Below are 51,706 nucleotides of genomic sequence, written 5' to 3' on the forward strand. Positions count from 1 at the left end.
ACGGCACGTCAGAAGGCCTGCCGGTTGATAACTGCACGTGCAAGGAGCACAAGTACGAGTCCTGGCTCTGGAACACGACCACCGAAGCGTACGATCCGTTCACCGTGCTCTTAACGGTAACGGACGACGGCTGTCCGGAGGAGACGAACTCGACCGAGTTCCCCATCACCGTCTATATCGCCGGTGATGCAAACGGTGACGGCGAGGTGAACATCATCGACGCCGTCTGGGTCGGCAAGCACTGGCGTGAAGAATGTCCTGCGCCTGCAGATCCCGAAAATCCCTGCGCTACTGAGTGCACCGGCTACCTCTGGTTCGCAGAGCAAGACGAGCACTGGGCGCAGAAAGACGGCGCGGACCTCAACAACGACTGCGAGATCGACATCCTCGATGCCGTTGTCATCGGTGCGAATTGGAGGCATACTGCGTGGTGATACTAGAAAGGAGGTTAAAAAGAATGAAAAAATGACGAGTAATAAAACGGCATTGGTTGGCACTATAATACTGGTCGTGCTGTGCATAATACTGTCACAGCCCGCACTTGCCGCACCGGTGATCAGCGTTATACCTTCACAGCAAACGGTCTGGCAGGGTGATAACGTTACCGTGAACGTCACGGTCGGGCCCATGGGCTCTGAGGTGATGGGCGCACAATATGATCTCTATTTCGACCCTCTTCTGTTGAATGCGACTGAACAGGTAAGCGGCTCGTTCCTCAGCCAGGACGGTGCAACAACCATGGTCGTCACCAACGAGTTTAACAATACCCTTGGCCTGGTCGGCTATGGCGAAACTCGAATGGGCATCGATTACGGGGTCATCGATTCCGGAACCCTTGCAACCATCACGTTCAAGGCGATGGAAGCGGGTACAAGCAGTTTAAGTTTGAGCAATGTGCTCCTAAGCGACCCGTTGGGCGGGAGTATTTCCGGTATTCTGGTCAATGGCGGGACCGTGGAAATCAAAGGAACGCACTTCAATATCTCGGGGTCTGTCACGTACGAGGACGGCACTCCGGTGTATAATCCAAACGTGACGATAACAAATCTCAACACGGGTGAGGTTATGCGTGCAGACGCCAATGGAAGCTCGAACTACTACCAGCTCTTAACGAATTTCGCGCACGTGGGTGCGGGAGACGAACTTCAATTTTATGTCACTGACGACATCGGGAACGCCACGCAGGTAAACCACGAGGTCTCGCAAGCAGAGATGGACGTCGGCGGTTTTGTGCAAAACTTCACCCTGTATCCGCCCGACCTCACGCCACCCCTCATAACGAACGTCAGCGGCGTATCAACCGGAAAAGATTCTGTTGTCATCGCGTGGGAGACCGATGAGCCGAGCGATAGCGTGGTGAAGTACGGTACGCAACCTGAAACTTACATCGAAACGGCCTCTAACGCATCGTACGTAATGCAACACAGCTTCACAATCGCCGGGCTCCGCCCGAATACGACCTATTATTTCGTGGTTAACAGCACCGACCCGAGCAGCAACGCCGCACAGAGCCCGGAATACAACGTTACCACATTCGCCGAGATCTTCATCAGCATCGGCAACGCAAGCACGTTGGCAGGAGAGATTGTTACCATCCCGATTGTCATTCGTAACATCATCAACGTCGGAATTGTCGACATACGCCTCGAATATAATCAATCGGTAGTTCACGTGATCGCGGTGGACGAGAGCGATTTTGATTTCATGGATGCTTCTATTGACAATGCCTCAGGCGTAACACGCATAGGCGCATACCAGATCGCTTCAGCCGGGTTGAATGAGCAGGTCCGTGTTGCAAACGTCACGTTACAGGCCGTTGGAAACGGAGGGGAAGCGTCCGTTCTCGGAATTCGGGTCCTCGAATTGAAGGAGGCAGGTCCTGAGGAAAACACGATCCCCGTAACCGTGGAGAACGGAACGTTCAGTATAACAGAACTCACACCACCCGTGGCAACAAACCCAACTGCGAACCCGGCATGCATTCCTGAAGATACCGACTCAGATCCGCGGTGGGGTGAGACCTCGCTTTTGAACGTCACGGTAACCGACGATTGCGGCGTTGCGAGCGTTGTCATCAACCTCTCGGCACTCGGTGGCTCGCCAGAGCAGTCCATGACGCGCATCCCCGGCACGGACGTCTGGACCGTAACCATTCGTGCAGCAGAAGGGTCGGCGCTGTGCATTAATGAGAGCTACATACTCCACAATCTCACGATTACCGCGACCGACATATTTGGGAACGCCAACGCATCTACTCAGATCCAGGTGACGGCCATGCGGAACGGCGATGTGAGTGAGAACGGGGAAGTGAGCCTGTATGACGCGATGTATCTCGCAAAGCATCTGCTTGGCAAACCCGAATTCGAAGCGATGAACGAGGCAATAGGCGAGGTAAGCGGGAACGACGCGGTAACACTGTACGATGCCATGTACCTCTCAAAACACGTGCTTGGTGAATCAGGCTTTGAACTACTGCACTGAATGAAAGGAGGTGAAAGAAAGAAGAATGAAAAAGACGCAAAAGGAATCGAAAAGGAACCCAACAGGTGGCCTGAGGTCAATTGGAACAGTGGTAGCTCTGATTTTTCTCATCGTCGCGCCGGCTGCTGCAACGACACTATCGATTGATGACATCTTTACCACGGCCGGTGAAGAGACCACAACCCACATCACGATCACCAACGCGATCAACCTCGGCGTAGTAGATATTAATCTCACGTTCGACCCATCGCTGGTTCAGGTAACTGCCGTTACGAACAGTGATCTTGACTTCCTTCACGCGGTGGTAAACAATGCCACGGGTGTTGTCCGGATAGGTGGAATGGACTATGGCGATGGCGTGAACGGCGATATCACGCTGGCGGAACTCACGGTTAAAGCGGTTGGTGAACATGGTGATACCGGTGCACTACAGGTGAGCATCAACGAGCTAAAAGAGGCGGGCACCGTTGAGACTTCGATACCCGCGACGGTTGAAAACAGCATGGCATACATCAACCTCCCTCCCATTGGCTTTGGCATCTCGGCGCACCGCTATAATAACGTCCACTCACCATTTCAGAGCATCGCGGTCTTCGACGCTTCCCGTTCTCATGATCCCGACGGTGACGCGATCACCGCTTATGCGTGGGACTTCGGAGACGGCTCCGCTTCCGCAGGAGAAACCGTAGAGCATGCGTATAAGAGCTATCGGTGGGCAGACGGGAGTTATGAACCTTTCTACACCGTCCTTGCGGTTAGCGACAGCGGGGGACTGTTGAATACCACCGTCATACCGATTGCCGTGTATATTCCCGGCGATGCAAATGGCGATGGGGAGGTCAACATCCTCGATGCGGTATGGATAGGGAAGCAGTGGCGGACAAGCTGTAATGCACGTGTGTCCGGCGGCTACCTCTGGGACGATCCGCAAGCAGACGGGGCTGACCTGAATAACGACTGTATCGTCGATATCCTGGACGCCGTCATTGTGGGTGCTAATTGGAGAGAGACAGCATGGTAAGAAAAAAAATCGAAAGCTTTTTTATATCGAATGATGCTATATCGCATATCGATCGGCAAGAGCCCGGTAGGGCGCATCGAAAAGACGCTCGATAACGAACTGGAGTAAATAAAGCGAAAAGAAAGGTGATGTGATGAAAAATGAACAAAAATAGGCTAATAGTGACTGGATTGGCAGCGTTCGTTCTACTCTTTGGGGTAGTGGCGGGTATGAGTGTGCAGGCCGCACAGGGAGCGAGTATCAGCGTGAACCCTGCAAGCGTTAACGCTGAGCGGGGAGATACGTTTACGATCTCCATCACCGTGGATCAAGCCGGCGCTGAACTCTACGGTGCTCAATACGTCTTATATTATGACCAGAGCATACTCAATGCAACCGCGCAAGCGCAGGGGACGCTTTTAAGTCAGGATGGCAAGACCACGACTGTCGTGGCAAATGTGATCAATAACTCGCTCGGAAAACTCGAGTATGCAGAAAGTCGAATGGGGGTCCCGGAAGGGGTGACCGCCTCTGGCGTATTGGCGACCGTCACCTTCGAGGTTATTGGTACCTCAGGGACGAGTCATCTTGTCTTTAGTGATGTCAAGCTCGTTGACTCGGATGATCCGCCTAATGAGCTTAGCCCGGTCACGAGAACGAACGGAGTCTTCTCGGTGAAATATGAGGGTGGTGATACCTCCTCATCCTCCTCCTCGTCCTCGTCGTCTTCGACGCCACCTTATCCCTCCGTGAACCCGATCACCGTTGAACAGGCGTACGAAACGCTGCAAGAGGAACCTGGCGACTTTATTCTTCTGGATATCCGCACGGCGGAGGAGTATAGCAGTGAACACATCGACATGCCCGGACTCGAGGTACTGAATATCCCCGAGACTAAGGTGGCAACGAGACTCGAGGAACTGGATAAAACGAAGCGGATTATGGTTTACGATCAATCGGGCAGTGGGAGTAAAGCCGTGTGTGATGACCTCGTCGAGCAAGAGTTCGAGGACGTTTACAACATGCTCGGCGGCTTCGACGAGTGGAAGAAGATGCATTATCCTACAACTCTTCTGGCCGGGCCCACACCAACGAGTACCGTATCGTCTAGTGCAACCCCAACTTCTTCCTCACCAGATGCCTCATCTGTGCCCATCGCACAGCCTTCTGCCACCACTGGCACTGAAACCAACCAGACTTCAGCAGAACCATCGGGAGCGATACCGGGCTTTGAAGCGCTCTTCGCGCTTGGTTGCATACTCGTCATAGCCGTTCTCACCCGTAAAAAGAACAGAAGGCGTCGTGGAGAATGAAAAGAACTCTCGCCATTGTCTTCGCGGTCATCGTGCTCTGTAGTTTTGCACCGATTGGTTGTGATACGTTAGCAGCCCGCGAACAGGCATCGAGTGCGTCAATAAGCATCGAGCCATCGAGTATAAACGTAAAAACCGGAGAGAACTTCACGGTGAATGTCTCGCTTGATCCGAACGGCGCTGAAATAATGGGTCTTGAATATATTATCCTCTTTGACACGACGCTGGTGACCGCAAGCTCCGTAACCCCGGGGGATTTTTTCGACGGGTTCACCACGATGTCATTCGGGGAGGGTATTAACAACTCGCTCGGTCTCATTGATTATGCAGAAGCTATATTTGATGAGGGGTGTGTTACCACCCAGGGCACGGTTACCAGCATTGCATTTCAGACCACCGGCGCTCCAGGCAGAGCAGGGCTCCTTTTTCAAACGGCTACGTTAAGTAACACGACAGGATATAAGATCCCGGTGACCATCAGCAATAGCACCTTAGAAATAGAAACACCGCCTTATCCGTTCCTGATTTGCGGCTATGCGTTTTACGATGACGGAACTGACTGCAAAAATCCCACGGTGGCGATAACGAATCTTAACACCAGCGAAAGCTGGAGCGCGGAAACGTCAGCTTCTTCTCACTACTATCAGCTTTCGCTCACGCACGGTCAGGATATCTATGCCGGGGATATATTACAGTTCAACGTTACGGGCCCCTACGGCAGCGAACCAAACGTCACCGAGCATACAACAACCCAGGAAGAGGTGAATAACGGTGGTCTTTTCAACTTCAACATCACCCTCGAAAACGAATCGGTTAGCTTTGACACTGGCGCGTCAGACGATCCTTATCCCAGTATTAGTGGCGTGCATAACGGAACGATTAAACCTGACCGTCCAATAGAGGCTAACACGATATACACGTATTCTTGCCCAGGCACTGGCGGCCATATCGAATATGCCCGTCTTTGGGGCGACGACGTCGATGCAGTAGCAACGTGGGCCGGATACGAAGGTGACTGGCATAACCTTACCTTCAACACGATGTTCGTACTCAATCCGGGTAGCGCTTATAATTATACCATTCGTACGGACTCGTATCCCCAGATTATCCACGTGCCTCCGGCAGAGGCACAACATAACGTGACGGGAGGGGCCATCACGTGCGACGAGTTCAGAGACGCAAATGGCCTCATGCACGAGGGGTGGATACCGGCGTTCAGGCTGTGGAAAGAGGAAGGCTAACCATAAAAAATGAAGAATGTGGTGAGAGTCTTGTTGCTCATCGGTATCGCAGGCATTGTCGTGCAGATGGCTTCAGCGGCAACGATAAGCGTTGAACCGTCCTATCGACGTGTTTCGCCCGGAGACGAATTTACGGTGAATATCACCGTGGATCCGGAGGGCACCGAGATGTACGCCGCTGACTATACTCTTCACTTTGATACCCTCGTATTGCAAGCGATCAGCCAAACCAAAGGGCCATTTCTCGGCGATAATACGCTCATTGTATCGAATGAACTCAACAATGTGCAGGGTATCATCGATTATGGCGAATCGAGAAAGCTCCCTGAGACCACCGGGGTAACGAACCCCGGGGTACTCGCAACGTTGGAATTTGAAGTACGATACCCAGGTATGAGCGAGCTTCGATTCGAAGAAGTCACCCTGAGCGATTCTGATGGCTCTAAAGTTGACGATGTTAACACAACGAACGGAACCGCTGAAACGACGGATTCACAGCCAGCCCAACCATTCCTCGTTTACGGGTACGTCTTTTACCACAATGGCAGTTCATGCGACGACCCCTTTGTTACTATCACAAATCTGAACACGAGCGCGGTATGGTCTGCGGAGAGAGATGAAAGCGCTCACTACTACCGGCTCACGCTTTCCGCACCCGCTCATGTAGCTGCCGGAGAGGTATTGCAGTTTAATGCCACTTCTCCTGACGGCCGTCGATCGAATACAACATCCTGCGAAATCTCGGCGGATGATGTAGCGAATGGCGGACTGTTCAACGTCAATCTTACCCTGGCCGCACATGATATCAAGGTCTCAACCGATTATGCCGGCGCGGTGAATGGGGTAACGATTACCCGCGATGGCACGGACGTCGTAGGAGCCGATGAGAACCTGACGCGGGGCGAGACCTACAAGATCCGCTACACGATCGTGAACGATGGCAATGAGAATGAAACGGTAAACATAACGGTCAAGGCAGAGAATGCAACGTGGTCCGAGGTTATAGACACGCATACGTGGACGATAAAAGTCGGCGAGTCTAAAACGGCTACCGGAGATCCCTGGGATACCACGGGACTCGCGCCGGGCGCGTACACGATTACCGTCAACGCGAGCATCCCTGAAGATATCGATTGGTCGAACAATGAGCGAACACGGGTTGTTAGGCTTGCAGTACCCGCACCGCCCGGTGGCCCAAATATAACGTCGTGGGATCCGTTCGAAACTGAGATAGCCGACGATGCAGGTGCGACGCGAACGTTTACTATCACCATCAATCAAACGGTGGACGTGACGTGGCTGATCAATGGAACGATTATGCAGACGAACACGAGCGTGCCCGCCGATACGCCCTGTCGTTATACTAATACAAGCGCTCTGGCAGGTTACTGGAACGTATCAGTCAGCGCCACGAATGCGAACGGTACTGCCCGACTGACATGGTGGTGGACGGTGACCGATACGACTCCGCCAACCGTGGTGGCAACAACACCCCTCGCGGGCGAACTGAACGTGTCGGTGACCACCGCTATTACTGCGACCTTCAATGAGCCAATAGACGCTTCTAAGCTGAATAACGCGACCGTTCGCCTTGAGAATAGCACCGACACCATAGCGGGCATGGTTACTTACGACTCCGTAACGAGAACCGTCGCGTTTGACCCCGCGCACGACCTCGAGTACAACGAAACGCACACGGCAACGATCACAACCGCTGTACAAGACCTCGCAGGGAACAACCTGTCGTCCGTATTTACCTGGAACTTTACGACCTCAGCACCACCGTCAACTAGGGTATCTATTGCAGATGTTACCGCGGCGCCGAATGAAAGCATTACGGTGCCACTCATGATCGAGCACGTGACGGCCCTAGGCTCAGGCACGATTGACATTTCCTATGATCCCGCGGTAGTTCACGTTACCGGGGTGACGAACGGAACGGGGAATGCCCTGAAGGTTCAGGCCTGGAACGTTGATAATGCTACCGGTATCGTACATATCGTCGCCTGGGATGCTACGGCACCGCATAGTGGCAACGTCATCTTTGCCAACGTCACCTACAAAGCGGTCGGAAATGAGACCGACGTCAGTCCATTGAGCATAACCGTGCGAAATTTGGAGTATTATGGCAACTATTCGCCGATCCCGCATTTCGTTAGTAACGGGTCGTTCACCATCCAGGACGCAACTGAACCCACGTATATATGGATCGCGAAGCCTGAAGCTGGCACGACCGGCGAAGCCGCCACGGTGAGTATCTTCGTGACCGATAATGTCGCTGTTACGAACTACAGCATAACCGTCGATGGCGGCGAATATACGATGACAAAGAACGGCGACTACTATAACTATACCATTGCCGTTCCACTGGATAGGGTAGCGGACATCCACTACAACTGCACATTCAAAGACGCTGAAGGGAACGCGAATAGTACCGAAACCGTTACCCTGCAGGTTACGGACAACGATCCGCCCGAGATCAGTGGTGTAACTGGGAATACCAGCACGACAACGGGCGAAGACGTGCCGATCACTGCGCAATTCCGCGACAACATCGGAGTCACCGACGCGCGCCTCTTCTACAAGCCCGTCGACGGCTACTGGCAGTCCGCGGCCATTGCGAATAACACCCCGTATAACGTCCCCGTTGCGAGCGATAAGATCGGAGAGATCTTTTATTACCTATCGATCGATGATGCCGAGTCAAACGGCCCGGTCAATTCCTCTACCTTTACTATTACGGTTACCGACAATGATAAGCCAACGATGGTGCTCACGCTCTCCCGAGATACGATCCTTAACGACAACGGCCGGTTACGGCCTCCCGGCACTAACCACACACGCCTGAACGTTACCGCGATTGACAACCTGCCCGAGGGGATCGCCAGCGTTACCGTCAACCTCTCCGCACTCAGCCTGTTCGAGAGCCAGCCATTGGAGCGGATCGCTGGCACGGATGTGTGGACGGTAAGCGTGAACGCGCCCTACGAGACCGGCGTCAATCTCACGAACGAGCTGATCGTTAACGTAACAGACACAGCCGGTAACGCTAATACGTCTGCAATTTCGGTCACGGTGCTGAGGCGGGGCGACGTTATGCGTGACAATGTTATCACCTCCGGAGATGTGCTGTACATAGCAAAGTACCTCGTGGGAAAGGAACCCGCACCTGATTTGCTTGTCGCCGACATCGTGCCGGCAGAAGGTGATGGGCGCCTTACCTCGGGCGACGCGCTCTACATAGCTAAGCACTTGACATACCCAGAAACGATACCGGCACCATAAGATCGAGCAGAGCGAGGGAGGCACTCATTTGCGCAGGTGGGTGCGTGAATGAATATCGCTACGCTCTCCATCCAAGGAGAAAGTGAACCAAAAATGAGACGAATGGCAAGAAGGATCGGGCTGCTTTGCCTTGTACTCGCCGTGCTCGTATTGCAGGTCGCTGCACAGACGGCGATTGTCAGTATCGGCACGGTCAAGGTAGCGCCGAATAGCAGCGTGACACTTCCGCTTATAATCAGTAGAGTGATGAATCTCGGCTCAGGCACGATTGACGTTTCCTATGATCCCGCGGTCGTTCACGTCACCGGGGTGACGGACGGAACGGGGGATGCTCTGAAGGTTCAGGCTTGGAACGTTGATAATGCTACCGGTATCGTGCAAATCGTTGCGTTGGATGCCGCGACACCGCATAGTGGTACGGTAATTTTTGCCAATGTTACCTTCAGCGCAGTCGGCGAGGCAACGCAAGAAAGTCCGTTGAACATCACCGTGCGAGATCTGGGGGATTATTTCAATTATACAGAAAATCCACGTTCGGTAACGGTAACCAACGGGACGGTTACGATCAGCCAATCTGAAGAGCCAACGCCGAAACCCACGTCTGGTGGTGGGGGCAGGAGTGGGGGAGGTGACGGCCTGTTTTGGTTCACTTCGCCAAGCCCCACGTCCACCGAAACACCGCTCGAAGAAACGGTAACATCAACACCCGGTGAACCACCCAGCCCAACGGGGACACCACCCGTCACGTCCTTGGCACCGACGTCAATCGCTTCACCCGCACCACTAGCAGAGATAACGGAGATTCCCAGGCTGCTCATATTGATTGCGATCGCCATCTCCGTTACGCTGGTCGTATTGGGCTATTTCATGAAGAAACGGAAGGACCGGAGAAATGTATAACTATACGAGCAGAATGGGCTTGCATCAGCAGATAATACACGAAAGGTACTTCACAACGCTCGATGGAAATGGCAATGCCATGTCGAGTGTCATTTTTACGTGGACGAGCAGTAATGAGAACATCGGCACCGTTAACGATACTGGCTTATTTGAAGCGTTTACCTCTGGAACTGCAACTATTAGCGCTGCTCATGGGAGCGTAACAGGAACGGCAACAGTAACGGTAGTTGATGGAGGTGGAGATGGCGATGGAGGGGACGGTGGTAGCAGCGGGGGCTCAAGTGCGAAAGTTACCCCGACGCCGACACCTACACCCACCCAAACGGCTCCCACGGTGACGAAAGCATCGCGATCCGTTCCTGTGCTGAATGCCGGCGAGGAAGTTGCGATGGTATTCGAAGGTATGGATGTTTCACTGCTTACGCTCAAAGCAGATACCACGGTAAACGAAGTAACGGTGACAGTGGAACGCGTGGAAAAGGCTGTTGATATCCCAGAACCTTCAGGCATAGCCTACGCTTATCTTGATATTACCCTCGAAAACGCCGAGAGTACGAGCATAGAAGGAACGGTTGAGTTCAAAGTGGCGAAATCGTGGGTCATTGATAACGATATAAACGATACAACGATCACGCTTAGCCAATACAATGAGGGGAATGGATGGACTACGCTTGCTACTTCCAACGTTTGGGAGGATAATACCTCTGTTTTTTTGGAGGCTGAGATCCCACACTTTTCGCTTTTCGCGATAACAGGTGAGAAGAAAGAGAAGAACGAAACGGCAACTCCTTCGCTGGCTTCTTCTCCAACAACGACATCAACACAAACGCCTGTGGCAACGCCAACCGCACCGCCTAGTCCTCACGAAGGAACACCAACACCAGATGCTGACGAGACACTTCTGTCAGGATTTGATATACTTTTCGCCGTTTGTGGGTTACTCGTTGTCGTTTACACTGTTAAGAGGAGGAAAAAATAAAATGAAACGAACTATGATATTTGGATTTACGTTGCTGCTTCTGCTGTTGGTCTGTGCAACGGCTCTCGTTCATGCAGATCCAACAACGGAAGTGCGCGTGATAAAGTATGCAGAGAACGGAACGATCGTAAACGAAACGACGCTAACGTACCAGTGGATGGAGGGCAATCTGCCAGTGCTCGGGGATGGTGTCACGCATTACTACCATCAGGGCCCGGTCTTTGAAGGTGATAAGTGGGACCCTAACGAGACGACGAACTTTAAGGATAAAGGTGCAGTGAAGGGAACGGACGTAAAGGATTTGTGTAAGCTCGTCGGAGGCATGGAGCCTGATGATGAAGTGATGATTCACGCGCCAGATGGCTACCACGTGGAATTTGGCTACGCAAATGTCTACGAGCCGCCGCCTCGCCAGGGTCCAATCGGTTTGTGTTGGTATTGCGGCGAGGATAGTGATGTTGGGGAACGGCAGGGAGCGGGGTATCCGCCAGACTACGCGCTGGGCATGCGGCTTGTCTTCTTTGCTGACACGAGCACGAATACGGAGGGCACGCACGTATTTGGCAACTGGGACATGCACGAATGCCTACCTGAAAAGACGCACCATTTCTATGAACTCTACCCCTCGACCAACGGATTTTCAGTGAAATGGGTCGATGAGATTCGGATCTACACGGGCGGGTATACCGGTGAGCACGGTGATCCTGCCAAATCGATGCCCACACCGACGCCTCAATCAATACCCGGCTTTGAGATCGCCATTGCCCTCGCAGGTTTGGCAGTGGTCACGTATGCGTTACGGAGGCAAGATAGATGAGCGAGGGTCGTAGCGTCTCTAGATTGGTTCTCATCGCCATTGCAGTGGTCTGTATCGGCGCTCTAGCAGCAGTTGCGTATCTCAATCCGTTTGGAGCGCCGGAAGAGCACATCGATTGGAATGTGACGCTGATTGGCAGCGGAGGCGACGCGCGAGTCCTGACATTTGATGAACTCAAAGCACTGCCGCCCTATGAGGGTTATGGCGGATTCTTTACCACGGTGGGGATTGTAAATGGCCCCTATAAATGCAAAGGGGTTCCCATAAAAGAACTCGGCGAGCTCGTTGGTGGAATTGATGCCTCAAACACCGTTTGGGTTTCGGCACCCGATGGCTATTTAATGGCCTTCAGCTACGATCAGGTCAACGGCAATTTCCGCACGTTCGACCAAACAACGTTTAGAGAAGTGCCACACGACGAACTGACGATGATCCTGATGTATGAGCAAGATGGTGCACCACTCTCCGACTATGATGGGCGACCGGTCAGAATTGCGATCGTCTCCGCGCGCGGCGACTATCTCACCGAAGGCTCTTACTGGGTGAAATGGGTGGATGAAATCGAAGTGCGGACACCAGCGAGTACGAACACTTCATAGAAACATGATCAAAATGAAATACCATATCGCGATGGTACTCATTGCTGCGGTGGTGCTGAGCGCAGCCTGCATATCGCCAGCGCAAGAAAAGAGTAAAGTGAAAGTGATCTATGCAGGGAGTTTGATTATCCCGTTTGAGGAGATGGAAAAGGCGTTTGAAAGCGCACATCCCGATGTGGACGTGCTGCTCGAGGGGCACGGGAGTATCCAGGCGATTCGGCATATAACCGAGATACATGAAGAGTACGATGTACTTGCCGTTGCCGACGACTCCTTGGTGCCGGACATGATGTATCCCGAGTATGCGGACTGGTATGTGCGATTCGCAACGAATCAGATGGTAATTGCGTACACCGATAAGAGCCTGTATGCCGATGAGATCAACGAATCAAATTGGTATGAGATCCTTGCCCGGCCGGATGCGGCATTTGGGTTCTCAAATCCCATGTTCGATGCCTGTGGCTATCGAACGCTGATGGTGGTTCCTCTCGCTGAATTGTATTACGAAGATGATACGATCTTTGACGAAGTGATTGGAAGCAATTTCGAGCCTCCGATACCGATGATCGAAGAAAACTGTGTTTACACAGTGGTTGCACCTGAAGTATTTGAGCCCCGGGGGGATAAACTCGCGATTAGGGGAGGAAGTGTGCAGCTCTTAGCACTGCTCGAATACGGCGGTATTGACTACGCCTTCGAGTACAAGAGTGTGGCTGAGCAGCATGAACTGCGCTACGTGGAGTTACCGCCAGAGATCGATTTGAGCTCACCAGAATACAGCGAGAATTACAAGAAGGCCAAGGTTAATCTCGGCTTTCAGCGTTTTTCGTCGGTCGATATCGAGCGGATTGGTAGACCAATTTTCTATGGGATAACCGTCCCGAAGAACGCGCCGAATCCAGAACTCGGGCAGGAGTTCGTGAACTTCGTGCTCAGTGAAGAGGGCCAGCGCGTACTCCGGAGTACGAATCAGCCCACGATACCTTCCGAAGCAGATAATGTGAGCGCGCTACCGGAAGAACTACGAACTGTGGTGACCAAAGAGATAGAAAACTAGAGGGCCCAAGAGAATGAAATTACTGTCGAGTTGGTCAGTAAATCGGGTACCGAGCTTATCGCGCTTATTACCAAGCAATCTCGTGCTGAGCTCAAACTCCAGCAGGGCGACACGGTCTATGCAACCTTCAAAGCGACCTCGGCACACGTAGTGCGCGAATAATTGTATTCTGACATTCCAGCAAAAACGCCGCGGGAAAACTATGGATAATCTTCCATATCGTACCTTGTACGCGCCTCCGCCAGAGAAAAAAGCATAAGTTTTTATATACCAATTGGTATATCTATTGATAGGAGGTGGTAAAAAATGACTGCAAAAATCTATGTTCGAGAGCGAACGAAAGTAGGAAGTGGCGTCAAGCAGCCAATGTTCAGGGTTGTTGCCGTAACGAATAAAGCAGGTGATGGCACACACCTGAAGATCGAGGGGACTCACTTCAGAAAGACCGAGCTTGAACAGATTGCAAAGGATGTTGGTGCCGAGCTTGTTTATCTCCATGCCGTGCCTGAAGAGGAGCGAGGCAGCAAGAAAGAGTGATGGGGGATAAACCCCATTCATTTTTTTTATACTATCTATCTATGGAGAAACTGAATGGAATCATTGAGCGAAGCGGATATTTTTGAGGCGGCGGTAAAGATCCTGCTCGGTGTTGACCGGTGCATCACCATCCATTTCATTGCGGGCTCAATTGCTATACAATTTCCCACCACACGGAAACTGGCAGACTATCTCAACGTACCGCACTACTATATACTCCCCTATTTCGCAATGATGGAGAAGGAGGGCTTGATTACCCGGGTTGAACGGGTGGGCATCTCGACGACTCCGAAAGGGACGCGCAAATTAATCGAATACCTGGCGAGCACCACGTACAGGGAACAGACCGAAGAACTTCTCGGACACGAACTCTTCAGTGAGCTCCAGAAGAAAACCGAATCGGTAGATTCAGAGGATTGATTGAATAAGCCCGTTTCAGACAGAGCGATTGTCCAGGTTTAGTGCTGAATTGTTCTTCACTCCATTTATAACAGTTAATCAGACCTGATGATGGTGCCGACCTTTTCCCCGCGAAGCGCCTTGGTAAGCGTGCCCTGTTTATGACCATTGACGATCTTCACTTCATGGATGTTGTTCGCATCCCGGAGCAGTTCAACAACCTTCCGCTCCAGAACGAGGTCTTCCAGATCCAGCTCCATGAGTTCCTCTGCGGTGATCTCTTCGATGAGCTGGGCATCGGGGTTTTTAAAAGGATCTTCGGTATACAGCCCATCAACGTTCTTCAACAGTATGCAATTCTTTGCTCCGAGCACCTCTGCGATAAGGAACGCACCCGTATCGGTCCGGTGTGGTGGAATCATCCCGATCTCCGGCGGATGCTCGTACAGGCCATAGGGTGGCGTGCCATGTATGACCGGGAGGATATGCATCGCAAGGAGCATGGTTATCTCTAACAGATCAGCGACGTGAATTCTCAATGCGTTGTACTTTGAGAGCAGAACCGCCAGCATGATCGCATTCTGCTCACTGATCTTGCCCGCAAGCTCCGCCAGCACGCCCGTTGGCATGCCAAGGTCGAGTCCGATATCAAGGATGTGACGAACCCGCACACCACCGCCGGTGACGACGAGTAGCTGAAGCTCCTTCGAGAGTTTACCGATCTCCTCGACAAGAGGAAGAACTATCGGCGCTCCAAAATCAATGATTCCGTGACCCCCGATCTTGACAATATTGAGCTGAGGTGCAATCCTCACCTGTTCTCGGTTCTCATACCGTTGCAGCAGCCCTTTTCTGACCAGGCTCTCTCCTTTCAGCTTCGATGCCAATTCATGCCTGCCTTCCATGATAACTAACCTCTCTCCCCTTTTTCAGAACCATATTTGATTTCCGCGGTTATAAGCATTTGCGATATGATCGAAGATGCGCGTGGAACAACGCTAGTCACCTTATTCGTGATTTACGGGGAGATACATTATCTGTGACCATTCATATAGTGGTGTAATTACTGGTTGGTCAAATTATGCTGGAGAAAATTTGTAATAGAGATGGAATTAGGGACTCTTTCCCCCTTCGACTCTTCTTCTCACATCCAAAATGAAGGAGATTTCTCCCCCCCAGCAACATCCCGTTTAACGAGACAACGAGACATTCATGCCCTAAAAAAACGATACCTGCAACTACACCATCCACACGGGCTCATATCCACAAATCATCTACGAACCCTCATTCAATTCAATGCAACCGGAGGAACAATTATGTGCACAGAATTCTTTGATGGCAATCGATATAACGATTGTGCTCCAGCGATAAAATGGTACTGATAAAAAAGAGGTTTCATTCTCCCCCCAATTTTTTTTTCCAAACACACCATACATCCGATGACCCCTTCGCTTCTTCGCTTTTGTAGGAAAAAGCGGAAGTAATTTCAAAAATCAAAAAAATCTTTTATGATTATTTTGTCCGCAAGGTGTGTAATAAAACTAAGGATCCGTCCGCTACAGCAGATGGATCGCATCGGGCCCATAGAATTCTTAGCGTAACTGGTCTTGGCGCAACTTCACTTCAAAATCGGCACTCAAAAATTGTCACCGTTGCGGGCTGCAAAACGAAAATAAGAGAAGAATAGCGTCAAATATTTGGTGCGGTCACTCCTGCAAGCGCAAATGCTCCGCACGGATAAAGAGCTCCTTTTTATGTTGCTTCTTGCCGTCTGAAATCTCAACGATGTACGCTCTCCCTCGCTCGCCCTTTACCGTGCCGGTCATGCCGTGAAATCGTTGATGCGGCATGCCTTTATGCACACTCGGGTCTATACGGATATGCACCCGCTCCTCAGGTGCGAAGCTCTGAATGGCTCTGCTTATGGGAGACAACCCTCGCTCCCGCTTTCTCTTACTCAACTTCTTCCTCGTATTCTTCCTCTCTCCGTGTGAACGCGCCATCGCTTCTCCCTCTGCTTACCTTACTTAGTTAGCATTATACCTTTATAAAATAAAAACAAACATAGTAGCTAGCGGGTGTGGATAATGCTTATTGAAATGCCAAGGCATACCGAGATTTTTGGCTCCGTGAAGATTCACGAGATGCAGCGTGTTTTGAAGATTGATTCGGGGCGATTCGAAAATCCACGCGCTAAAGACATCCCCTTTGATGCCATCAAAGATATTTTACGGCGTTTCGCTATCATCGTACCCGTGAAGGATGAAAAAATACATTTGCTAGACGGTGTTTTACGAGCCATTCCTTTTGACTGCACCGTTATTGTGGTCTCGAATAGCAAGCGAGAGGGACCAGATTTCTACAAAATGGAGATGGACGTGGTAAAGAATCTCCACGATCTAACGCAGCAAGAGATACTTATTGTACACCAAAAAGACCCTGATTTGGGCTTTGCGTTTTATGACGTGGGTTATGGCCATCTTCTTCGTCGGGATAAGATAGTCAGGGACGGTAAGGCAGAGGGTATGATTATCGGCATGCTGCTTGCGAAAGCACTTGGCAAGGATTACATTGGATTCGCCGATGCCGACAACTACATCCCCGGTTCGGTTCGTGAATACGTAATAGATTATGCTGCGGGATTCTGCATGGCTGAATCGCCCTACAGCATGGTTCGACTGCACTGGCGTTATAAGCCAAAGGTAGTGGAGGATAAGCTCTATTTCCAGAAATGGGGGCGGGTAAGCGAGACCACGAACAAGTATCTCAATCTCTTAATATCAGCACACACCGGCTTTGAAACCCGCGTTGTGATAACAGGCAATGCAGGTGAGCATGCGCTGACCACAAAGCTCGCAGACATCTTGAGCTATTCAACCGGCTACTCGATCGAACCATGCCACTTCGTCTGTTTGTTTGATCGGTTTGGGGTGGGTGTAGAAAATACTGCAGATATGGAAGCTGCGAATGCAGGTATCGAGATCTTTCAGATTGAGACGTTAAACCCGCACATACACGAAGAGAAAGGAAGGGCACATATTAATAACATGCTGCTCGGCTCGCTCCAAACGATTTACCACTGCAAGCTCTGCACTGATTACGTACGGTCAAAAGTTCTTGAGGAGCTGGGCGATATTCTGGAGTGGGAGGGGCCAAAGAAGAACCTCGTATTGCCGCCCTTTGGAGAAATCGATGCACCGCGATTTATGAAGTTGCTTGAAAGCACTGCGGAAACCTTCGCACGATTTGAACAGGGTGCTATCGTGAGTGAAGGAGGGGATAAGGCGTATTTGAAGGAAGAAAGTCCTCACACGGTGTAGACAGGCAGGATCTAACAATGAAAAAAGTGCTCTTCACCGATCTCGACGGTACCATGCTCGATCTCTTCGATTATTCGTACGAAGCAGCTATTCCGGCTCTGGAATCCTTGAAAGAGCGAAAGATCCCTGTCATTTTTTGCACCGCGAAGACCTTGGCGGAGAACGAATATTACCATACCATTTTGGGCGTGGAGGACCCGTTTATCGTTGATAATGGCGGGGCGATCTTCATACCCAAGAATTATTTCTCGTTCGAGTTCGCGTGTAAGGAACGGGGCGATTACTACGTTATCGAGCTCGGTGCGTCGTATGCTGCGTTGAGAGCGGCCTTAACGGCGATCCGCTCGGAAACGGGCTTCAAAATAACCGGGTTCGGCGATATGACGGCAGAGGAAGTGGCGACCGATGCGAATCTGAGCGTCGAAGCGGCGGAGCGTGCGAAGCAGAAGGAATACAACGAGAGCTTCATCTTCGATGTCGATGAGCCGGAGGATAAAGAGGCTCTTTTGTTCGCGAAGATCGAAGAGAAGGGTTTCGCGGTCACGCACGGTGGACGCTACTACAACATTCACGGGAGGAATGCGGACAAGGGGATGGCAGTGAAGAGACTCACGGCACTCTTCAAGCAGGAATACGGCGGCGAGGTGAAGACTATAGGTGTCGGTGACAGCAGGAATGACATTCCGATGCTCAGCGCCGTGGACCAGCCGGCCCTGGTAAAGAACAAAAAAGGCTCGTGGCTTGAGTTCACACTGCCGAATCTGTATAGGGCGCAGGGCGAAGGGCCGGAAGGCTGGACGGAGGTAGTAGAAAGGTTTATAAGTGATAAATGAGTTGGTAGATGTTTGAGGTACTATGGCTAAAAAGAAGATGGAAGCCAAAGATACGATTTATCTCGTTCCGCACACGCACTATGATGCTATCTGGGCGTTCACGAAGGAGGATTATTTCTACATCAATATGCTGCTCATTCTGAAAGGGGTGGCGGAGCTGGTGGAAAAGACCGATTTCAAGTTCCTCGTCGAGCAAACCTTCCTGCTGGAGGAGGTGGAGAGACGGTATCCCGAACTGTTCTCCCAGATCGTAGCGCACATCAAGGCAGGCAAGATGGAAGTTGCCGACGGTGAATACCTGATGGCGGACACGATGCTGCCGAATGGCGAGACGCTGGTGAGAGAGGTACTGGTGGGAAAGCGGTACGTTAAAGATAAATTCGGCGTCGATGTCCCGGTAATGTGGCAGGCGGACAGTTTCGGTCTGAATGCCCAGCTTCCGCAGATCTATAAAAAATTAGGCTACAAGTATGTTGCATTCCGGCGTGGGATACCGGAGAATAAACCCTCGGAATTCCTGTGGGAGGGCCTGGATGGGACGCAAATTTTGACGCACTGGATGCCGTTGGGATACCGAGCAGGCTTGGACTTGACAAAGCTGGATGAGAGTTATGATAAGCTCAAGAAAGCGGCGGTGACCTCTAATATCTTGATGCCTTCCGGGAGTGGTGTGACCATGCCACAGCCAGAAACACCGTTTGCGGTCAAGGAGTGGAACAACAAGCATGGTAAAAAAGCGCTGATGAAGATCGCGACACCGCTTGAATACTTCGAAGCGCTGGAAAAAGACGTAGAAGGCTTGGACCTTGCCGTTCGGAAGGGCGAGATGTATTCAGGGCAGTATTCCGAGGTTTTTCCTGATTGCTGCTCGAGCAGGATGTGGATAAAGCAGGGGCTTTGCAACTACGAGAATTGGCTGGAGTGCGTCGAGCGATGGGGTACTATCTCCTGGCTCCTTAATAGTTACTATCCTTCTGATGAGTTACGAGAGAGTTGGCGGAAAATTTTATTCATCGCATTCCATGACGTGATCCCCGGAACGGGTATGGATCCTGGTTACGATGAAGTGAAGCAATACTTTAACTTCCTCAAGACCTATATGTCCGCGCTCTGCCCTCGCATATTCTCTCAGCTCATAGAGGAGGAAGCGGAATTCGGAGAGCATACCCGTTCCCTTGAGAAGGGCGCGGAGGAGCATGAAAGCGGCGATATCATTGTGTTCAACTCGCTCTCGTGGGAAGTGAAGAACTGGCTGGAGATGGATTTGAATTTCGAGCAGGGTGAAGTGGTGTCGATCGGCGGTTTGAAAAGTGACGCTGAAGAGATTGAGATAGAAGTTATACGTTTTACACGGTATGTTGATGATTCACTGAAATATGCGCGCGTGGGTTTTGTTGCTACGGTTCCCGCGATGGGATATAATGTCTACACGATCCTCGAGCGTGAGCCTCGACGCTATGCGTTCGATCCCGATTTTATACGGATACACGGTAATACCATAGAGAATAGATTCTTCGGCGTGGAGGTGAACCCTGCTAACGGCTTGATTGATGTGCTTCACAAGGGCGAGGCCGCATGCAGTACAGCCTGTAAAGCAAATGAACTTGTGCTGGAAGAAGAAACGGGAGACCTGTACTACCACAGGCAGGAATTATGCATTCCCTTGAAAACCGAAACGGGTGAAGGAGTGAAGTACGGCGCGTTCAGGCTGAAAAATTTCAATATACAAAAGAGCCCGTTGCGGCGGGTGATCAATGTCGAGACCGATTATTTCTCGCTCCGATGGCCGTACCGTTTGACGGAGAAGATGGAACCGCGAATATGGCGGCATAAATTTTTGGAATGCACGAAAAAAATAGTTGTTTATAAAGGCGTTCCGCGAATAGATTTCATCACCACGGTGGTGGACAAGCATCCGAGAGCACGGCTCCGCGTGAAATTCTCCACGAATATAAAAGCCGCTGATTATGTCTGTGGCACGCAATTTGGTGCGGTTTCTCGCCCACGAAGCGAAATTAGATGCCCGTCGGGAGAAGGAGAAGAAGGCGAGACGTGGCATACGTGGGTCGAAAAGCCTCGGGGAGTATATCCATCACAAAAGTGGTTTGATTATTCTGACGGCGAGAAAGGGTTAACAATAATTCATCACGGGATACCGGAAAACGTGATAAAAGACGGGGGCATCTATTTGACATTGCTCAGAAGCGTTTCTATGCTCTCCTCTAATGGTAAGGCCGGCCCTGCAGTACCGGTTCCCGATGCGCGCGAGATGAAAAAGTACACGTTCCGGTATGCTATTTACCCGCACGGAGGCGATTGGCGTGAGGCCGAACCCTATAGGCATGCGCTGGAGTTCAACATCGATTTAGATGCGATGCAGCTACCAAAGGGCGTAAAAGTGCCTTTAAAACGGTCATTTTTGAAAATCGAACCGACAAGTGTAATCCTATCAGCACTGAAGCGAGCCGAGGGTGGCGACGACACTATTCTGCGATTTTATGAGACAAAAGGCGAAAAAGCAGATGCAGAAATAACGCTCTTTAAAGCGCCCACGGAGGTCAGGGTGGTGAACCTGCTGGAGGAAGAGGATAACGAGTTGGCAAAAGAGGTGAAGCAGGAAGGTAAGAGTATAATGTTGACGGTAAACCCCTTTGAGATCGTTACGTTGCGGATGAAATTCTGATCGCGCACAGAGATAAGCAAAGTGTTGAAAAGGATCCTCTAAAAAATGAAGAGGAGGAAGATGGTGAGATGCGTGCATGAGAGAGAAGAGCATGAGGAGGCAGAAGAGCGGTCCAAGAGCCGTTTCCCTGCCACTAATCTGGTGGGTGAGACGGATTCGCCCGGAAACGCCTGTCGTGGTTGTGGCCCGACTGGTGCAAGTACCCTGCAACGGTACGCTGCTAGGAGGCGTGCATTATGAGTAACACAGGGAAAAAAGCGCCCACGAAGCTTGATATTCCAACCGCTGGTATGGATAAGGTAACTCTGCTGGTTCTCTTCATACTAGCCTTTCTATTCCTAATGGTTTTCGTGCCGCTCAGTTCCGCAGAGGATGCAGCAGGGGCAGGGCGAACAATCTTAGTGGGTACCTATGAAAACAGCCCCAAAATATATACTGACGAGCAGGGGAACACGGTCGGACTGTTTCCTGACCTTCTGGCGTACATCGCGGACTCAGAAGGCTGGGAGATTCAGTATGTTCATGGCACCTGGACGGAGAACCTGGAGCGGCTGGAGAGGAATGAGATCGATATCATGCCGGACATGGCCTACTCCGACGAGCGAGCGGAGATCTACGCGTTTAACAACGAGTCGGTACTGATTAACTGGGGGATCCTTTACACCAAAAAAGATTCGGAGATCCAGTCGATCCCGGACCTTCAAGGCAAGCGAGTGGCGGTGATGAACGGGAGCATTCATACCGTGGGGGAGGCGGGCATCATCAAGCTCGTCGAGCAGTTCGACGTCGACTGCACCTTCATCGGGGTCGATGACTATACCGAGGTGTTCAGGTTACTGGACACGGGTGAGGCGGATGCAGGCGTCGTCAATCGATTATTCGGCGCTCTTCACGAGCAGGAGTTTGACGTGGAAAAGACCAACGTCGTATTCGAGCCCGTCGATCTCAAGTTTGCCTTTTCGAAGAACTCGACCCTCAGCGGACTCCTCATCGAACGGATCGATTACCACTTGCTGGCCATGAAAAAGGATCCGGACTCCATCTATTATCAAACAGTAGAGAAGTATCTCTTCGTTCCGGAAGAGATGAGGATCCCGGATTGGGTTGTGCCAGCGTTTTTTGGTCTGTTAGGGCTCGTCGCTCTGTTCCTCCTTATGAGCGCGGTACTGAAATGGCAGGTGAACGCAAGAACGGCGGATTTACGAGCCACCACCGAGGACCTTGAGCAGGACGTTATCGAGCGGAAGAAGGCGGAGGAGAAACTGCAAGAGTCTGAAGAGAAATATCGTGCGTTGGTGGAGAACGCTAACGAAGTCATAGTCGTGGCTCAGGAGGGCGTACTTAAGTTTGCCAATCCGAAAGCCGTGGAAATTACGGGCTATTCTGCGGAAGAGCTGCAGAACAAACCATTTGTGGAGCTTATCCATCCCGACGATCGGGCGATGGTAGTTGAGCGCCATCGCAAACGGCTGAAAGGTGAAGCGATCTTGGGCATCTACCCGTTCAGAATTGTTACCAAAGGAGGAAAAACAAAGTGGGTTGAGATCAATGCGGTTCTGATCACATGGGAGGGCAGACCTGCCACTCTGAATTTCATTAGCGACATCACGGAGCGGAAGCGAATGGAGGAAGAAATCAGGCTATCTGAAGTCCTGTATCGAACCATCTTCGAATCCACCAGTGCACCTACAGTGATAGTAGGGGAGGACACGACGTTAGTTCTGGTGAACGAGGAATTTGCCAAACTCGCCGGATACTCAAAAGATGAGCTGGAAGGTAAGAAGAGCTGGACCGAGTTCGTCGTGAAGGAAGATCTCGAACGGATGAAGAAACACCATTATGCACGAAGAGAGAATGCAAGCAGTGCTCCGGGGCAGTATGAATTCCGGTTTCTCGACCGATACGGAAATGTTCAGGACATCTATCTGACCATCGCCATGATCCTCGGAACAAAGAGGAGTGTGGCCTCATTTATGGTCATTACCGAGCGCAAGCAGGCGGAGGCGGCGCTGCTGGATGCGTTAAAGAAGCGTGAAGAGCTGGAAGAAATTGTCAATAACAGCCCAGCTATCGTCTTTCTCTGGCGTGCTGCTGAAGGCTGGCCGGTTGAATTCGTCTCCGATAATATCCGGCAGTGGGGGTACACCCCGGTGGACTTTTATTCGGGTGACGTACCGTATGCAAGTATAGTTTATCCGCCCGATCTGGAGCGTGTGGCCTCTGAAGTGGATCGTTATAGTCAGGAAGGGCGCACTGAATTCGTTCAGGAATATCGGATTATCACGAAGACGGGCGAGATTCGATGGCTCGAGGACCGCACCTGGATAAGACGTGACGCAGGGGGCGTTATCACGCACTACCAGGGGATTGCCCTCGATATTACCGAGCGGAAGCGAGTGGAGGAGACGCTGCAGGAGAGCGAGGAGAAATATCGCAACCTCGTCGAGCGCGCAAATGATGGTATTGGTATCCTTCAGGACGGCGTGGTCAAATACGCCAACCAGCGTTTGCTTGCCATGGGCGATTACAGTACCGTGGAGTTAATTGGTGCCCCGTTTACGACTTTCATCGATCCGAACGAGATCCCTGAGGTCGTTGACCGTTATGAACGCCGATTTGCCGGCGAAGAGGTACCACAACTTTACGAGACGGTGCTCCGGGCTAAGGATGGCAGGAAGATCTATGTAGAGTTCAACGCAGGTCTCAGCACGTATGAAGGCAAGCCCGCCGACCTCCTCTTCGTTCGGGACATCACGGAGCGGAAACGAGCGGAGGAGGAACGCGAGAGTCTTATTAAAGAGCTTGAGATGCGGAACGTGGAGATGGAGCGGTTCGTTTACACGATCTCGCATGAATTGCGGACGCCGCTGGTGACCCTGCAAGGCTACGCTGACCTGCTCCGAGAAGATGTGGAACGAAACGAAGAGAGGCACGTGGAAACCGATTTGACGTTTATAGAGAACGCCGTAACCTCGATGGGGCTACTCCTGGAGGACACGCTGGCGCTCTCCCGTACCGGGCGTGTGCTGAATCCGCCGGAGGATGTGCCGTTTGGCGTGCTGATTAGAGACGCGCTGGCGCGCCTGACAGACCAGATAAAGTTAAGCGGTGTTGAAATTTCCGTTGCCGAGAACTTCCCCATCGGGCACGTGGACCGGATGCGGGCCGTCGAGGTGCTGGTGAACCTCATCGAGAACGGCATCAACTTCATGGGCGACCAACCCTATCCAAAAATAGAGATCGGCTATCGCCTGGACGGCGAAGAAACGGTGTTCTTTGTGAAGGACAATGGCATGGGGCTTGATAAGAGCCAACACGAGAAGGTCTTCGAGCTGTTTTACAAGGTTGACAGGAGCGGCAAGGGCACCGGTGCGGGTCTCGCAATCGTGAAGCGGATCATCGAGGTGCATGGCGGTCGGATCTGGGTTGAGTCCGAACTGGGTAAGGGCTGCACGGTCTGTTTTACGCTGCCGATCCGATAGCCATGATCTTCCCATCAATGACACGGCTCCTGACGTACTGTACTATACTTAGGTACAACTATTTCTTTTTTAATTGCCGATACATTAACTACCGCGAGCGAGTAGCAGAGTACGATGATGGGGAAAAAGTTTCGTAACGCAGGCGTTGCACAGGTCATGCTGTATACTGACATAGCTGCGAATATGACGACTATTTCTAACGGTATTGCACGCGCTGTGGAGAGCGTTCTATTTGTGCTGAAAGCTAATGCAGCGGTCTCGGCGAACGGAACAATCAGTTGCGGTGATAGTATACTTGTAGATCAAAACGGCGTTGTTATCCAAGAAGCGGATCACCGCACTGAAACAATCTTGAGTTGTAAGCTCGACTAGATAGAAAAAGAACCCGCACAAAAAAGAGACCAACGTACTTCTGTATTCGCACGCGTGATCAGAAGTTGGTTATATCTCATAATCAGTATCCTTAACCTTCCGCATTACGATCTCAACCGTATAATTTTGAATCGGGAATTCGAGTAACAGCTTATTGTTAATAAAAGAGGTCAAATTATTTTCGTTATCGAAAAGACCAACAGCATTAATTGAAAACTGGCCGGTGGTCTGATAGATTTTGATAAACTCGTTCAGCTTTACTAATTTGGGTAAGGTGCTTCTCATCGCCTTCGGCTCTATCTCAAGATTGAATAGTGCGAGGATCCTCTTACCGAATTTTTTCGGATTAAGTAAAATAGTATAGCTCCTGATATAGCCGCCTTTCTCCAATTTCTCGAGTCGGTATCGTACACCATTCTCACTTAACCCGACCTCTTTTGCGATCTTAGATATCGGCGTGCGAACGTCACGTTGCAGTATCTCAAGGATCTGGGCATCTATTTTGCTCACCATCATTAAAGTAAAACAGCGGCTTCTATAAAAGACTTCCGAATCTTCAGAAAAAACGTGAAAAAGCTTCCGTTTCCTCAGAAAAGCTATTTAAGCGCTTATAAGATACGGTTAACATAAGTTATGTACTCGATATGTGGTTTTTTATCTGATTATGTGACATCGACGGGTATCGCTACCGCTGTGCTCCAAAAGACAGAGCACAGAGGTCTTGATGCTTACGGATTGTGTGTTGATAGGACAATTGGGCAGCGCAGAGAGATAAGCGCTTTGGATAGTCGAGATCCTGTAGAAGTATGCAGAGGGCGTTCGGGTCCAAGCAGTAATAGAAGGTTAAAGGGGAAAGCAGGGTATTTGCTATCTATGCCTGCCAAGTCTAGTGACGGTCCAGAATCGGGGGATACGATTCATGCCGGTCAGTAGCATGGTGCAGAGTAGTTCAGAAACGAGTGAGCAAAGCAAGCTCGTTTTACGTAGACCACGGGTGGAAGATGCCGCACAAATCCATGCATTAATAACCGCGTGTAAACCACTGGATTTGAACTCGATTTATTGTTATTTATTGCTCTGTCAGCACTTTGCCGATACCTGTGTGGTTGCCGAAGAGGATGGCAAGATTCTCGCTTTTCTATCAGGATATTGTCTACCCACAAACGCCGAAGTCTTTTTTATATGGCAGGTCGCGGTCGAGAGGCGACTGAGAGGCCAGGGCGTCGGCAAGCGTATGTTACGCACCGTATTGCAACGATCTGTTTGCCAGCACTGTCATTTTCTGGAAACTACCATTATTCCTTCCAATATCGCTTCTTTGAACCTGTTTCTGTCTGTTGCCCGAGATCTTGATACTCACTGCATCGAAAGCATCTGCTTTTCCAAGGATCATTTCGGTCACGAGATTCATGAAGCGGAACATCTGCTTCATATCGGACCGTTTAACGTTAAGTCGGAGGATAAATGATCAATGAACAACCGTAGTATTTTCGACCGTCTTGAATCAAACGTGCGCAGTTATTGCCGTGATTTTCCGGTGGTGTTTGACAAGGCCCGGGGAGCCATTCTGGAAGACAAGACGGGTAGACAGTACCTGGACTTCCTTGCAGGCGCTGGAACTTTGAATTACGGGCATAATAACCCGGTATTGAAGCGAACATTGCAGGACTACATCGAGTCAGATGGTATCGTACATGGTCTTGACATGGCAACCGAGGCGAAGAAGACCTTTATGGAAACGTTTGAGACGCTCATTCTACATCCTCAAAATATGCACTACAAGCTGCAGTTTACCGGACCAACGGGTACCAACGCAGTAGAGGCGGCCCTTAAAATTGCGCGCAAGGTGACCGGGCGTCAGATCATTGTATCGTTCACCAATGGCTTCCATGGCGTGACTCTTGGTTCTGTTGCAGCTACCGGCAACAGTCACTTCCGCGATGGTTGTGGCATACAGCCTCAGGGCACCGTGTTTATGCCCTACGACGGTTACATGGGCAAGGATATTGACACCACAGAGTATTTGGACAAGATGCTAACCGACGCGAGCAGTGGTTTGGATCGTCCAGCGGCTGTAATCGTGGAGACGGTACAGGGTGAGGGCGGCATCAATGTGGCCAGCTTTGCCTGGCTGCGCTCTCTGGAAGAGATCTGCCGCAAGCATGATATTCTACTAATCCTCGATGATATCCAGATGGGCTGCGGGCGTACCGGCACGTTTTTCAGTTTTGAGGAAGCAGGCATATCCCCGGACATTATCACGCTTTCGAAATCCTTGAGCGGTTACGGGCTGCCTTTTTCGCTCGTTCTGATGAAGCCTGAACTGGACCTGTGGAAGCCTGGTGAGCACAACGGCACCTTCCGGGGTAACAACCTCGCCTTTGTCACTGCAACAGCAACACTCGAGTTCTACTGGCGTGACGATGCGTTTTCCCAGGAAGTGAAGCGCAAAGGACTGTTACTACGCGATCGTCTGGAGAAGCTGGTGAGTATGGATCCAAACGGTATTTTATCCGTACGCGGTCGGGGTATGATACAGGCTCTGGACTGTAAGACAGGTGAATTAGCTAACAAAATCACCAAAACTGCCTTCGAGAGGGGGTTGATATTGGAAACCTCGGGTTCAAATGGCCAGGTCGTTAAGTGCCTCATTCCACTAACGATTACCGATGAACAACTGAACAAAGGTCTGGACATCCTTGAAGAAAGCGTAGGAGAAGTTCTGGGAACTATTTCCGGCAGGGCTTCGAGCACGAGTGAACTTGAAATAGAAGTGGTGACATGATCGTAAGAACGCTTGCTGATGCGGAGAAAAGTGCCCGGTGCATCGTTTCCGAGAATTGGGAGAGTGCCCGTTTGCTGCTGAAAGGCGATAATATGGGCTTTTCCTTCCACATCACGACCATCTATGCCGGTACGGAGACACCTATCTGGTATCAGAACCATCTGGAATCCGTGTACTGCATGGAAGGAGAGGGTGAAGTAGAGACAGTACTTGAAGGTAAGATTTACCCGATTCAGCCTGGCACCATCTACGTTCTGGACAACCATGACCAGCACTTACTGCGGGCCAAGACGCAAATGAAGTTGGCCTGCGTCTTCAATCCACCCCTCAGCGGAACGGAGGTCCATGACGAGAACGGCGTTTATCCGCTGGACGCCGCGGAAATCAGTGACTAACCTTACACGGATAATCGCACTTAACGGCACCACCGTTATATTTGTGCCCGCAAGCGTACGAGAAGAGCCAAATTATTTTTGGAATGCTAGACCAAAAGCACGGGCTATTGATAATCAACTCTTTGTCGTGGGTGTCAATAGATGCGGCGAGATCGGCAATGAGCGGTATATCGGAAGGAGTATGGTGGTATCGCCGCGCGGAGACGTTCTGCATGAATGTGGCACCGAAGAGGAGATTGCGTCCGTCGAGCTCGATTTCGGGGAGATCGCAAAAGAGCGCGGAAGCGAGCCCACCTTCAGTGAATTTGAGATCGCCGTCTATGACCAGTTTCTGGAGCATTTCAAAGAAGAGCGCGATTAACCTCGCTCTTCATCATCATCAGCAGCAGCAGTGGTGAGAACCGTACGCCTATGAATGCAGGAAGATCGGAGGTTTTTAAAACAAACGGAGGGAGGAAAAACGCATGGGAGATACTATGCCACCAAAAAAGCTCGAACTAGAATTAACACTTGAAGAGGCGTTACATCTGCTCCAATTCAGTATGGTGAGCACGAAGAAGTTTGTCGACTGGACTGAAGAAGCGTATGGAGCGGTAAATGCCGAAGCGCAAAAGCGGGTGCGCCTGGCCAAGCGACTGTATAAAACCCTGACAGAACTTTATCCTTCTCTTACTACGCTCGTCGAGTCTGAGTGGGCGAAAATAAAGGACATTGACTCACCCTGACGTACTACCTCTGCTGACTGACGCGAAGCGGTGTTGATTGAATCAGAAGAAGAAGATTTGAGACTTCCCCGAAAGAGCGGCGCGATAGCGAGCAGAGCTACGAAACTGTGCTGTGCCATAGCTGCAAAGTTGAGCAACAAGTGTAGAGTAGCGCGAAGTTTTTATACGATAAACTTATATATAATAGTATGGAGAAGCCAATCGAAAAATGCCCTGAGTGTGGCTCGAAAAACATCATAGTGGATCCCAAGCACGCAGAATTGTACTGCGCTGACTGCGGGGTAGTATTAGCGGAAGCTTTAATTGATCGCGGCCCTGAGTGGCGTGCGTATGATTGGGAACAAGCTGCACAAAGGATACGAACGGGTCCTCCTTTGAGTTATCGGATACATGATAAAGGGCTGAGCACTGCGGTACCGAAAGAGCTGCCCCAAGTTGGACGGTTACGGGGCAGAATAGGTATGGACAGCAGCGATAAGACGCTCGCTTTAGCGCTCGGTGAGCTCGAGCGGATGGCGTCGGCACTCAAGCTGCCAAAGGACATCAGGGAGGCGACCTCGGTATTGTACAGGAGAGCAAAGCGGGAGAATTTGATTAAGGGACGAAGTCTGGAAGAATTGGTTTCTGCGATGCTCTACATCACGTGTCGGGAATACGGGGTCCCCCGAACGTTGAAAGAGATAGCAAACGTATCAAAAATGCCGTTGAAGAAGATCAGGCGAGCATACCTTTTCCTCGTCAAGGAGCTGGAGATCAAGGTCGCACCTGCCAGACCGGCGCGCTTCATTCCGCGGTTCTGCTCCACGTTAGGGTTAAGCGATACGGTCCGAGAACGGGCGATTGAGATACTCCGAAAGAGCAGAGGCTTGGGACTGGCAAAAGGCTGGTCACCGACAGGCGTAGCGGCTGCTGCGATCTATCTCGCCGCGCTTCAAAGTAACGAACCTGTGGAGAAGAAAGAGGTAGCAAAAGTGGCCGGGACAACCCCGATCACGCTACAAAGCAGGTATAAGGACCTGAAGAAGCGGCTCAGGATAAAGACAGATTCACTCCTTCTCGTGCCAGAGCACGGAGGAAAAGCCTGCTCTGCAGTCTAATTACCATATCACCCACGCATGGCTCTGTATCGTATCGCTTTCTTCGAGGCGGTCATCACACCATGCGGGAAAAAAAGGAAACAAGGAAAAAGGGGGTTTGGTGGGTTAATAGCCGCCTCCTAATCCCATTGCGGGATAGCCACCTTCCGGTGGCATACCTCCACCCTCCGGCGGGTTCCCTTCAGCACTCGATGCAATGACATCGTCAATCCTCAAGACCATCGTTGCCGATTCTGTTGCCGAGCTCAGGGCCTGTAGCTTTATCCGCAGCGGCTCAATGACGCCCGCTTTCCGCATATCCGTTGCTTTACCTTTAAAGACGTCCAGTCCCGCATAGCTGTTTCCGATTTCGTGTGCTGATCGCAGCGCAACGAGCATGTCGATGGGATCCAATCCGGCATTCTCGGCAAGCGACCGAGGAATGATCTCGAGCGCATCGGCAAACGCCTGTATTGCCAGCTGTTCCCGACCGCCCACGGTGGCGGCATACTCACGCAATTTGAGTGCCAGCTCTATCTCCGGGGCGCCACCTCCGGCTACGTACCTGCCGTCTTCCAGTGCACATGCCGTCACGCGTAACGCATCATGCATTCCACGCTCTAACTCATCTACCGCATGCTCCGTACCACCCCGGAGCAAGATGGATACGGATTTGGGATTCTGGCAGTCTTTTACGAATATCATCGACTCATTGCTGATCTTCTTCTCTTCCACCTCGCCGGCCTGTCCAAGATCCTCCGGTCTGATCTCCTCCAGACTCGTCAGGATCTTCCCTCCGGTGGCACGAGCAAGCTTCTTCATATCGCTTTCGGTGACCCGTTTCACCGTGAATATGCCTTCCTTTGCCAGATAATGCTGTGCCAGATCGTCAATTCCTTTCTGACAGAAGAGCACGTTCGCGCCGCTTTCGCGCACCACATTCACCATGCTCGCGAGCATCTGCTCTTCCTCAGCGAGGAACGATTTCATCTGGTCTGGCGAGGTGATCTCTATCTTCGCCTCTAACTCGGTCTTTTCGATCTCGAACGCGGCATTGACGAGCGCAATCTGAGCGTTCTTCATGCGCTTCGGCATTTCTGGATGCGCTCTTTCCTTATCAAGCAGCACACCTTTTATCAACAGCGCATCTTCGGCACTGCCACCTGCCTTCTTCTCTACCTTTATCTGATCAATATCAACATTCCCAGCGCCGTCCTTTGCTACCTGTTTAACTGCATCCACCGCAAGATCGGTGAGCAATTCTTTCGCATCACCTGCTCCTTTTCCCGTCATCGAGGTCTTCGCTATTTGTCTCAGAGTCGTGACATCATCGGACGTGATAGTATACGCTATCTGATCTAGGATTTTATACGCTTTCTCAACTGCAGCCCGGTATCCAGACGTGATCAGAGTTGGATGTACATCCTGCTCGATGAGGTCCTCTGCACGTTTTAAGAGCTCGCCGGTGATGACAACAGCCGTTGTCGTGCCATCACCAACCTCATCATCCTGCGTCTTCGCGATCTCGACCATCATCTTCGCCGCGGGATGTTCGATGTCCATCTCCTTGAGTATCGTCGCGCCGTCGTTCGTAATAATAACGTCACCCATGGAATCGACCATCATCTTATCCATCCCTTTTGGCCCCAAGGTCGACTTGACTGCGGCAGCAATAACTTTTGCTGCGAGTATATTTCTACTCTGTGCGTCTTTACCCTGTGTGCGTTCACTACCTTCTTTTAACACCAATACGGGTGTTCCACCTACTTGCTGGGCCATTTTTAGCTCACACTTAGTTCTTATGTTAACAGTTCTATATAAAGATTGCTCGAAAGGAAATCGAAATGAAACGCCGTTAGAAAAGGAGATCCTCGGTCTCTTGTGGTTCCCCTTACGATAAGAGCTGCACTCATCCGACCAATAAAGAGTAGGCAGAGTATGAAGAAGATAAAGCTTGCTTACTTTCTTGCCATTACAAGCTCCACCTCTTTCTCTTTCTACTCACGCCGTCCGGTTATTTACTTAGTTACTCACGCAGAGACGAAATCAGAAGGCTTTGGCATCTCTGCCTTCATACCTTTCCGCTTTCGGACGTCCATCACCTTCTCACCAAAGAGATTCGGTGGTATAGGCTTGAAGCCCGCGAACTCGGTGCTCCACAGCGCGCGTCCTTCCGTTGCGGATCGTATATCACCGGCGAAGCCGAACATCTCGGCCACCGGCGTTTCTGCCTTCAACGTGACCATGTCGCCTTCGGTTTTTATGTCCAGTATTTGACCTCTTCTTCCCTGGACCTCTCGCGTCACGTTCCCCAGCAGATTCTGCGGTATGCTGATGTAGACGTTCTGCACCGGCTCAAGGAAAGTGGCATTTGCAAGCAGAATAGCGGCAAGTAGAGCGCTGCGAACTGCCGGAATGACTTGCCCCGGTCCGCGGTGTATCGAATCTTCGTGCAGCTTCACGTCCATCAACTTCACTTTTATGCCCCTGCACTTCTCCTTCGCCAACGGCCCCTTGAGCATCACTTCCTCGAATCCTTCCTGGATTAACTCCATCACCTCACGCAGATACTGAACGCCCTTCGTCATATCAACTAACATGTTACCCTCGATGATGTTCACGACGCTCTTTGCCTCTAGTTTGTCCATTCCTGCCTCCAGCAGCTGGTCTCGCAAAAATACCTTGTCTTTGCCTACCGCGAGGCCCTCTGTTTGTATCTTCTCCACGACCGCAGGTTCCAAGGGTTCAACTACAAAATAGAACTTGTTGTGCCTGTTCGGCGATTTCCCTTCCACCGGACCTGCCGTCCCTTCTACCGTCTCACGGAAAACGACAATGGGTGGTGACGCAATAATCGGAACCTCCTCATCGATATTTATCCGATGCGTGATGATCTCGAGATGCAACTCGCCCATGCCCGAGACTAAATGTTCACCGGTTTCCTCGTTTATCTCGACTCGTATATTCGGATCTTCCTTAGCCAGTCTCCTGATTACATCAACCAGCCGCGGCAAGTCTTTCGTGTTCTTCGCTTCCACGGCGACCGTAACAACCGGCTCACTGTAATGCTTCATACTTTCAAATGGCGCCATCTCCACAGTCGAGAGCGTCGAGCCAACGATCGCGTCTTTCATGCCAACGAGTGCAACTATGTTACCTGCGGGCACCTTATCGACCTCTACACGCTCCTCACCCATGAAGATACAGACCTGCTGGATTCGGTTCGTTTTGTACCTGCCAGAAATGATCAATTCGTTGCCTCGCTCCAACGTACCGCTAAACAGTCTGCCAGAGGCAACTTCGCCGGCATGGGGATCCACCGAGAGGTCAGTGACCATAAATGCAACATTCCCTCCTCTATCACAGGCTGCCATACCCTTCCCTATCGTGCTCTCCGCTTCTCCATGCCAGATCACGGGAACACGATACTTCTGCGCCTCCAGGGGATTGGGGAGATGCTCTATTACCATATCAAGAAGGGCGATATACGCCGGGCACTTTTCTGCCAGTGTTTTCATGTCCTCGCGCTTACAGTAGTCGTAGACCTCCTTGAAGCTGATTCCGGTCTTCTGCATCGTCTGAACGCTGACCGCCCAGTTGTACAATGCGGAGCCGAACGCAACGGTACCCTGTGCAGCGTCAAGCTTCCATTCCTCGTATTTCTCCTTGTTCATCCCCTTAATCAGCTTATTCACCTTATCGATGATCTTGCCGAGCCGGACTTGCATTTCATTTGCATCTACTTTTAACTCGTTGATCATTCGATCGACTTTGTTGATGAAGAGCACGGGTTTCACGTTCTCCTTCATCGCCTGTCTCAGCACGGTCTCGGTCTGCGGCATCGCACCCTCTACGGCATCAACGACCACCACAGCACCATCAACGGCCCGCAACGCTCGTGTCACGTCACCGCCGAAATCCACGTGCCCCGGCGTATCAATCAGGTTGATGAGATACGTCGAGCTTTTATAATCATAAACCATGGACGCATTCGCGGAAAAAATCGTTATTCCCCTCTCCTGTTCCAGATAATAGAAATCCGTAAAGAGCTGCTCACCCGCCAATTCTTTCGATATGATCCCTGCGCCTGCAAGGAGGTTATCGGTCAACGTGGTCTTTCCGTGGTCGATATGCGCGATGATGCCGATGTTTCGAATTTGCTCGGGCTTGTCCATCAATACTTTTGCCTTTTCCGCGGCTTTCTTACCTCTTGTTGCCATTATTCTCTTATCTCCTTTTGCTTCTTTCTCGTTCGTTCTTTCTTGTTAGTTAGAAAGTTGTACTCTTAAAACCTCTCCCGTTCGTGAAGGTTTAAGTTTAAATATACTGTATAAGTATAAAGAATAAAAGCCCGGGTAGTGTAGCGGCCTATCATCGAGCCCTGTCGAGGCTTGGACTCGGGTTCAAATCCCGACCTGGGCGCTCATTCACTTCTTTAACGCCCTATCTCTCCCCCCTTTCCAACACCTTTGCGGGTGCTGCTCAGAGCCAGGCGGAAGATGCGAAATGGACGCTTTGTATAACGCGCTCAAAGAAATAGGAACGGAAGCGGAGTGCAAAGTAAAGGAGGAGCTTTCTGGATCGTCAGGGCCGATAAAACTACTATTCTATAATCTTATAACGCCGTTGGTACTGAATTTCGAAACAGAACGGGAACGTTATCACTTTATATTCCAGAAAGGCGGTGCCGTCTCGGTATGTCAGGAATTGCATAATAACCCGGACGTTATCGTTTCCGGTGCGCACGCGGAACTGCTCTATTTGTTGCTGAATCGCGATAAAGAGCGATTTAAGATAGCTGAGCAAACAAGAAAAGTAACGATCAACACGCCCACCTTCAAAGGGAGACAAACCGTGACGAAGTTGCGTGAATTGTTTTTATGAAGCACGCAGAATTCGCAATAAAGTTGTGCAATCTATTTCGTCGGGTGCCATTGCTTCCCGCCGTTGCATACGTTTATATTATCTCAGTTGACACCGTATACTATACTATGTGCAATAGCATAGGTGCCAAAAATGAAAGTTCCAGACACAAAGGATAATGTGGCGAAGTGCATCTGCGCAAACTGCCCCAGCTATAATGAGTGCATGAAGCAGGGAATGGAGGGGCTCTACTGTGCTCGCGGGAGGACCGATTGTGATCTAAAGCGACAGGGATGCGTCTGTCCACGATGCCCCGTTGCAAAAGAGTATCAGCTCTTCGGAGGCTATTACTGCGTTATCGGCGGCTGGGAAGAGGAAGTAGGGAAAGCGATAAAGACGCTTGCCGGCGTGACGTTGATCCCCTTGAAGGTGGCTGCTGATGTGGCTGGTGACATAGGTAAAAGTATTGAGACCGCCATTCCACAACCCTCAGAGCTCGTCTCGGCTCTTATCGCCCTGCGGATAAGCACGCTGAAAACCGTAACGAATGCCATAGAGAAAGAAATAACCCTGTTGGAGCAGTATAAAGGGGACCTTGAAGCGGAAGAGGGCGAGAAGAAGGAAACAGTCAAGGTGGAGTGAGTGAGTAGGTAGTGCACGAGGGCGCCACAGCACTTGAACACGTCGAAGGTTGAAACTCCCGCACGCATACGGTACGAGTGCATGCATACATACATGCATCATACTCCGAGGGACGACCGATGAGGTAGAAGGAGGAAGACATGTTTGAACGTACCCGACGGGCTATCAGAATCATCCGTATAGTACGGAAATATCACCTTATCTCTTCGCTTCTTTGGTTTTACCAAAGTTTTGCCAAGGAGGGCGTGTCCGCTGAACCGCTCTGCGCGCCTTCAGAAGGATGGGAGGAAGAAGGTGAGCGCTTGCGGCTGGCACTGACCGAGCTCGGACCCACGTTCATTAAGTTAGGCCAGCTGTTGAGCCAGCGGCCCGACCTCGTGCCACCACCGATCATCGCAGAACTGCAGACGCTCCAAGCAGGGGTTGCACCGCTGCCATTCGAGGAGATTAATGATTCAGTGACCTTCCCCTGCGAGTGCATCTCAGAAGAGACAGGAGAGACGTATTCTACGTGCAGACGGTTGGAGGACGTATTCGAGGAGATCAAGAAGGAACCGATAGCGAGTGGCTCTATAGCACAGATCTATCATGCGAAGCTGGACGGAACCGAGGTCGCCGTGAAGGTGTTGAAACCTGAGATCGAGCGCGTGATAGACGCGGATCTCAAGCTGCTCGATTTGTTGCTGCCCATCGGCGCAAAATTCCTCCGCGTTAAAAACTTCGATGCGCATCTTATCGTTGACGAGCTTACCACCATGCTGAAGAACGAGATCGATATGAGACTCGAAGCGCTGCACATCGAGCGCTTCTTACGAAACTTCAAGGACTGGGAGGAGGTCGTGATCCCACGCGTCCACTGGGAGTATACGAATAACCGGGTCATCGTCATGGATTTTATCAAAGGCCCGACGGTGTCCTCACGCCCCCGGCTCGATGACGAGCAGGCGAGATATTACGCGAATCTGATTACGAAGGCGTTTTTGAAGATGGTGTACGTCGACGGATTTTATCATGCAGACCCCCATAGCGGTAACATCGTCCTTCTTGGTGGGGGTAAGATCGCGTTACTTGACTTCGGTGCCGTGGGGCGACTCAGAGAAGAGGTGAGGCTCGATGCGCTCGAAGTCTTCTATGCCTTTTATCAAGGAGACGTGAATAAAGCGCTGAAAGGTTTCATGAGGCTCATTGGTGTAACCGAGAAGGAGATCGATATTGATGCATTTTACGCTGATCTCGATAAGTTGATTGAGAAGTTTCAAGCAGGAAGCACTGAGAAAGCTCAGGGTGATAATCTTGCGCGACTCTCTCTCAAGTACGGTCTTCCCGCGCCTCGTGCGTTCGTGGTGCTTGAACGGGCGGTACTGCTCATTGAAGGCGTGTGTAATGATCTGTACCGCTATTATGATATACGGGAAGCGATAGAGGAGCAGTTTAGCGTAGCGGAGCTGGCGAAGGCGGAACTCAAACGCGGATTCAAACGGCTCACGGACGCTTCGGTAAAGCTCGTTCGTAGCCTCCCGGACCTCGTGGATCGCTATGTTGCAGCGGGCCCGCAAGCCGAACCAGAGCCAATGGAACGACACGTGCAGTCCAATGCACCGTACGTTATTGCTGCCCTCATCGCCAGCATCGGGCTGCTTTTTCCGCTCTACTCATCGTTGGGTGCGGTTACGGTGCCGGTTCCGTACATACTCTACGTGCCTATTGCTGCGCTCGTTCTGGCAGCCGTGGTCACCATTGTGACTGCCCTCAAGTGAGCCCGTGGCATCTCAGACCATGCTATCTCAGAGCAAACGTACGCACGAGTTCCACTTGCTCGTCAATTTCGAGTGCGCCACACACACGCGCTTTGACCTGCTTCACCGCGTCATCAACCTCGAATCCGTTTGCAATGAGGTATGCAGCGGCGACCATGCCACTTCGCCCGATGCCGCCGACGCAGTGCACCAATACCGCATTGCCTCCCTCGGTTTCCTCTTTGATCCATTCTATGAGCTCATACAACTCATCTATGCCCGGCGTGCCCAAGTCAGGAATGGGGAGGTGCTTCACGTGCACGCTAAAGCTATCCCATGTTTGCAGGTCATAATCAAGTTCCCACTCTTCCACAAGCACTGCAACGGCGTTGAAGGTTTGCGCCAAGTCCTCTAATTCATCTTCGAAGGGCATCGGTGTAACCGCAAGTTTATCGTCTATCCACACGGTCATCTTTTCGTTTCCCCTAATCGTGTCTATAACTAGGCATTCAGAAACTTATTCCCTCCCTCTCCAAGCCTTCCTTGTCTCCTCTTTTCAATCTACTATCCTAGTATACCCCACATGCCGTCAGAACCGAAAGCTTTTTAATAGTCGGAAAACCTTGTTTGTACCGAGAGGGGAAAAAGAAAGGGGAATAAATCATTTCGTTCGGAGGTGAAAAAATTCGGCCCCTCCCTTTTCCTCCCGGTAATTAATATTTATATCAAGAGCATAAAAAGTTTTAAAATCGCTCTCTTAGCCGCCCTTTTGACAAGAGTAATTGCGAGATGAGAAGAGGATCAATTGTGCGGGCACGGTTTGTCTCACCTTCAGCACCTCTTTGAATTGAATTTCTTATTCCGTACAAGAGGGGGAATGCATACGTATGAGAATCGGCTATCCATGTATCAACTGGTCTATCGGCTGTAAAGGTGATCGGACGTTTCGGTTAAAGTCGTATTCCGAAGAACGGGTGATCGCAACGGTAGAAAACAACCTGAACTGCCTAATGAAGATGCTGGCATTTAACGTTGACCACACGCTCCTGTTCTTCCGGATAACCTCAGACCTTGTTCCCTTTGCCTCGCATCCCATTAATCAATTTGACTGGCAGGGGTATTTCAAGAATACGTTTACGGAGATTGGAGATTTTGTCAAAACGCACGACATACGAATCTCCATGCATCCTGACCAATTTACGCTCATCAACGCGGAGGACCGCGCGGTTTTCGAACGCAGCGTCAAAGAGCTGCGGTATCATGCAGAGGTTCTGGATTTGATGGAACTCGATACGACGGCCAAGATACAGCTACACGTTGGCGGTGTGTACGGCGATAAAGCAATGAGTATGCAGCGTTTTATCAACCGATTCGACGCGCTCGATGATCGCATACAACGACGACTGGTTATTGAGAACGATGACCGACTGTATACACTGCAGGACTGCTTGCAGATACATGCGGATACAGGTATTCCCGTATTATTTGATGTGTACCATCACGAACTCAATAATTCGGGAGAAACGGTACGAGAAGCGTTCGATCTCTTTACGAAAACGTGGACAGCAAGAGACGGCGTACCGATGGTTGATTACAGCTCCCAGGAACCGGGTGCACGAAGTGGGAAACACGCGGAATCGATTGATGTAGCGCACTTCACGCAGTTCATCGACGAAACAAACGATTGTGACTTCGATATCATGCTGGAGATAAAGGATAAAGAGGCCAGTGCGTTAAAGGCCGTGGACGTGTTGAAAGTGATGGGACAAGTGCGATAGACTTCTTCTGCCTTTCTGCCAGGTGTTGTCTGCTTACGTCAACATAATCGCGATTTTAATGATTTATGGTTCTCCTTCCATAGCCACTTATCTCCGCGTTCACACCACAAAATTTATATACCTCGTTCGACGAATCAATTACCAATTCTTTTGCTTTAAGACGCGTAGGAGCAGTTTTAGAGGTGATGATACTATGCCACGGGAGGAAGAAGAGACGGTTCTTTGTCAAATTTGCGGACAGAAGAAGAGAATAAGCGAGGTTATACCCGCGGAACTCGTTCGTGAACCTTTGGTCGAAGCGATTAAGAAGACACACCCTGCTTGGTCCCCCAGCGGTTTTATTTGTTCTTCGGACCTCGATCAATTCAGAGCGAAGTATGTAAAGGATGTTCTCGAGACGGAAAAGGGCGAACTTTCGGCTTTAGAGGAGCATGTCCTAAGAAGTTTAGAGGAGCAAGAACTCTTGTCCAAGAACATTAATATCGAATTTGACCAGCAACTCACATTGGGGGAACGCTTGGCAGACAAGATGGCCGAATATGCCGGAAGCTGGGGCTTTGTCATCGGCTTTTTCGGCGCACTTCTCTTATGGATTGCGATAAACTCCGTCGTTTTAATTTTGAGGCCATTTGATCCCTATCCGTTTATTCTCCTCAACTTGGTTCTTTCCTGTCTCGCTGCTATTCAAGCACCCATCATCATGATGAGTCAAAACCGTCAAGAATCTAAAGATCGCTTGCGATCCGAACACGATTATTCGGTAAATCTCAAAGCTGAATTGGAGATTCGTCATCTCCATGAGAAAATAGACCACCTTCTTATGAAACAGTGGCAGAGGCTTCTGGAGATTCAAGAAATCCAGATGGAGTTGATGGAAGAACTGGCACATAAAACCCCGCGAGGGAACGGCACCTAACAGCGGACATACGGTTCGCGTATGCTCATTCACACGACATCGCTACTTCGCATACACGTAAAACGTTGTTCTCTCCAACTCCAAGAGTTAACGGGTACATAATTAATGAGCGATAAGGTGAAGCGCAGCGAGGGACTGAGCATGTTTGCAGCCATCGCATTTGCAGTGGGCACGATGGTCGGCGCCGGCGTTTTTGTACTCAGCGGGATGGTTATCGACCTTGCTGGGCCATCAGCCCTACTATCGTATTTGCTCTGCGGTGTGATAGTCTCTTTCTCAGCCTTATCCTATGCTGCGCTTGCCAGTGTATTTCCAGAAGACGGAGGAGGATATCTCTATGCCAGACGGATGATTGGAGATTATCCGGGCTTTCTCGCAGGGTGGGCCATGTATATCAGCATGTTGATTGCCACATCATTCGTGCTGCTCGGTTTCGGGATATACCTCAATCTGCTGCTTGGAACAGAGATTGACCCCCGACTGGCTGCCATAGCTGCAGTGATTCTGCTCACAGCCCTGAACCTCAGGGGGCTCTCAGAAGCCGGCAAGCTGGAAGTGGGTCTCGTGGCTGTAAAGATTACCATCCTCATCTTGTTCGCGATTGTAGGATTGATACACATCCAAAGGACGAGCTTTGTACCATTCCTGATCCATGGAGTAGGTGGAGTACTGCAAGGGATGACGATGGTTTTCTTTGCTTATATGGGCTTTCAGGTGGTCAGCATGATGGGCGGTGAGATCAAGGAGTCCAGCAAAACAGTTCCAAGGGCAACTCTGGCATCGATCGGTATCGTGGCGACTATATACCTCGGTGTGATCATTGCACTCATCTGTGCCAACTTGCCTTCTTATGGTAGTAAAAGCGTGTTCGATGCTTCTGTTGTACTGCTCGGTACCTATGGCGGTACGATAGTGGCACTGGCAGCTATGATATCCGCACTGTCGTCAGCAAATGCGAATATCATTGGTGCATCGAGAGTCACACTGGAGATGGCAAGCGAAAAACAGATTCCGGGAAGGTTTGCCAGGCTCAAAAATAACCAGCCGTTCAACTCTATTCTTCTCGGTTCAGTAATCACCGCAGGGCTTATTGTGTATGGTGATTTGAACTTCATTGTGAATCTTACGAATGCCGCGATGCTCAGCACGATGGTTCTCGTGAATGTAAGTGCATTCATGTTGGTTAAGAAAGAGAAGCAGATGCCCCCTGAGAAGGGCTACTTTAAGACGCCGCTGGGCACACTCTTCCCCACCCTCGGGGCGGTTTCCTGTATCTTACTGCTCATTAGCCTCCCTCCGACCACTATAGCACTAGGAATTGCTGCTCTGCTTCTGGGCTCGATTCTGTACATTCTGGAAGATACGCCCGAAGGACACCTGGCGGTAGAGGAGATCCGAAGGTTACTGAAGCGGCCAATTAATGACACAGAGGGCGGATAATTTGAGGAAAAAAACATAAAAATGGCTCATTACGATACTACAGACGCGGAGCGAAGATTCTTCACCGAGTTTGAGCAATCGATACAAAGAAAAATTCTTACAGAAGACTCCACGCGCCGCGCATTTCAAAAGCTCATCTATGCGTATTACCACGAACATGGTCGCGAGCTGCCCTGGCGCGAGACGGATGATCCCTATCACATCCTCGTATCGGAGATTATGCTCCAGCAGACGCAAGTCGAACGCGTGATTGGGAAATACGACGCATTCATCACGGCATTTTCCGATTTTCACGTGCTTGCTCAGGCGCCGCTTCAGGAGATCCTGAGGGTCTGGCAGGGGCTGGGCTATAATCGACGCGCCATCGCGCTGAAGAAGATCGCCGAGCTGGTTGTAACGACATACAACGGCACGCTTCCCTCTCAGCAAGATGAGTTACAGACATTTCCGGGCATTGGCAGATACACTGCTGCTGCAATCGCTACCTTTGCCTTTAATCAACCTACGGTATTTATCGAGACCAATATTCGCACGGTGTTTATCCATTTCTTCTTTCACGATCGAGGCGAAATAAAAGATACCGAAATCCTCCCGTTAGTCGAACAGACCCTTGATACCGCTCATCCAAGACAGTGGTACTACGCGCTTATGGATTACGGGGCAATGCTCAAGCAGCAGCATCCGAATCCCAATTGGCGAAGCGCACACTATCACAAGCAATCAGCCTTTAGAGGCTCTAACCGGGAACTCAGGGGTATGATTCTCAGAACGCTCACGCTTGAATCGACGATGTCCGAACGCGAACTCGTGCAAACGCTTAAGATGGAATCGGAACGCGTAAAAAAGGCGCTCGTTCAATTACAAGACGAAGGGTTCATCGAAAAGAGTGGAAACCGTTATAGAATAGCATAGCCCGCGATGTAATTCGCTTTCTTCTCGATTTTATTCCGGAAGCTGGGTGGGTTGGCAGGTGAGATCATTTCACATATCATAGCATCCGCTACTGTGATGAATTTTTAATCTCTCTACATTTGTCTATTATTTGATTTGATTGCCAACTAAAACAGTGACAATAGGCGTGATTATAGCACTTGTGGTAGTCACAACTATCGCAACACTAGCGTTCTCGGACCTCATTCCGCACGAGCAGCCTAAACCTGCCGAACCCATGCAAACGAACGGGATGGAGACGATGGACGTGGGGGAGAGATTAAAACTTTCAGAACCACGCTACGCGAGTGAGACCTCAGTGGAGGAGGCGTTAGCACAACGGAGATCAACAAGAACTTATTCTGGTGGGAATTTGACAACGGAGGAAGTATCGCAGCTCCTCTGGGCTGCTCAGGGTATTACCGCACCGTGGGGCGGACGAACCGCGCCTTCTGCTGGTGCGCTCTATCCGCTTGAGCTTTACGTGGTGATCGGCGATGTAGAAGGTATTGATACGGGCGTTTATCGATATAGGCCAGCAGAGCACGAGCTGGAGAAGGTTCGGGATGGCGACCTACGGGCCGAGCTTGCAGATGCCGCACTTGGACAGGACGGCATACGCGATGCTGCGATCGATATCGTATTCACTGCTGTTTATTTATGAGCGCACGACCGGGAAATATCAGGAACGCGGCGAGAGATATGTGCAGATGGAAGCGGGACACGCGGCGCAAAACGTTTATCTCCAGGCAGTGGGCTTAGATCTCGGCACGGTAACGATAGGCGCGTTTACTGATAGCGACGTCACGAGCATCATGAACCTAGAAGAGCAGGAGGATCCATTATACATAATGCCGGTCGGAAGGAAAGGATAATAGAGCGATGCTCGATCTCATCAGTTTCTTGACGCAGATACCTGTAAGGAAGCATGTACAGATAGAAGAGGTCAAAGCTAAGAGTTACCTCTTCCCGTTCGTTGGCGTAGTGATTGGGTTCGTGGTAGCCGTGGTAGCGTTTGGCGTGTTTGGGTTGTTAGGTACCGCGACGGAGATTGCCGCGGTGCTCACACTACTCGCGCTTTACCTCGTTACGGGTCTGCTGCATCTGGACGGGTTAGCGGATTTCTTTGATGGTGTGATGGCGCCTGGGAGCAAAGAGGAGAAGCGACGGGCGATGAAGGACAATACTATAGGAATCGCGGGCTTGTTCGCCGTTGTTCTTGTTCTCCTCTTGAGTTTATTCGCTATAGAGACGGTGTGCGCAGATTTGACCGCAGCGGCTGGTTTTACGTTTGATTTTGGCTCGTTGCACCGATTCGCAGGAGTGTTCGTAATCGCGGAAGTTGCGGCAAAGCTGAGTATGAACACGTGCCTGGTACTTGGTAAGGCATCCAGTAGTGCTGAGGGTCTGGGGTCGCAGTTTATACGGTCTGCATCGCCGCTGAACTATCTGGTAGCGCTTCTGTCCGCCGTGATCTTTGTGGTACTGTTAACTTTTTCGTTCCGGTTCGTTCTCGTGTTCACGGGCGTCATCGTCGCGGTTGTCGTTTCGTCTATTGCGAAACGAAAATTCGGCGCGGTGAGTGGGGATGTTGTTGGTGCTTCGAACGAGCTGGCGCGCTGTGCAACGCTGCTCATAATAGCCGTATTGCAAATCGGTCTGTAAAGAGAATTTTTTTTGTTGTTGCTGCAAACAACGTCAAGGTGCCACGTTACATTGCCAAAACGCTTTTCGTCGCCAGAACTGAATAACCGACTATGAGCGGTATACATAAGAATGGCACGATTAGAACCATTACCGCAAGTTATTTATGCGGTCAATTGCAAATGTACATTTATATGACCTCAGAGGAAGGCTTGCATGTTCAATCGAACGAGAATTCCTTTTGCTGCAGAATCCACTGGTAGGATATCTGCCTTGCCGTATTTGGGGTTGTGAGTAGCGGTGAAGTAAACAATGGAACTGACCTACGAGCTATTACGTGAAAACCTCAAGAAGGGTAAGAGGCGCGGTAATTGGAGGAAGCTCAACCGGATGGAGAAGGCGCTGTATCGTGCAACAATGGCGTATATAAGGCCGAAGAAGAGAAGAGCCGCGATCAACGGACTGATTAGAGAGACTGAGAGGAGAAGAGGAGTAACAAATAGAGCGGTGGTCGCAAAACTCATGGCGCTCGTCGAGCGATTGAAAGAAACGAACGGCATGCGGATCTTCCAAAGGGGCGTTAGAAAAGCGGTTGTAATGCTTGAGAAGGGCGAAGAGAGGGTATTCGCGTGGGCCCCGCAGCTGAAAGCGTGGCTGAAGGATCCCGATTATATTTTCTGGCTCGGAGTGACGAATTGAAAAGGCACATTTGGATATACATAGACTGACGACGGCGAACAAGAGATTTTAAAGTGCATGACATGACCGAAGTATCCGTGGTAATACCAACGAAGAATGAAGAGGAATCGATCGGCATCTGCATCGAGAAGATACAGGAGGTATTCCGCGAGCGTCAGCTCGACGGTGAGATCATCGTTGCAGACAACTCGACCGATAGCACGCCGGAACTAGCAAGAACGCTGGGCGCGAAAGTCGTCGTGCCCGATAGACCGGGCTATGGCTATGCGTACCGGTTCGGTTTCGAGCATGCAACAGGCGATTACCTCATAATGGGCGACGGCGATAACACGTACGATTTTAACGATATCCCGCGGTTGTTAGAGCCTTTGAAGCGCGGAGAGGCCGATCTGGTAATGGGAAGCCGATTCAAGGGCGAGATCAAGAGCGGGGCGATGCCTTGGCTGCACCGGTACATCGGCAATCCATTGCTTACTTGGTGCGTGAATAAAACGAATAAGGCGCAGATCAGCGATTGCCATTCGGGCTTTCGCGCATTCACCCGAGCAGCATACGAACGTATGGCGTTGAAGACGGATGGTATGGAGTTTGCCTCGGAGATGGTTATGCGAGCCTTGCTGACGGGTTTACGGGTTACCGAACTACCGATTACCTATTATCCGCGCGCGAAAGGTTCAGCGCCTAATTTAAGCTCTTTTTCTGATGGCTGGCGGCATCTCAAGTTCATCCTCTTGAATGCACCGGATATGCTCTTTTTCTGGCCCGGTACTGTTTTATTTGCTCTTGGGTTACTCCTGGTCATTTTGATCTGGGCGCCATTTAACATTTGGGAGCTGCCGTTAGGCTTTCATGCGATGATTGCTGCGTGTTTATTTGCGTTCGTCGGTTACCAGATCCTCTTTTTGGGCTTGTTCGCCAAGATCTACACGATCAAGCACGGTCTTCGGAATCCCGATAGAACCTCGAAGGTAATCGCGCAGCATTTGTCTTTGGAGCGTGGCGTACTCGCAGGACTCGTGCTATTCCTCCTGGGGTTTGTGGTGACGCTCTATCTGCTCTGGAACTGGGTCGAAAGCGGGTACCTGGCGGTGCCGCTGGTGGATCAGACTATCGCAGCGTTTACCTTGCTGGTGGTGGGCATCCAAACGATTTTTTCCTCGCTTTTCCTCAGCATAATCGCTGGCGGCGAGGGCATGTGAGTGAGCGCGATGGTAAAAGGCGTTTCAATCGTCATTCCAACGAAGAACTCAGGCGCGGTACTCGATAAGTGCCTCGCATCAATTGCGAGCCAGAATTATCCGAAGGGGGAGTACGAAGTCATCATCGTGGATGGGCATTCGAGTGATGAGACCGTGGAGATCGCCGGGAGGTATGGCTGTACCGTGGTGTATGAAGATGAAGGAACGATCGGTGGAGCACGGAATGTGGGAGTTGCGTATTCAAAAGGAGCTTATATCGTGTTCACCGATGCGGATTGTGTGGTTGCCGGAGATTGGCTCTCGAATCTTGTCAGGGAGTTTAGTGATGAGACGATTGCCTCGGTCGGCGGTCCGAACACAACGCCGGACGATGATACGGCGTTTGCGCGTAGCGTCGGAGCAGTTTTACGATTCTTGAGTAATCCCGGGCCGAGATATGGATTCGATGCGGATAAAGTTGGGGAGATATACCATAATCCAACCTGTAACAGTGCGTACAGGAGGAGTATCTTTGAGGCGGCAGGTGGATTTAATTCAAGGCTCATTACCTGTGACGACGAGGAGCTTGACTACAGGATAAGAGCGCGGGGTTACACAATTTTGTACACACCAGACGCACGAGTGTTTCATTATCGGAGACCAACCTGGAAGAGCTTTATGGAGATGGCTTACCGGTACGGCATAGGGCGCATGCAGGCGATTAAACTGCATTGGCGGACGGGAAAATGGTATCACTTCACACCGTCTGTGATCATCGCAGTAATTGCCGTGCTCTTAGTGCTGTCTTTCACGGATTTTACGTATTTCTGGGGTGCCGTGGCACTATTGATTGGCGGTGGTGTAGGGATCAGTCTGATGAGCCTGTATCTCGGCGTGAAGACGAAGCTGCGCTCTTTCTTAACCTACTGGGCCTTGATCGCGATTTGGTTCTGGGGGTATGGCGTGGGGATGCTTAGAGGATTGACAAAATGAAGGTTTTATTGAGAGGGATCATAAAGGCATTAGGCAAAGCAGGATTAATACACATATTCTTTCCTGTCGGGACAAAAATTGCAAAAGTTCTGCTACCTAAAGAAGGTATGATAAGTGTTGGAAAGTACAAAATGTTAATTGAGCCAAGAAAGGATTTGGGTTTGTATTTTGGATATGAGGGCGTCGAGCCTGGAGTGATTTCCTTATTACAAAAATTGGTGAAGGCTGGGGATGTATTCATTGATGTCGGTGCTTATAAAGGGTATTACTCTCTGATGGCTTCTGAATTGGTTGAGGGGGGCGGTAAAGTGATTGCTTTCGAACCAGAGCAAAGAGCTTTTCAAGTGTTAGTTAAGAACATAGAACTCAATGAACTCTCTAATAACATTATAGCTATGAATGTGGCATTATCTGATTTTGATGGGGAGAGCTATTTTGTGGAAAGTAGTATGGGTGGCCATTTTGGTAGCGGTAGTCAAACTGTAAAGGTAAGAACTATTGACAGTGTTGTGAATCAATTAAATGCTACACCGAGTATGGCGAAGCTAGATGTTGAGGGTGCTGAATTTTCTGTTCTCAAAGGAGGTTTGAATGTTCTTACACACTATCATCCGAAGTTACTCATAGAAGTTCATACGACTGCAGATTTTAAGCTATTTGATTTTTTAATTTCATTGGGTTACAACATTAGTCTGGTAGATGATGAAGGAGAACTCTTATTCTTAGGTGTGGAGGAGATAAAGAGAAAATGTATAGAAAGGCGGTCGACCAAATACGGGACGAGGATGAATCAGCATGTATACTGCGAAAAATGTGATGCGAAATGAGAGTGTACCTCTTAAATCCGCCGTATTTGCCGCATTTCGGGCGAGGGATGCGATGGCAAGATACTGGCAGAGGCGGGACATTATATTATCCCATTTGGTTATCCTATGCCACCGCTCTTGTTGAGCAGGCACACGAAACGAGGTTGGTGGATGCTCCGGCATGGAATTGGGATCGAGAAGCGGTTATAACAGATGTTAATCGGTTTAAGCCGGATTTGATTGTTATCGATAGCAGCTTTCCAAGTTTACAAAATGATATTGACATTGCAGGAGCGCTGAAGAAGATTACCGGGAGTTGTATTGTTCTCGTTGGCCCTCCCGCCTCGCAATTCCCGGATGAGATTTTAGATAATAACGGTATAGACATAGTAGCGCGATTTGAGTACGATTACACCATAAAAGAGCTCGCAGATACTGTAGAGAACGGTACCAAGCTTGCGGGGGTACAGGGGATATCCTACAAAGAGAACAACGGAAGGATACGACATAATCCAGACAGAGGATTTACCGCTTCAGAGGATCTGGACCGGATTCCGTTTGTCTCTAACGTTTACAAGAACCACTTGAACATCGAGGATTACTTTTTGGGTAGCTCGCTGTATCCAGAAGTGCAAATCTTCACGGGCCGGGGCTGTCCTTATCAGTGCACGTTCTGCTCATGGCCGCAGACGTTGATGGGACGGCAGTACCGGGTGCGAAGTATCCCGAACGTTTTGGATGAGTTGGCATGGATAGAAGATAACTTACCGGAAGTCAAGGAGGTTTTTTTCGAGGATGATACGTTCACGATAAACCGTTCTTTAGAAAAGAAGAACAGAGTTTTGGCGTTTTGCAACGAGTATAAAGAACGAGGTTTGAACATAACCTGGGCGTGCAATGCGCGGGTTGGTCTGGATTATGAAACGATGAGGGCGATGAAGCGAGCACATTGTCGTTTAGTGATTGTGGGATACGAGTCCGGCAGCGATGAGATCCTCAAGAATATTAAGAAGGGAATTACCGTCGAGCAGATAAAGCGATTTGCAAAGGACGCGCGAGCGGCAGGCTTGCTAGTGCACGCCGATTTTATCATTGGCCTGCCGGGCGAGACGAAAGCGACGATAGAAGAGACGAGAACGCTGATAAGGGAAACGAGGCCGGAGCTCTTGCAAGTCGCGGTTGCGTCTCCATTTCCGGGAACCGAGTTCTATACGTGGTGTAAGGCGAACGGCTATTTGACAACGGACGATCCCGGAGGGTATTTAGATGAGCACGGGCATCAAAAGGCTATCGTTTCGTATCCCCTGTTGTCGAATGAGGAGATAACGGACGCGGTGGATGAGCTCCTGAAGCAGTATTACCTCTCTTTTCGATACGTCCCGCTTGCGGTGCGGCAGGTTCTGAGGCGGAATGGACTTGCGGAAGCGAGACGACTGTGGCATTCGGCGAAAATGTTTATGAAGTACGTTAGGGGGAGAGCATGAGGATCGTGCACCTCTTTGACGATTATGGCACGCCGGGCGAGCGAGCCCTGGCAGGTGAAGGGTCCGTCTCTTCTGTGGTGTATTATCTGGCGAGGTGTAGTGCAGCAAAGGGGCACGAGGTGACGGTATTGGAGCGCGACCACGGAACACTGCCGAGCGAAGAGCTTATCGATGGCGTCCGCTACGTGCGGTTTCATGCGAATGAGCTGCCGGCAGCGCCTTATGCACTTATTAAAAGCCCTTTGGGCTTGGTACGGCTTATTCGAGACGGATTTGCGGTCGCTGCCAAAACAAACCGATATCTAAAGGAGAACGAATTTGATATTGTTCATGTTCACTTTCCCTTTGCTGCCTGTATACTCGTGCTGCTGAACAGGAGACTTAGAAAAAAGATAGTGTATACCGCGCACATCGGAGAAGAGAAGACGCGATTCGGTCTGGATTTCTCAGTATCCCTAGTGTTAAAGCTCTTTTCACCGGATTTGTTTGTGATGAGACGAGTGCGGAGAAGCGTGGTCTTAAACGAGCCGTTGTGGGCTAAACTCGTCGAGAGGGGTATTGCAGCAGAGCAATTAAAAGTAATTCCAAATGGCGTGATGTTAGCCGATTTCAATGTAAATGAGGCCGAGGTGGAACGAGTGCGGACAAAGTACGGACTTGATAGAAGGCCCACGGTGCTGTTTGCCGGTACGATAACGCCGCGGAAGGGTGTGGAATACCTGCTCCGAGCCGCGGAGCTTTTACAGAACGAAGATGTACTGTTCCTGGTGGTGGGGAACACGAATCTCGATAGCGACTATGCGGAACGGATGAGGGCGTACGCTCAGGAGCGAAAACTCGAAGCGAAATTCACGGGATTCGTGCCTTACGCGGATTTAAAAGCGTTATACGCGGCTTGCGCTGTGTTTGTCCTGCCCTCGTTAGAGGAAGGCTTTGGCGTGGTTCTGACCGAAGCGCTCGCAGCAGGTAAGCCCGTGGTAGGCACGAACGTTGGAGGGATTCCGGCGCAGATACGGGACGGCTGGAACGGGTTTCTGATCGAGTCTGCGAATGCGCAGCAGTTGGCGGAGAAGCTACGGTATTTGATCGATCATCCCGAGGAGAGAAAGGGAATGGGCGATAACAGCAGGAAATTAGCCGAAGAGGAATTCGATTGGCGACAGATCGCCGAAAGGTACTTAAGGGTTTATGCGGAGATAGTGTAATAAATAAAGGATGGAGAGAAGTGAAGATTGGATGATTGCAGAGAGTAGCGATTTAAAATTTGCTGAAAAGATGCTTGAAACTTGACGCAAGAGGTGTGTAAGAGACCAAAATCAGAGGTGGAAAGTAATAACAATGGAACTGAAGTATGAGCAGGGGAAGATAACTATTGAAACCAGGGTTTTTAGTACTCTGGATGAGTTTGTCCTGGATTTCAATAGTTTACTTGAGAATTATACAGATTACGTAGTCGTAAGTGGATACGTGGCGATTCTCTTTGGGCGGGCACGTGGTACTGAGGATATTGATACAATCATAAGGCACATGGATAACCAGGACTTTGCCACCTTTTACCAGCAGCTTCGCGAAGGGGGCTATTATTTTTTAAATCCCGAGGATGTGGATGGATTATATGAAATGCTTGAAGAGGGATTGAGGGTGAGGGTTGCAAAGGAAGAGTCGATAATACCGAATATTGAACTGAAATTTGTGAAAGATGATTTTGATAGATACGCTCTCACTAACAGGTTGGAACTAGTAATGGGCGGAAGACATCTGTTTATCTCTCCAATCGAACTTCAAATACCTTACAAGCTCTATTTAGGTAGCGACAAGGATATCGAGGATGCGGTATATTTATGGGACATTTTTAAGGGCGAGATGGATGTAAGTCTACTCAGGAGATTCATGAACGCATTAAACGTCAGAGGAGCGGAGTATGGAATTGAAGTTTGATGTTGAGAGGAATAAGAAGGAGAGGCTGGAATTCATCCACTATTATGCCGATTGGGTTAAGCGCATGCCAAATGAGATTTGGAGCAGGCAGCAGGCTGACTTAATTGATAGTTTCATGCTCAATACGAGGAATTTTAAGATGACGCCGGAGAGCTATTTGGAGATGGCAAACCTGAGGATGAGGAGGAGAGATGAACGCCAGGAAGAAGCGATACGCTGACCGCTTCGTGGGCAGGACACCGAGCGATGAGAAGCAGCTTGAGGACCGGCAGAAGAAGGTTTTAAAGATCTCCCAACAAACTTTAGGAAAGTTTGATCAAATAGCTTCGCAACAAACTTTAGGAAAGTTTGATCAAATAGCTTCGCAACAAACTTTAGGA

At 50.4% G+C, this 51,706-nt stretch carries 49 protein-coding genes, 1 tRNA gene and 1 pseudogene; 45 read left to right on the forward strand and 6 right to left on the reverse strand.

Features of this window, described 5'->3' with window-relative positions:
• The 14 genes from JW878_02745 to JW878_02810 all read left to right on the forward strand — a co-directional run.
• The coding region (locus JW878_02745) for a dockerin type I repeat-containing protein (GenBank protein MBN1761987.1) at positions 1–434 on the forward strand (434 nt) is incomplete at its 5' end.
• Between the two features lie 31 nt (positions 435–465).
• Positions 466–2,481, forward strand: a complete 2,016-nt coding sequence (locus JW878_02750; GenBank protein ID MBN1761988.1) for a fibronectin type III domain-containing protein — start codon at positions 466–468, stop codon at positions 2,479–2,481.
• Positions 2,482–2,506: 25 nt separating this feature from the next.
• On the forward strand, positions 2,507–3,502 hold the full coding sequence (locus JW878_02755; protein ID MBN1761989.1) for a hypothetical protein: 996 nt from the start codon (positions 2,507–2,509) through the stop codon (positions 3,500–3,502).
• A 140-nt stretch (positions 3,503–3,642) separates the two neighbouring features.
• Positions 3,643–4,794, forward strand: a complete 1,152-nt coding sequence (locus JW878_02760) for a hypothetical protein (protein MBN1761990.1) — start codon at positions 3,643–3,645, stop codon at positions 4,792–4,794.
• Complete coding sequence (locus tag JW878_02765; protein ID MBN1761991.1) at positions 4,791–6,035, forward strand: hypothetical protein; 1,245 nt, start codon at positions 4,791–4,793, stop codon at positions 6,033–6,035. The genes JW878_02760 and JW878_02765 overlap by 4 nt, the downstream gene beginning before the upstream one ends.
• A gap of 9 nt (positions 6,036–6,044) precedes the next feature.
• Entirely contained in the window at positions 6,045–9,320 is a 3,276-nt protein-coding gene (locus JW878_02770; GenBank protein MBN1761992.1) for an Ig-like domain-containing protein, read from the forward strand.
• Between the two features lie 93 nt (positions 9,321–9,413).
• A complete protein-coding gene (locus JW878_02775; GenBank protein MBN1761993.1) occupies positions 9,414–10,220 on the forward strand; it encodes a hypothetical protein in 807 nt (268 codons plus the stop codon).
• Positions 10,213–11,199: a PGF-pre-PGF domain-containing protein gene (locus JW878_02780; GenBank protein ID MBN1761994.1), complete on the forward strand. Its 987-nt coding sequence runs from the start codon at positions 10,213–10,215 to the stop codon at positions 11,197–11,199. The genes JW878_02775 and JW878_02780 overlap by 8 nt, the downstream gene beginning before the upstream one ends.
• A 1-nt stretch (position 11,200) precedes the next feature.
• Entirely contained in the window at positions 11,201–12,016 is an 816-nt protein-coding gene (locus JW878_02785; GenBank protein ID MBN1761995.1) for a PGF-CTERM sorting domain-containing protein, read from the forward strand.
• Positions 12,013–12,615: a molybdopterin-dependent oxidoreductase gene (locus JW878_02790; protein ID MBN1761996.1), complete on the forward strand. Its 603-nt coding sequence runs from the start codon at positions 12,013–12,015 to the stop codon at positions 12,613–12,615. The genes JW878_02785 and JW878_02790 overlap by 4 nt, the downstream gene beginning before the upstream one ends.
• Before the next feature lie 13 nt (positions 12,616–12,628).
• Positions 12,629–13,672 (forward strand): tungstate ABC transporter substrate-binding protein WtpA, encoded by a 1,044-nt coding sequence (gene wtpA, locus JW878_02795; GenBank protein ID MBN1761997.1) that lies wholly within the window; start codon positions 12,629–12,631, stop codon positions 13,670–13,672.
• A 30-nt stretch (positions 13,673–13,702) separates the two neighbouring features.
• Entirely contained in the window at positions 13,703–13,834 is a 132-nt protein-coding gene (locus JW878_02800) for a TOBE domain-containing protein (protein MBN1761998.1), read from the forward strand.
• A 144-nt stretch (positions 13,835–13,978) separates the two neighbouring features.
• Positions 13,979–14,209 carry a hypothetical protein gene (locus JW878_02805; GenBank protein ID MBN1761999.1) on the forward strand — a complete coding sequence of 77 codons (231 nt, stop codon included), beginning with the start codon at positions 13,979–13,981 and terminating at the stop codon, positions 14,207–14,209.
• Between the two features lie 54 nt (positions 14,210–14,263).
• The gene (locus JW878_02810; GenBank protein MBN1762000.1) at positions 14,264–14,629 is read left to right on the forward strand and encodes a hypothetical protein; all 366 of its coding nucleotides are present in this window, start codon (positions 14,264–14,266) and stop codon (positions 14,627–14,629) included.
• Between the two features lie 74 nt (positions 14,630–14,703).
• Here the strand turns inward: JW878_02810 and JW878_02815 are convergent, their stop codons facing one another.
• Both JW878_02815 and JW878_02820 read right to left on the reverse strand, forming a co-directional pair.
• Positions 14,704–15,513, reverse strand: coding sequence for a uridylate kinase (locus JW878_02815; GenBank protein MBN1762001.1), 810 nt, complete (start codon positions 15,511–15,513; stop codon positions 14,704–14,706).
• Positions 15,514–16,314: 801 nt separating this feature from the next.
• Positions 16,315–16,611: a 50S ribosomal protein L21e gene (locus JW878_02820; GenBank protein ID MBN1762002.1), complete on the reverse strand. Its 297-nt coding sequence runs from the start codon at positions 16,609–16,611 to the stop codon at positions 16,315–16,317.
• Positions 16,612–16,695: 84 nt separating this feature from the next.
• Between JW878_02820 and JW878_02825 the strand changes: the two genes are divergently transcribed.
• The 6 genes from JW878_02825 (at position 16,696) to JW878_02850 (ending at position 25,298) form a co-directional block, all read left to right on the forward strand.
• Positions 16,696–17,928: a mannosyl-3-phosphoglycerate synthase gene (locus tag JW878_02825; GenBank protein ID MBN1762003.1), complete on the forward strand. Its 1,233-nt coding sequence runs from the start codon at positions 16,696–16,698 to the stop codon at positions 17,926–17,928.
• A 17-nt stretch (positions 17,929–17,945) separates the two neighbouring features.
• The gene (gene mpgP / locus JW878_02830) at positions 17,946–18,761 is read left to right on the forward strand and encodes a mannosyl-3-phosphoglycerate phosphatase (GenBank protein ID MBN1762004.1); all 816 of its coding nucleotides are present in this window, start codon (positions 17,946–17,948) and stop codon (positions 18,759–18,761) included.
• Positions 18,762–18,783: 22 nt separating this feature from the next.
• A complete protein-coding gene (locus JW878_02835) occupies positions 18,784–21,444 on the forward strand; it encodes a glycoside hydrolase (protein ID MBN1762005.1) in 2,661 nt (886 codons plus the stop codon).
• A gap of 45 nt (positions 21,445–21,489) precedes the next feature.
• On the forward strand, positions 21,490–21,684 hold the full coding sequence (locus JW878_02840) for a hypothetical protein (protein ID MBN1762006.1): 195 nt from the start codon (positions 21,490–21,492) through the stop codon (positions 21,682–21,684).
• Complete coding sequence (locus JW878_02845) at positions 21,681–24,926, forward strand: PAS domain S-box protein (protein MBN1762007.1); 3,246 nt, start codon at positions 21,681–21,683, stop codon at positions 24,924–24,926. The genes JW878_02840 and JW878_02845 overlap by 4 nt, the downstream gene beginning before the upstream one ends.
• Positions 24,927–25,043: 117 nt before the next feature.
• Positions 25,044–25,298: a hypothetical protein gene (locus JW878_02850; GenBank protein ID MBN1762008.1), complete on the forward strand. Its 255-nt coding sequence runs from the start codon at positions 25,044–25,046 to the stop codon at positions 25,296–25,298.
• 69 nt (positions 25,299–25,367) lie between these two features.
• Here JW878_02850 and JW878_02855 read toward each other — a convergent pair whose 3' ends face one another.
• Positions 25,368–25,811, reverse strand: a complete 444-nt coding sequence (locus tag JW878_02855; GenBank protein ID MBN1762009.1) for an Lrp/AsnC family transcriptional regulator — start codon at positions 25,809–25,811, stop codon at positions 25,368–25,370.
• A 421-nt stretch (positions 25,812–26,232) separates the two neighbouring features.
• On the opposite strand from JW878_02855, the gene ectA reads away from it, so the two are divergent.
• The 6 genes from ectA to tfb all read left to right on the forward strand — a co-directional run bounded on the left by ectA (position 26,233) and on the right by tfb (position 30,300).
• Complete coding sequence (gene ectA / locus JW878_02860) at positions 26,233–26,766, forward strand: diaminobutyrate acetyltransferase (GenBank protein ID MBN1762010.1); 534 nt, start codon at positions 26,233–26,235, stop codon at positions 26,764–26,766.
• 3 nt (positions 26,767–26,769) lie between these two features.
• Positions 26,770–28,083, forward strand: a complete 1,314-nt coding sequence (gene ectB / locus JW878_02865) for a diaminobutyrate--2-oxoglutarate transaminase (GenBank protein MBN1762011.1) — start codon at positions 26,770–26,772, stop codon at positions 28,081–28,083.
• Complete coding sequence (locus JW878_02870) at positions 28,080–28,478, forward strand: ectoine synthase (protein ID MBN1762012.1); 399 nt, start codon at positions 28,080–28,082, stop codon at positions 28,476–28,478. Before ectB ends, JW878_02870 begins: the two co-directional genes overlap by 4 nt.
• Positions 28,429–28,839 carry a hypothetical protein gene (locus JW878_02875; GenBank protein ID MBN1762013.1) on the forward strand — a complete coding sequence of 137 codons (411 nt, stop codon included), beginning with the start codon at positions 28,429–28,431 and terminating at the stop codon, positions 28,837–28,839. The genes JW878_02870 and JW878_02875 overlap by 50 nt, the downstream gene beginning before the upstream one ends.
• 115 nt (positions 28,840–28,954) lie before the next feature.
• A complete protein-coding gene (locus JW878_02880; protein MBN1762014.1) occupies positions 28,955–29,203 on the forward strand; it encodes a hypothetical protein in 249 nt (82 codons plus the stop codon).
• A gap of 188 nt (positions 29,204–29,391) precedes the next feature.
• On the forward strand, positions 29,392–30,300 hold the full coding sequence (tfb, locus tag JW878_02885) for a transcription initiation factor IIB (protein MBN1762015.1): 909 nt from the start codon (positions 29,392–29,394) through the stop codon (positions 30,298–30,300).
• A gap of 105 nt (positions 30,301–30,405) precedes the next feature.
• Here the strand turns inward: tfb and JW878_02890 are convergent, their stop codons facing one another.
• Positions 30,406–32,058, reverse strand: a complete 1,653-nt coding sequence (locus tag JW878_02890; GenBank protein MBN1762016.1) for a TCP-1/cpn60 chaperonin family protein — start codon at positions 32,056–32,058, stop codon at positions 30,406–30,408.
• A gap of 251 nt (positions 32,059–32,309) precedes the next feature.
• Complete coding sequence (locus tag JW878_02895; GenBank protein ID MBN1762017.1) at positions 32,310–34,499, reverse strand: elongation factor EF-2; 2,190 nt, start codon at positions 34,497–34,499, stop codon at positions 32,310–32,312.
• A 129-nt stretch (positions 34,500–34,628) separates the two neighbouring features.
• Between JW878_02895 and JW878_02900 the strand changes: the two genes are divergently transcribed.
• The 4 genes from JW878_02900 to JW878_02915 all read left to right on the forward strand — a co-directional run bounded on the left by JW878_02900 (position 34,629) and on the right by JW878_02915 (position 37,541).
• Positions 34,629–34,701, forward strand: a tRNA-Asp gene (locus JW878_02900).
• 84 nt (positions 34,702–34,785) lie between these two features.
• Positions 34,786–35,163 (forward strand): hypothetical protein, encoded by a 378-nt coding sequence (locus JW878_02905; GenBank protein ID MBN1762018.1) that lies wholly within the window; start codon positions 34,786–34,788, stop codon positions 35,161–35,163.
• Between the two features lie 132 nt (positions 35,164–35,295).
• Positions 35,296–35,784 carry a DUF2769 domain-containing protein gene (locus JW878_02910; GenBank protein MBN1762019.1) on the forward strand — a complete coding sequence of 163 codons (489 nt, stop codon included), beginning with the start codon at positions 35,296–35,298 and terminating at the stop codon, positions 35,782–35,784.
• A 140-nt stretch (positions 35,785–35,924) separates the two neighbouring features.
• The gene (locus JW878_02915) at positions 35,925–37,541 is read left to right on the forward strand and encodes an AarF/ABC1/UbiB kinase family protein (protein MBN1762020.1); all 1,617 of its coding nucleotides are present in this window, start codon (positions 35,925–35,927) and stop codon (positions 37,539–37,541) included.
• A 22-nt stretch (positions 37,542–37,563) separates the two neighbouring features.
• Here JW878_02915 and JW878_02920 read toward each other — a convergent pair whose 3' ends face one another.
• Complete coding sequence (locus JW878_02920) at positions 37,564–37,992, reverse strand: dual specificity protein phosphatase family protein (GenBank protein ID MBN1762021.1); 429 nt, start codon at positions 37,990–37,992, stop codon at positions 37,564–37,566.
• A 415-nt stretch (positions 37,993–38,407) separates the two neighbouring features.
• On the opposite strand from JW878_02920, the gene uvsE reads away from it, so the two are divergent.
• The 15 genes and pseudogenes from uvsE to JW878_02995 all read left to right on the forward strand — a co-directional run.
• The gene (gene uvsE / locus JW878_02925; protein ID MBN1762022.1) at positions 38,408–39,298 is read left to right on the forward strand and encodes a UV DNA damage repair endonuclease UvsE; all 891 of its coding nucleotides are present in this window, start codon (positions 38,408–38,410) and stop codon (positions 39,296–39,298) included.
• Between the two features lie 193 nt (positions 39,299–39,491).
• Positions 39,492–40,214 carry a DUF1003 domain-containing protein gene (locus tag JW878_02930; protein ID MBN1762023.1) on the forward strand — a complete coding sequence of 241 codons (723 nt, stop codon included), beginning with the start codon at positions 39,492–39,494 and terminating at the stop codon, positions 40,212–40,214.
• Positions 40,215–40,319: 105 nt separating this feature from the next.
• A complete protein-coding gene (locus tag JW878_02935; GenBank protein ID MBN1762024.1) occupies positions 40,320–41,654 on the forward strand; it encodes an amino acid permease in 1,335 nt (444 codons plus the stop codon).
• A 21-nt stretch (positions 41,655–41,675) separates the two neighbouring features.
• A complete protein-coding gene (locus JW878_02940) occupies positions 41,676–42,566 on the forward strand; it encodes an A/G-specific adenine glycosylase (GenBank protein ID MBN1762025.1) in 891 nt (296 codons plus the stop codon).
• Between the two features lie 256 nt (positions 42,567–42,822).
• Positions 42,823–43,459 (forward strand): annotated as a pseudogene (locus JW878_02945) (SagB/ThcOx family dehydrogenase).
• 7 nt (positions 43,460–43,466) lie between these two features.
• Positions 43,467–44,249 carry an adenosylcobinamide-GDP ribazoletransferase gene (gene cobS / locus JW878_02950; protein ID MBN1762026.1) on the forward strand — a complete coding sequence of 261 codons (783 nt, stop codon included), beginning with the start codon at positions 43,467–43,469 and terminating at the stop codon, positions 44,247–44,249.
• A 291-nt stretch (positions 44,250–44,540) separates the two neighbouring features.
• The gene (locus JW878_02955; protein MBN1762027.1) at positions 44,541–44,927 is read left to right on the forward strand and encodes a hypothetical protein; all 387 of its coding nucleotides are present in this window, start codon (positions 44,541–44,543) and stop codon (positions 44,925–44,927) included.
• Positions 44,928–44,989: 62 nt separating this feature from the next.
• Positions 44,990–46,126 carry a glycosyltransferase gene (locus tag JW878_02960; GenBank protein ID MBN1762028.1) on the forward strand — a complete coding sequence of 379 codons (1,137 nt, stop codon included), beginning with the start codon at positions 44,990–44,992 and terminating at the stop codon, positions 46,124–46,126.
• Positions 46,127–47,098 (forward strand): glycosyltransferase, encoded by a 972-nt coding sequence (locus JW878_02965; GenBank protein MBN1762029.1) that lies wholly within the window; start codon positions 46,127–46,129, stop codon positions 47,096–47,098.
• Positions 47,095–47,925, forward strand: coding sequence for an FkbM family methyltransferase (locus tag JW878_02970; protein MBN1762030.1), 831 nt, complete (start codon positions 47,095–47,097; stop codon positions 47,923–47,925). Before JW878_02965 ends, JW878_02970 begins: the two co-directional genes overlap by 4 nt.
• A complete protein-coding gene (locus JW878_02975; GenBank protein MBN1762031.1) occupies positions 47,922–49,388 on the forward strand; it encodes a radical SAM protein in 1,467 nt (488 codons plus the stop codon). The genes JW878_02970 and JW878_02975 overlap by 4 nt, the downstream gene beginning before the upstream one ends.
• Complete coding sequence (locus JW878_02980) at positions 49,385–50,593, forward strand: glycosyltransferase family 4 protein (GenBank protein ID MBN1762032.1); 1,209 nt, start codon at positions 49,385–49,387, stop codon at positions 50,591–50,593. Before JW878_02975 ends, JW878_02980 begins: the two co-directional genes overlap by 4 nt.
• 133 nt (positions 50,594–50,726) lie before the next feature.
• Positions 50,727–51,326 (forward strand): hypothetical protein, encoded by a 600-nt coding sequence (locus JW878_02985; GenBank protein ID MBN1762033.1) that lies wholly within the window; start codon positions 50,727–50,729, stop codon positions 51,324–51,326.
• On the forward strand, positions 51,310–51,546 hold the full coding sequence (locus JW878_02990) for a hypothetical protein (GenBank protein MBN1762034.1): 237 nt from the start codon (positions 51,310–51,312) through the stop codon (positions 51,544–51,546). The genes JW878_02985 and JW878_02990 overlap by 17 nt, the downstream gene beginning before the upstream one ends.
• Positions 51,518–51,706, forward strand: a 189-nt coding sequence (locus JW878_02995; protein ID MBN1762035.1) for a hypothetical protein, incomplete at its 3' end; no start/stop codon positions are given. The genes JW878_02990 and JW878_02995, both read left to right, overlap by 29 nt.

The sequence above is a fragment of the Methanomicrobia archaeon genome (genome assembly GCA_016930255.1).
Taxonomy (GTDB): Archaea; Halobacteriota; Syntropharchaeia; order Alkanophagales; family Methanospirareceae; genus JACGMN01.

What these genes read in the sequence shown, in the direction of transcription:
- JW878_02750 (MBN1761988.1), top strand. Translation starts at nt 466, where the DNA reads ATGACGAGTAATAAAACGGCATTGGTTGGCACTATAATACTGGTCGTG.
- JW878_02755 (MBN1761989.1), top strand. Translation starts at nt 2,507, where the DNA reads ATGAAAAAGACGCAAAAGGAATCGAAAAGGAACCCAACAGGTGGCCTG.
- JW878_02760 (MBN1761990.1), top strand. Translation starts at nt 3,643, where the DNA reads ATGAACAAAAATAGGCTAATAGTGACTGGATTGGCAGCGTTCGTTCTA.
- JW878_02765 (MBN1761991.1), top strand. Translation starts at nt 4,791, where the DNA reads ATGAAAAGAACTCTCGCCATTGTCTTCGCGGTCATCGTGCTCTGTAGT.
- JW878_02770 (MBN1761992.1), top strand. Translation starts at nt 6,045, where the DNA reads ATGAAGAATGTGGTGAGAGTCTTGTTGCTCATCGGTATCGCAGGCATT.
- JW878_02775 (MBN1761993.1), top strand. Translation starts at nt 9,414, where the DNA reads ATGAGACGAATGGCAAGAAGGATCGGGCTGCTTTGCCTTGTACTCGCC.
- JW878_02780 (MBN1761994.1), top strand. Translation starts at nt 10,213, where the DNA reads ATGTATAACTATACGAGCAGAATGGGCTTGCATCAGCAGATAATACAC.
- JW878_02785 (MBN1761995.1), top strand. Translation starts at nt 11,201, where the DNA reads ATGAAACGAACTATGATATTTGGATTTACGTTGCTGCTTCTGCTGTTG.
- JW878_02790 (MBN1761996.1), top strand. Translation starts at nt 12,013, where the DNA reads ATGAGCGAGGGTCGTAGCGTCTCTAGATTGGTTCTCATCGCCATTGCA.
- wtpA (MBN1761997.1), top strand. Translation starts at nt 12,629, where the DNA reads ATGAAATACCATATCGCGATGGTACTCATTGCTGCGGTGGTGCTGAGC.
- JW878_02805 (MBN1761999.1), top strand. Translation starts at nt 13,979, where the DNA reads ATGACTGCAAAAATCTATGTTCGAGAGCGAACGAAAGTAGGAAGTGGC.
- JW878_02810 (MBN1762000.1), top strand. Translation starts at nt 14,264, where the DNA reads ATGGAATCATTGAGCGAAGCGGATATTTTTGAGGCGGCGGTAAAGATC.
- JW878_02815 (MBN1762001.1), bottom strand. Translation starts at nt 15,513, where the DNA reads ATGGAAGGCAGGCATGAATTGGCATCGAAGCTGAAAGGAGAGAGCCTG.
- JW878_02820 (MBN1762002.1), bottom strand. Translation starts at nt 16,611, where the DNA reads ATGGCGCGTTCACACGGAGAGAGGAAGAATACGAGGAAGAAGTTGAGT.
- JW878_02825 (MBN1762003.1), top strand. Translation starts at nt 16,696, where the DNA reads ATGCTTATTGAAATGCCAAGGCATACCGAGATTTTTGGCTCCGTGAAG.
- mpgP (MBN1762004.1), top strand. Translation starts at nt 17,946, where the DNA reads ATGAAAAAAGTGCTCTTCACCGATCTCGACGGTACCATGCTCGATCTC.
- JW878_02835 (MBN1762005.1), top strand. Translation starts at nt 18,784, where the DNA reads ATGGCTAAAAAGAAGATGGAAGCCAAAGATACGATTTATCTCGTTCCG.
- JW878_02840 (MBN1762006.1), top strand. Translation starts at nt 21,490, where the DNA reads ATGAAGAGGAGGAAGATGGTGAGATGCGTGCATGAGAGAGAAGAGCAT.
- JW878_02845 (MBN1762007.1), top strand. Translation starts at nt 21,681, where the DNA reads ATGAGTAACACAGGGAAAAAAGCGCCCACGAAGCTTGATATTCCAACC.
- JW878_02850 (MBN1762008.1), top strand. Translation starts at nt 25,044, where the DNA reads ATGGGGAAAAAGTTTCGTAACGCAGGCGTTGCACAGGTCATGCTGTAT.
- JW878_02855 (MBN1762009.1), bottom strand. Translation starts at nt 25,811, where the DNA reads ATGGTGAGCAAAATAGATGCCCAGATCCTTGAGATACTGCAACGTGAC.
- ectA (MBN1762010.1), top strand. Translation starts at nt 26,233, where the DNA reads ATGGTGCAGAGTAGTTCAGAAACGAGTGAGCAAAGCAAGCTCGTTTTA.
- ectB (MBN1762011.1), top strand. Translation starts at nt 26,770, where the DNA reads ATGAACAACCGTAGTATTTTCGACCGTCTTGAATCAAACGTGCGCAGT.
- JW878_02870 (MBN1762012.1), top strand. Translation starts at nt 28,080, where the DNA reads ATGATCGTAAGAACGCTTGCTGATGCGGAGAAAAGTGCCCGGTGCATC.
- JW878_02875 (MBN1762013.1), top strand. Translation starts at nt 28,429, where the DNA reads ATGACGAGAACGGCGTTTATCCGCTGGACGCCGCGGAAATCAGTGACT.
- JW878_02880 (MBN1762014.1), top strand. Translation starts at nt 28,955, where the DNA reads ATGCCACCAAAAAAGCTCGAACTAGAATTAACACTTGAAGAGGCGTTA.
- tfb (MBN1762015.1), top strand. Translation starts at nt 29,392, where the DNA reads ATGGAGAAGCCAATCGAAAAATGCCCTGAGTGTGGCTCGAAAAACATC.
- JW878_02890 (MBN1762016.1), bottom strand. Translation starts at nt 32,058, where the DNA reads ATGGCCCAGCAAGTAGGTGGAACACCCGTATTGGTGTTAAAAGAAGGT.
- JW878_02895 (MBN1762017.1), bottom strand. Translation starts at nt 34,499, where the DNA reads ATGGCAACAAGAGGTAAGAAAGCCGCGGAAAAGGCAAAAGTATTGATG.
- JW878_02905 (MBN1762018.1), top strand. Translation starts at nt 34,786, where the DNA reads ATGGACGCTTTGTATAACGCGCTCAAAGAAATAGGAACGGAAGCGGAG.
- JW878_02910 (MBN1762019.1), top strand. Translation starts at nt 35,296, where the DNA reads ATGAAAGTTCCAGACACAAAGGATAATGTGGCGAAGTGCATCTGCGCA.
- JW878_02915 (MBN1762020.1), top strand. Translation starts at nt 35,925, where the DNA reads ATGTTTGAACGTACCCGACGGGCTATCAGAATCATCCGTATAGTACGG.
- JW878_02920 (MBN1762021.1), bottom strand. Translation starts at nt 37,992, where the DNA reads ATGACCGTGTGGATAGACGATAAACTTGCGGTTACACCGATGCCCTTC.
- uvsE (MBN1762022.1), top strand. Translation starts at nt 38,408, where the DNA reads ATGAGAATCGGCTATCCATGTATCAACTGGTCTATCGGCTGTAAAGGT.
- JW878_02930 (MBN1762023.1), top strand. Translation starts at nt 39,492, where the DNA reads ATGCCACGGGAGGAAGAAGAGACGGTTCTTTGTCAAATTTGCGGACAG.
- JW878_02935 (MBN1762024.1), top strand. Translation starts at nt 40,320, where the DNA reads ATGAGCGATAAGGTGAAGCGCAGCGAGGGACTGAGCATGTTTGCAGCC.
- JW878_02940 (MBN1762025.1), top strand. Translation starts at nt 41,676, where the DNA reads ATGGCTCATTACGATACTACAGACGCGGAGCGAAGATTCTTCACCGAG.
- cobS (MBN1762026.1), top strand. Translation starts at nt 43,467, where the DNA reads ATGCTCGATCTCATCAGTTTCTTGACGCAGATACCTGTAAGGAAGCAT.
- JW878_02955 (MBN1762027.1), top strand. Translation starts at nt 44,541, where the DNA reads ATGGAACTGACCTACGAGCTATTACGTGAAAACCTCAAGAAGGGTAAG.
- JW878_02960 (MBN1762028.1), top strand. Translation starts at nt 44,990, where the DNA reads ATGACCGAAGTATCCGTGGTAATACCAACGAAGAATGAAGAGGAATCG.
- JW878_02970 (MBN1762030.1), top strand. Translation starts at nt 47,095, where the DNA reads ATGAAGGTTTTATTGAGAGGGATCATAAAGGCATTAGGCAAAGCAGGA.
- JW878_02975 (MBN1762031.1), top strand. Translation starts at nt 47,922, where the DNA reads ATGAGAGTGTACCTCTTAAATCCGCCGTATTTGCCGCATTTCGGGCGA.
- JW878_02980 (MBN1762032.1), top strand. Translation starts at nt 49,385, where the DNA reads ATGAGGATCGTGCACCTCTTTGACGATTATGGCACGCCGGGCGAGCGA.
- JW878_02985 (MBN1762033.1), top strand. Translation starts at nt 50,727, where the DNA reads ATGGAACTGAAGTATGAGCAGGGGAAGATAACTATTGAAACCAGGGTT.
- JW878_02990 (MBN1762034.1), top strand. Translation starts at nt 51,310, where the DNA reads ATGGAATTGAAGTTTGATGTTGAGAGGAATAAGAAGGAGAGGCTGGAA.